Here is a 56942-nt window from a genome sequence, read left to right on the forward strand (position 1 = left end):
TCGGACAGCACTCGTGGCGCCTCGGCCAGAGACGGGCCGTACCAGGTCAGATGCCGCCCGCTGACCAGGGCGCAGGGCAGGCCGGGGAAGGCCTCGGGGCCGTCGTCGGCGGTGAAGCGGTAGGGCTCGTCGGGCAGCACCACCAGCTCCGGGGCCGCCGCCCGCAGTTCGTCCAGCGGGACGCGGGGGTAGCGGTCGGGGTGGCCGGCGTACAGGTGGCCGGCGCCGAGCCGGGCCAGGACGTCACCGGCGAAGGTGTCCCGGCCGAGGACCATCCAGGGCCGGCGCCAGATCGGTACCACCGTGGTCGTAGGGGCCTCGGGCCGGGGCGGCGCCGCCCAGGCCGCCTCCGCCTCCGCCAGCCAGCGCGGACGCCCCGGCGCACCGCACGCGGTGAGCACCCGGGCCAGCTCGGCGAAGGCCTGCGGCACGCTCCGCACCTCGGTGACCAGCACAGGGAGGCCCGCGGCGCGCAGGGCGTCCAGGTCGGGGGCGCGGTTCTCCTCCTCGTTGGCGATCACGAGGTCGGGGGCGAGGGCGAGGATGCGGTCGAGCTTGGGGTTCTTGGTACCGCCGACCCGGGTGACGTCCAGGCCGGCCGGGTGGGTGCACCAGTCGGTGGCGCCGACGAGGGCGCCGGGCAGAGTGACGGCCACCGCCTCGGTCAACGACGGAACCAAGGAGACGATCCGCGCCACCATCAGCGCGACCGGTCCTGAACGGCCTCGATGTGCTCGGCGACCGCCACCACGACGACCCGGGTGTCGGGCACCGTCGCCCGCCAGCGATGACGTACCCCACCGGTCAGATAGAGAGTGTCGCCTCGCCCGAGGCGGTACGCGCGCCCCTCGGCCTCGATCTCCACCGCGCCGTCGGCGACGTACATCAGCTCGTCGTTGCGGTGCTGGAACTCGCGGCCGGCGTCGTGGTCGCCGGTGAACTCGGAGGCGTGCAGCTGGTGGTGGCCGCGCACCAGGGAGCGGGTCCGGGGCGCGAGGTCGCCCTCGGCGGCCGGGTCGGCGCGGACGACGTCCACGCTGGCCGCCGGGTCGGCGGCGGCGAGGAGTTCGACGGCCGTGGTGCGCAGGGCGTCGGCCAGTTTCTCCAGCGAGGTGCGGCTGGGGCGGGCCCGGTCGTTCTCCACCTGGCTGAGGAAGGGCACCGACAGACCGCTGCGCTCGGCCACGACGGCGAGGGTCAGCTCCAGGGCACGGCGGCGCCGCCGGACGGCCGCGCCCACCCGCACGGGCTGCTGTTCTTTGTGGTCGCCCATCGCTCCGGCTCCCTCCCTCGCTCGTCGTGCCGCTGTCCGGGTGCCCGGGTCGGGACACACCTCTTCCGATGACTTCTCTGCACCCTACGCATGTTCGGCAAACCGTTTCACGCGGCTGTCACATACCCGACATGCTGCCGAGCCGCCACCCTCACGGTTCGCGCCACCGTGACGGGCCCCGGGGCGGTCCTGGGCGCGGTCCGGGCCGACGCGAACATGCCGACCAGCAGGGGCTGCGGCCAGGGTGGCGGCCAAGGACCGTCACGCACCGTGGTTGGCCGGATCCCTGTCGTGTCGGGAGGGCCTCGCGACGCTGCCCGCCGATGCCGCGAGGGGCGGGCCGCGCCGGACGCTCGACGGCGTCCGGCGGTGCCCGCCCCTCGGGTGGCGGTCCGGGACGGTCAGGTCACCCGGCCGCCTGGCTCTTGGTGCCCTTCCTGTCGACCGGGGCCCACTTGTCGACCAGACCGGGGTGCCCGCGCAGCCAGGCGCGCACGGCGTCCTGCTCCTTGCCCTTGCCGACCTTCTGGATCCGGGCCTCCAGACCGGTGAGCTGCTTCTCGGTCATGGAGAAGTCCTTCAGCCAGCGGCCGACCTGCGGGTTGTCCTGGGCGAAGCCCTTGCGGGCCAGGGTGTGCACGCCGTCGCCGCCGCCCCAGGCGCCCTTGGGGTCCTTGAGCTTCTTCAGGCCGTAGTCGCTGTAGGCCCAGTGCGGGGACCACAGGGTGACGACGACCGGCTGCTTCCTGGCGTAGGCGCGCTCGAGCTCGGCGAGCATGGCCGGGGTGGAGCCGTCGATGACCTGGTACGTGCCGTCGAGGCCGTACTCCTTGAGGACCTTGCTCTTGAGCAGGCCCATCTCGCCCGCGCTGGGCTCGATGCCGACGATCTTGCCGCCGAACTCGGAGGCGTGGTCCTTCAGGTCCGCCAGGGAGTTCACGTCCTTCACATAGGACGGGACGGTCAGCTCCAGGGAGGTCCGGCCGTACCACGAGCCGAGGTCGTCGAGCCGCTTGCCGTACTTCTTCCAGTACTCGGCGTGGGTGGTGGGCAGCCAGGAGTCGGTCTCGAAGTCGAGCTGGCCGGTGGCGAGGCCCGTGTAGAGGGGGCCGGCCGCGTACTGGGTGGTGGTGACCTTGAAGCCGCGTTCCTGAAGGATCTCCTTCCACAGGAAGGTCGAGGCGACGCCCTCGTCCCAGGGGATGTAGCCGATCCTGATCTCCTGGCCCTTGCCGACGTTCGTGCCGGAGGCCTCGGAGGAGGTGCCGGCGGGCGAGCCGAAGATCCCCGTGCCGCCCGCGACGAGCGCGAGCACGACCACGCCGACGACGGCGACGGCCGGGCGCGGGCGGTACGACCACGCGCGCGTGGGTGCCTTGGCGGCGGCCCTGCGGCCCAGCGGGGAGAGCTGGGTGCCGAGGGCGCCGGTGACGCGGTCCAGGTAGATGGCGAGGACGACGATGCCGACGCCCGCCTCGAACCCGTAGCCGATGTCGAGCTGGCCGATGGCCTCGTTGACGGCGCCGCCGAGGCCGCCGGTGCCGACCATGCCGGCGATGACGACCATGGACAGGCCCAGCATGATCACCTGGTTGACGCCGGCCATGATGGTGGGCAGGGCGAGCGGCAGCTGGACCCGCCACAGGATGTCGCGCGGTGCGGTGCCGAACGCCTCGGCGGCCTCGACCAGTTCGGCGTCGACCTGGCGGATGCCCAGCTCGGTCATGCGGACGCCGGGGGCGAGCGCGAAGATCAGGGTGGCGACGACACCGGCGGCGGTGCCCAGGCCGAAGAACAGCATGGCCGGGATGAGCAGGACCATCGAGGGCATGGTCTGGAGCAGGTCCAGGACGGGTCGTACGGCCGCGCCGACCGCCTTGGAGCGGGCCGCCCAGATGCCCAGCGGCAGTGAGATCGCCAGCGCGATCAGGGTCGCCACCAGGACCAGGGCGAGGGTGGACATGGCCTGGTCCCACAGGTCGAGCGAGTCGACCAGCGCGAATCCGGCGAAGGCGAGGACGCCGGCGGTGAGGCCGCGCAGCCACCAGGCGACGACGGCGAGGATGCCGGCCATCAGCAGCGGCTGGGGCGCGCCGAGGACGGCGTCGATGCCGTCGTACATGCCCTCCATGACCGCCTTGATGGCGTCGAAGAGCCAGGAGAGGTGGTTCACCAGCCAGTTGACGCCGGAGTCGACCCAGTCGCCGAGATGGATCCTAGGCACGGCTGATCACCTTCTTCCCGCCCTGGTCGCGCTGGTTGTCGCAGGCCGTCGGCGCGCCGTGTTCGTCGCCGAGGAAGCCGACGAGGCGGCGGCGGGGTACGACGCCGACGAGGGTGCGGCGGGTGTCGCGGACGGCCACCGCGTGCGGCACGCGCGCGCTGATGGCGCACAGTTCGGCGAACGGCGTGTCGGGGGCCGCGGTCTCGCAGCCGCAGTCGGCCTCGTCGCCGCGCAGGCGGGTGTCCATGACGGCGGCGGCGGTCAGCACGCGGGAGCGGTCGACGTCCTGGATGAAGGAGGCGACGTAGTCGTTCGCGGGGCGCAGCAGGATGTCCTCGGCGGTGCCGGTCTGCACGATGCGGCCGTCGCGCATGACGGCGATGCGGTCGCCGAGGCGCATGGCCTCGTTGAGGTCGTGGGTGATGAAGACGATGGTCTTCTTCAGGGTCTTCTGCAGGTCCAGGAGCTGGTCCTGCATGTCGCGGCGGATCAGCGGGTCCAGGGCGCTGAAGGACTCGTCCATGAGGAGCAGGTCGGCGTCGGTGGCCAGGGCGCGGGCGAGGCCGACGCGCTGCTGCATGCCGCCGGACAGCTCGTCGGGCCAGGAGCCCTCCCAGCCGGCCAGGCCGCACAGGGCGAGCGCCTCGCCGGCGCGGCGCTCGCGCTCGGCGCGGGGCACGCCCTGCACTTCCAGGCCGTAGGCGGCGTTGTCGCGGACGCTGCGGTGCGGGAACAGCGCGAAGTGCTGGAACACCATGCTGATCTTCTTCGAGCGCAGCTCGCGCAGTTCGCGGGCGGTGAGCGCGGTCAGGTCCTGGCCGTCGAAGCGGACGCTGCCCGCGGTCGGCTCCAGCAGGCCGTTGAGCATGCGCAGCAGGGTGGACTTGCCGGAGCCCGACAGGCCCATCACGACGAAGATCTCGCCCGCCTCGACACGGAAGGAGGCGTCGATCACGGCGGCGGTGCTGCCGTCGGCGCGCAACTCCTTCCGGTCAGCGCCCTGTCGCAGGCGTTCCACCGCTCGGTCCGGTCCTCTGCCGAACACCTTGAACAGGTGCTCGGCCTCAAGCCTGGGGTGCACGCGTACCTCTCGTCTCGGGGGGCGGGACAGTAGCCGCGCCTCCCCGGGATCGAGATGGTCAAACTTTTAAGTGGCTCAGCTCACAGCGCGGTCTACGATGCCCGCCTACCGCTGTTGAGGGGGCAACCGTGGAACGACCCGACGACAGACGCGCGTCCGCGCTGCGTTTCGCCACCGAACTGGTCGCCTGGGTGGCCACGCCGTGGGCCCTTTCCGAGCACTCCTGGATCCTGGCCGTGCTCGCGCTGGTGGTGCTCGTCGGCCTGCCCACGGTGTTCTCCACACCGGGCGACAAGGCCTCCGTGATCGTCCCGGTCCCGGGCGGGGTCACCATCCTGTTGGTACTGCTCCATCTGGTGGCCGCCGTGGTCTCGGCCTGGTGGCTGTGGCCGGCCTGGGCCGCCGTGCCCGTGACCCTGCTGGCCGGCGCGACCCTCGTCACCGAGCAGCCGCGCTGGAGGTGGCTGCTGTCGCCGGCCGGGTGACTGTCGGTGCGGTACGGCATGATGCGAACGTGACCGGACGACTCATGCTGCTCGACACCGCATCGCTGTACTTCCGCGCCTACTTCGGCGTCCCGGACTCCGTGAAGGCACCCGACGGCACGCCCGTGAACGCCGTGCGCGGACTGCTGGACTTCATCGACCGGCTAGTCAGGGACCACCGGCCGCAGCATCTGGTGGCCTGTATGGACGCCGACTGGCGGCCGCAGTGGCGGGTGGACCTCATCCCCACCTACAAGGCCCACCGGGTCGCCGAGGAACACGAGGACGCGCCGGACGTGGAGGAGGTGCCGGACACCCTCTCCCCGCAGGTGCCGGTCATCGAGGAGGTGCTGGACGCGCTCGGCATCGCCCGGGTCGGCGTCGCGGGGTACGAGGCGGACGACGTGATCGGCACGTTCACCGCGCGCGCCGCGGGCCCGGTGGACATCGTCACCGGCGACCGCGATCTGTACCAGCTGGTGGACGACGCGCGCGGGATCCGGGTGCTGTACCCGCTGAAGGGCGTCGGCACCCTGCAGCTGACCGACGAGGCGGTGTTGCGCGAGAAGTATGGGGTCGACGGGCGGGGGTACGCGGATCTGGCGCTGCTGCGCGGCGACCCGAGCGACGGCCTGCCGGGCGTGGCCGGGATCGGCGAGAAGACGGCCGCCAAGCTGCTCGCCGAGTTCGGCGACCTGGCCGGGATCATGGCGGCGGTCGACGACCCGGGGACGAAGCTCACGCCGTCGCAGCGCAGGCGGCTCACCGAGGCCGGCCCCTATGTCGCGGTGGCGCCGAAGGTGGTGCGGGTGGCGGACGACGTACCGCTGCCGGACGTCGACACGGCTCTGCCGCGGGCACCGCGGGACCCGGCGGCCCTGGAGCAGCTGGCCAAGCGCTGGGGGCTCGGCGGCTCCCTGCAGCGGCTGCTGACCACCCTCGCCGCGGGATCCGAGTGAGGGTGACCGGAATATTCCGGCAAAGGGCTCTCCGCCGGCAGCCGGGAAAGAGGTGTGACCGCAGGGCGAGATGCTAACTTAGGTGAACCTAACCATCTTGCAGGAGGTCGTGATGGCAGAGCGTCCGGTCCGGAAGCCGCGCAAGACCCGCACCGCCCACGTGGTCCGCACCGAGCGGCTGACCCCGCACATGCAGCGCGTGGTGCTCGGCGGCGAGGGCCTGGCCGACTTCGCGGCGGACACCTGCACCGACCACTATGTGAAGCTGCTCTTCGGCCCCGAGGGCGTGACCTACCCGGAACCCTTCGACCTGGAGCGGATCCGGGCGGAGTTCCCGCGGGAGCAGTGGCCGGTGACCCGGACGTACACCGTGCGCGCCTGGAATCCCCGACACCGCGAGCTGACCCTGGACTTCGTCGTCCACGGCGACGAGGGCCTGGCCGGCCCATGGGCCTGCCGGGTGCGGCCGGGCGAGGCGGTGCGCTTCATGGGCCCCGGCGGCGCCTACGCCCCGGACCCCGCGGCCGACTGGCATCTGCTCGCCGGCGACGAGAGCGCGCTGCCCGCGATCGCTCGGGCCCTGGAGGCGCTGCCCGCCGGCGCCCGCGCCCATGCCTTCGTGGAGGTGTCCGGCCCCGAGGAGGAGCAGAAGATCGACTCCGACGTGGCGGTCGTCTGGCTGCACCGGGGGGACCGGCCGGTCGGCGAGGCGCTGCTGGAGGCGGTACGCGCCCTCGAGTTCCCCGAGGGCCGCATGCACGCGTTCGTGCACGGCGAGGCGGGCTTCGTGAAGGAGCTGCGCCGGCTGCTGCGGGTCGAGCTGAACATCCCGCGCGAGGACCTGTCGATCTCCGGCTACTGGCGCCTGGGCCACAACGAGGACGGCTGGCAGGCCTCCAAGCGGGAGTGGAACGCCCGCATCGAGGCCGAGCAGGAGAGCGGCTCGGCGGCGGCCTGACAGCGGCCCCCGCTCAGCTCTCGTTGATCTTGCCGAACGGGATGTGCACGCTCGGTGTGGTCCGGGACGTGCTCTGCAGGTGCGACACCTGGTCGTCGAAGAAGATGTGCGGCCTGAGCACCTTCATCACCGCGCCTTTCTCGATGCCCCCGAGGAAGAAGGCGCCGTTGACCGTCACGCCCCACTGCTTCAGGCTCCGTACGGCCCTCTCGTGCGCCGGCGCGGCGCGCGCGGTCACGATGGAGACGTGGACCCGGGCCGGGTAGCCGGGGTCGGTCCTGCGCCGTTCCTCCTCCCGGCGCTGTATCCGGTTCACACCGGCGAGGAAGTCCCGCAGCGGTCCCGGGTCGTGCGGGGTCGCCGCGTTGCGGCTCTCGTGCGCGCGGAACTCCTCCAGACCGCCGGACTGGTACACCTGCTCGGCGGCATCGCCGGCGAGCACCCCGTCGAAGTCGAACGCGATCCGCAGCTCCGGGTCGGCCGGGTCGTCCGCGTACGACGACCCGAGCACGTGCCCGGCCGGAAGGCCGGCCGCGACCGCCTCGCGTACGTCGTCGCCGTTCGCGGACAGGAACAGGGACATGTTCAGCGCGGTCATGAACGCGTACGGCGCCCGGCCCTGCATGAACACGGCCCGGCTGACCGGCAGTTCATGGGTCTCGATCGAGCGCATGACCCTGAGGCCGGTGTCGGGGTCGTTGCGGGAGAGGATGATGACCTCGACGAGCGGGTCTCCCGGCTCGCCGAGGTCGTTCAGCGACAGCAGCCTGCGGATGAACGCGAACGCGACCCCGGGCCGGAGCGCGTTGTCCACGTTCTCCTCCTGGTAGGCCCGGTAGGCCTCCTCGCCCTGCTCGCGGAAGACGGCGTCCGACTCCCGCAGATCGAACAGGGCGCTGGAGGCGACACCGACGACGAGCCGGTTCGCGAGGTCGTAGGGCGGCATGTGCTACATCATCACACCGACCGCTGGTAGGAGCGGAAGGTGCGGATCGACAGCCACACCGCCGCGATGGCGAGCGCGAGCAGCGCGCCGCCGCGGCCGAGGACCTCACTCCAGTCGGGCTGCCCGGACATCGCCGAACGGCCCGCCACCATCGCCCAGTCGAGCGGGTTGAAGTCGGCGATGTGCCGCATCCAGCCGGGCATCTGCGAGGGTGCCATGAAGGCGCTGGAGAGGAAGGTCAGCGGCAGCAGCAGGAAGGTGTTGATGCCGATGATCGATTCCCGTTCGCGCACGAGCATGCCGAGCGCGTTGGACAGGGCCCCGAAGACGGTGCCGAGCAGGACGGCCGACAGCACGAGGATCGCGATACCGCCGGCGCCGCCGGGGTAGTCCGCGCCGCCGAGCAGGCCGAGCAGCACGATGACCACCGACTGAAACGCCGTGACCAGGCCGTTGTTGACGACGTTGCCGTTCATCAGCGCGGCCCGGCTGACCGGGGTGGTCAGGAACCGGTCGAGGGTGCCGCGCTGGATCTCCTCCAACGTGCCCATCCCCGCCCACATGTTGGAGCTGAGGGCGCTCATCACCACCACGCCCGGCACCAGGTAGTCCAGGTAGGAGGTGGTGCCGAAGCCGCCCAGTTCGACGACCTTCTTGAACAGGCTGCCGAACAGGAACAGCCAGATCACCGGCTGGATCAGGGTGATGACGGCGTAGGCGGGCTGCCGGGCGAACACCCGCAGTTGACGCTGCATCATGTACCACGTCTGGGTCAGGGCGGCGCTCATCGGACACCTCCGGCGAGCACGGCCGCGGTCCCGGCCTCCGCCTCGGCGTAGCGGCGGCCCGCGTGGCGCAGATAGACGTCGTCCAGCGAGGGACGGGCGACGGTGGCCGAGGAGACGGTGACCCCGGCCCGGTCCAGCGCGGCGAGCAGGGCGGGCACCGTGGCCGCTCCGTCGTCGGCGCGGACGCTGATCCGGCGCCCCTCGCACAGTGCCTCGTGCACCCCGGGCAGCGCGGTCAGGGCGCCGGTGAGCAGCGTGCGGCCGGCCTCTCCGACCGGTTCGCCGAGCTCCAGGTGGACGGCGTCGCCGCGCAGTTCGCCCTTGAGGGCGTCCGGGGTGCCCTCGACCACGATCCGGCCGCGGTCGACGATCGCGACGCGCTCGGCGAGCCGGTCGGCCTCCTCCAGATAGTGCGTGGTGAGCAGGATGGTCAGCCCCTCCTCGCCGGCCAGCCGGCCGATCTCCTCCCACATCGCGGTGCGCGCCTCCGGGTCGAGGCCGGTGGTCGGCTCGTCCAGGAAGAGCACCTCGGGCCGGTGCACCAGCCCGAGGGCGACGTCCAGGCGGCGCCGCATGCCGCCCGAGTAGCCCTTGACCGGCCGGCGGGCGGCGTCGGCGAGGCTGAACCTCTCCAGCAGCTCGTCCACCCGGCGGTTCAGCGCCGTGCCGGCCAATCCGTAGAGGCGGCCCTGGAGTTGCAGGTTCTCCCGGCCGGTCGCGACCGGGTCGGCGCCGGACTGCTGGGCGACCACGCCGATCGCACGGCGCACCCGGTCGGGGTGGCGCAGCACGTCGTGCCCGGCGACGGCCGCGGTGCCGGAGTCGGGGCGGGCCAGGGTGGTGAGGATCTTGACGGTGGTGGACTTGCCGGCGCCGTTGGGGCCGAGGAGTCCGAAGACGGTGCCCGGTGCCACGGTGATGTCCATGCCGTTCAGGGCGGTGACGTCACCGGGATAGGTCTTGACGAGCCGGCGCGCCTCCACTGCGGGCGCACGGGTGTTCATGACGACTGCTCTCCTGCGGGTGCGAAGGACGGAAGATCCACGTGAAGAGCGCCGGGCTATCCTGGGTGTGCCGCACCTCGATCGCCCGGAGCCGCCGCACGGCGGATCCGTTTCGGGGTTGGAGACCCCGGTGGAGCTGCTGCAACAGCCCCGCCGGGGTCGTGTTCTCTCTCAGGTGGTCGCGGCGATGTCCGGTGGCAGCTCCCCGGTCTCGTGGAAGCGCCGCCAGTCGTCGACCCTGGGCAGCGTGCCCTCCTTGATCTCGGCCAGGAAGCCGCGGACCCACTCGGCCTGCGCCTCGGTCATGTGCAGCTGGTACTCGGTCTCGACGAGGAAGAGCCGCGGCAGCGTCTCGGACAGCTTCTCCAGCACTCCCCTGCCGCTCGCCACCTGTATCTCCAGGGCGGTGAGCCGCTCCTGCAGCAGCCGCACCACCTCGTCCGGGTGCAGCGTGCCCATGAGCGAGAGGGCCGTTTCGAAGATCGGGTACTCCTTCACCGGGACAGCGATGAGGTCCGACAGCCACTCGGTCAGCTCCTCGCGCCCGGCGTCGGTCAGCCCGTACACCGTGCGCTCGGGGCGGTTGCCCTGCCGCTCGACGTCGGTCACCTCGACGAAGCCGTGCTTCTCGAGGTTCTGCACGACCGTGTAGAGCGAGCCGTACTTGATCTTCGTGCTGGTGTCCTTGCCCTGGCGGCGCAGGGTCTGGGCGATCTCGTACGGGTGCATGGGTTTCTGCCAGAGGGTCGCCATCACCGCGAGCGCCAGCGGGTTGCCGAGCTTGCGACGCTTCATGGCCACGACGATCACCTCGTTTCCGAATATCCGCACACGAACATATCGCGTCCTACTCGCGATGGTCAATGCACACGATGTATCGCGTCTCGCGAGCTGATGGTGTGCCGCGGTCAGTCGCCCCGCACGCGTGCGTGGAGGTGCATGTCGTGCCAGCCGTCGCGGTGGAGGAGGGCGCTGCGCTTGGTGCCCTCGGCCGCGAAACCGGCCTTCTCGGCCACGCGGCAGGAGGCCTCGTTGGCGGTGGCGTGGGAGAGTTCGAGGCGGTGCAGACCGATCTCCTCGAACGCCCAGCGGGACAGCGTGGTGGTGGCCCGGACCGCGACGCCCCGGCCACGCGCGCGTGCCACCGTCCAGTACGCGACCTCGGCGCAGCCGTCGCCGAGCAGGATCTGGCGCAGCGCGACGCGGCCCAGCAGTTCGTCGGAGTCCGCGTCCACGACGGCCCACTGGGCCTCGCTCTCCTCCTTCCAGCAGGTCTGCCACTGCGCGATCCAGCCGGCGACCTCCTCCTCGGAATCGGCGGACCTGATGTGCCACTGGTGCATCAGCGGATCCTGGAAGGCGGCGTACACGGCGGGCGCGTCCTTCGCCTGCCAGGGGCGCAGCAGCAGGCCGTCGCCGCCGGGGAGGCCGGGCTGGGGAACACGGGCGAGGGTGCCGGCCGCGACGACCGGGCTGTTGAGATACGGCATGATCCACATCCTGCCCACCGCACGGCCGCCGGCCCACCGGTTTCCGCCTCGTACCCTTGACCCCGATGAGACGCCGTACGCCACCCCCGCCCGCCCCGCTCCCCCAGCGCGACGGGGTCGATCCCGTGCGGGTGCGGCTGCCGTACGGCGGGACGTGGGCCACCGTGCGGGAGCATCTGGTGGAGCGGCTGACGGGGGCCGCGCCCGGGATGATCGAGTCGATGTTCGGCTCCGGGCAGATCGTCGGCGCCGACGGGCGCGCGGTGGCGCCGGACGCGCCGTACGAGCCGGGGATGTTCGTGTGGTTCCACCGCGAGCTGCCCGCCGAGGTGCCGGTGCCGTTCCCGGTGGAGGTCGTCCACCGCGACGCGCACATCGTCGTCGCCGACAAGCCGCACTTCCTCGCCACGACCCCGCGCGGCAGCCATGTCGCCGAGACCGCGCTGGCCCGGCTGCGGCGCGAGCTGGGCATCCCGACGCTGACCGCCGCGCACCGCCTGGACCGGCTGACGGCGGGGCTGGTGCTGTTCACCGTGCGGCCCGAGGAACGCGGGGCGTATCAGACGCTGTTCCGGGACCGGCGGGTACGCAAGGAGTACGAGGCGATCGCGCCGTACGACCCCTCGCTGGACCTGCCCCGGACCGTGCGCAGCCGGATCGTCAAGGAGCGCGGGGTGCAGGCGGCCCGGGAGGTGGACGGCGAGCCGAACGCGGAGACGTACGTGGAGCTCACCGAGCACCGGGGCGGGCCGGCCCGGTACCGGCTGGTTCCGGCGACCGGGCAGACCCATCAGCTGCGGGTGCATCTGAACGCGCTCGGCGTGCCCATCCTCGGCGACCCGCTGTATCCGGAGGTGGCCGCTCCGGTGCCGGCCGGTGACTTCCGCCGCCCGCTGCAACTGCTCGCCCGCAGGCTGGAGTTCACCGATCCGGTGACCGGCGCGGAGCACACGTTCGTCAGCGGACGTGTGCTCCAGGCCTGGGAGTCGTACGACAGCTGGGCCGGCCGGAGCTGAGCCCGCCCGGCAGGGGGCGAGGGGGCGCTGCTTCGGGTGCGGTTACTCGCCCCGCCACCAGTTGAGCAGCCGCCGCCACATGCCCTGACGGCGCGCCGCCGGCGCCGGTGCCGGTGCCGCGGGGAAGGGCACGGCGGGGCGGGACTCGACGACCGCGGGCCGGTCCGGGCCCGGGACGCCGGACGGCCGGCTGCGCTGCGGCGGGACGGGCACGGGCCTCGGCAGGACGTTGACGTCCTGCTGCAGCTTCGGCTCGAAGCGCACCGGCAGGGACACCAGGTGCCGGGAGGCGATGGACGCACGCCAGCGCAACTCCTCCTCGGCACAGTCCAGCTGGATGTCGGACAGCCGGATCAGCAGCGCGTCGACGCCGACGTCGGCGATGGCGCGGCCGATGTCCTGGCCGGGGCACTCGTGCGGGCCGCCGCCGAAGGCGAGGTGGGAGCGGTTGCCCTGCATGCTCGCGGACAGGTCGGGGCGGATGCGCGGGTCGAGGTTGCCCGGCGCGGGCGCGAAGAGCAGGCCGTCGCCCTTGCGGATCCGCTGCCCGCCCAGCTCGGTGTCCTGCTTGGCGTAGTAGCCGAAGACGGTGCTGAACGGCGGCTCGTCCCACAGGGACTGCTCGATCGCCTCCGGCACGGTCATCTGGCCGCCGTTGAGCTGGGCGCGGAAGCCCGGCTCGGTGAGGACCATGCGCAGCGCGTTGGCGAGGAGGTTCACGGTGGCCTCGTAGGCCGCGAAGAGGACGAGCCGCAGGTGTTCGCGGACCTCGTCGTCGCTGAGTCCGGCCGGGTGGGTGACGAGGTGGCTGGTGAAGTCCTCCGCGGGCCGGGCGCGGCGCCGCATGGTGAGCCGGCTGAGCGCGTCCATGACGTAGGCATGGCTCTGGATGGCGGTCTCGGTGCCCTTCAGGGCGTCCCGGGCGGCCTGCACCATCCGGTCGTTGTACTCCTCGGGCATGCCGAGGATCTCGCACATGACGGCCATCGGCAGATGCTCGGCGAACTGGGAGACCAGGTCGGCCCGGCCGCGTTCGCAGAAGCTGTTGACCAGGCCCTGGGTGTGGCGGCCGATGTGGCGGCGCACGGTGCGATGGTCGATGGTGCCCATGGCCGCGGTGACCGCGGCGCGCAGCCGCTGGTGCTCGTCGCCCTCGGCGTGCGAGCAGATCGGCTGCCAGGCGATGTGCGGCATCAGCGGGTGGTCGGGTTTGACCATGCCCTCGACCAGCGGGGTCCAGATCCGGCTGTCACGGGTGTACACGGAGGGGCTGCGCACCAGGTGCTGGTTCTCGGCGTGCCCGAGGACCACCCACATCGGTACGTCGTCGTGCAGCAGCACGGGCGCCACGGGGCCGTGCTCCTGCCGCAGCCGCTCGTAGAGGGCGCCGAGGTCCTCCGCGTCGGGGCCGTAGAGCCGGTGCAGTCCGCCGGGGCCCAGGCGGTGCGCGGGGCAGCCCGGCGGGGGTCCGGGGGTGGGGTCTGTGTCGGTCAGGGACGGGGATTCAGACGTCACGGTGTCGCTCCGGAACGAAAGGGTGTGGGGGTCGGTCGGCCTGGGATCAGGCGAGGGCGCGGGAGAGGGCGATCGAGTGCAGGAAGCGCATCAGGGTCATCAGCACGTCCTTGCTGGAGGCCCGGCGGCGTACGTCGCAGTCGATGATCGGGATCTCCGGGGTCAGGTCGAGCGCGGTGCGCAGTTCCTCGATCGGGTAACGGGGCGCGTCCGGGAAGGAGTTGACGGCGACGACGAAGGGCACGCCACGCTCCTCCAGCCGGCCCATGACGTCGAAACTGACCTCCAGACGCCGGGTGTCGACGAGGACGACCGCGCCGAGCGCGCCCTCGAACAGCCCGTTCCACAGGAACCAGAAGCGCTCCTGGCCGGGGGTGCCGAAGAGGTAGAGCACCAGCTTGTCGGTGATGCTGATGCGGCCGAAGTCCATGGCCACGGTGGTGGCCGTCTTGGACTCGGAACCGTAGTTGTCGTCCACGCCGATGCCGGCCTGGGTCATGGTCTCCTCGGTGGTCAGCGGTCTGATGTCGCTGACGGAACCGACCATGGTCGTCTTGCCGACACCGAAGCCACCCACGATCACGATCTTCACCGCGGTCTCGGCCGTGTGCGGCAGATGGTCCTCGGTGCGTGGTCCGGGGATGGTGTCAGAGCCGTTGAAGTCCATGCATCACCGCTTCGAGGAGTGAACGGTCGGGGAGCGCCCGGCGGACGACCGGGGCGCGCACCTGCACCAGTTCGGCCGTGATCAGCTCGGTGAGCAGGACGGTCATCGCGCTGAACGGCAGGTTCAGATAGGCCGAGAGTTCGGCCACGGACAGGGGGTTGGCGCAGAGCCGCAGGACCGCGGCCTGCTCCGGTGAGGCGGCCATCTGGGGCGCGTCGCGCGCCACGATCAACGTCACGAGGTCGAGGTCGGCGCGTGCGCCGTCCTCGGATCCGGCGACGGTGTACAGCCGTTCGGGGTTCTTGGGTTCGGCCTCGCCGTCCGCCGGCTTGGGCGCCGGGGGCTGCGGCTGTGGAGGCGGCGGGGGCTTCGGCTCGCGCCGTTTGCGTCGCGGAGGAGTCATACGCTCTGCCCGTTCCGCCGGGGCGGACTGGTGAGGTGGGCGCCGATCCGGACGACGAGGTCGCGCATCATGCCGCTCATCCGGCCCGGCTCGCAGGTCACGTCGGCGAGGACGGCGAGGTAGGCGTTGTCGCCGGCGTTCATGAGGTAGAAGTAGCCGCCGTCGATCTCGAAGACGACGACCTGCATGTCGCCGGCGCCGGGGAGCTCCTTGATGATGGCGCCGGCCAGGCTCTGCACGCCCGCGCAGGCGGCGGCCACCCGGTCGGCGGCGTCGGGATCGCCGCCGTATCGGGCGATGCGCAGTCCGTCCGAGGAGAGGACCACGATCATCTCGATGCCCGGCACGCCGTCGTTGAGCTGCTTGAGCATCCAGTCGATGTTGCCTCGCTGCTGGATCACTTGAGGTCCCCCTCGTCGTCGGCCTCGGTGGTGCCCTCGACGGGCTCGTCCGCATAGTCGTTGAGCAGGTGCACGTACTTTTCCGGGTGCCTGGTGAAGTCGGTCAGTTCGGGCCCGGTGGCGCCCTCGGGCATGCCCTTGCGCAGGCCGTTCCAGAAGTCCTCGATCCCCTGACCGAGCGGCCGCTCCATGAGCTTCTTGCGCTCGGGGTCCATCTCGGGCTCCCGTTCGGGCTTGGGCTGCGACCAGATGCTGGGCCTGCCCTCGCGCTCGGCCTGCTCGACCTCGGCCTGCTCGGCGAATCGCTGGCTGATCGGGGTCTTCATCCGGCTGCGGCGCTGCGGCAGGCCGCCCGCCGTCCACTCGGTGACCACCGGGGCGTCGTCCTCCATGGAGATCCCGGCCGGGATCTTGGGGCTGGTGGGACGGCGCCGCTTCGGCGGGCGCTTGGGGCCCTCGACCGCGCCGAGCGCGGGGATGGGCGTGCCGGTGGCACCGATGCCGTGGGCGGCACCGACACCGGGCTCGGTGGTGGTCATCACGCGCGGTACGACGAGGATCGCGCGGCAGCCGCCGTAGGCGGAGGCCCGCAGCGAGACCTCCATGTCGAACATCTTGCACAGGCGGCCGACGACGGCGAGGCCGAGGCGCGGGTTCTCGCCGAGGTTGTGGGCGTCGTCGAGGTTCTTGGCGTCCTCGATCATCTTCTCGATGCGGGCGCGGGACTCCTCGCTGAGGCTGACGCCGGCGTCCTCGATCTCGATGGCGATGCCGGTCTGCACCTCGGTGGCGGTGACGTGCACCTTGGCCGTGGGCGGCGAGTAGCGGGTGGCGTTGTCGAAGAGCTCGGCGGCGGCGTGGATGACCGGCTCGACGGAGGTGCCCTTGATGTTGATGTTGACGATGGAGTTCAGCTGGATGCGGCGGTACTCCAGGATGCGCGACATGGCGCCGCGCAGCGTGCTGTAGAGGGAGACCGGCAGCGGCCACTGGCGGCCGGGACGGCCGCCGCCGAGGACGGAGATGGTGTCGGCGAGCCGGCCGATCAGCGAGGTGCCGTGGTCGATGCGCAGCAGGTCGTCGAAGACCTCGGGGTTGCGGCCGTGGTCCTCCTCCATCTCCCGCAGTTCGTTGGACTGCTGGTGGACGATGGCCTGGACGCGGCGGGCGATGCTCACGAAGGACTGCTCGGTGGCGTCGCGCATGTTGATCTCGCGCTCGGCTCCGCGCATCGCGGCGCGGAACAACTCGCGGTAGGAGTCGGGCAGGCCGCGCAGTTCGGGGTCGACGTCGTAGCCGTTGACCATCACGTCCCGCAGCGGTTCTCCGGCCCGCAGCCGCAGATGGCCGTGGGGGATGACGTCGGACGCGAAGCGCCCGATCAGATCGTCGTGGGCGGCGAGCCGGTGCTCCAGGGACGCGGTGTGACGGGCGTGCTCGGCCTGTTCCTCACGGAGCCTGCGGCCGCGGCGGGCGGCCTCCGCGCCGGTGACCAGGATCAGCAGCAGGGCCACGGCCCCGACCACGCCGACGGCGATCCGGGCCGACGCCGGACCCAGGGCGACGGCCGCACCGGTCGCGGCGACCATCAATATGGCCGGCGGCAACAGCACGCGTGCGTAGGGACGTTCACGGCCACCGGGAGGCTTCTGAACACTCACCATGGATGCCTTCTGGGACGAATCGGCTGGGTGTCGGGGGAGCTTGTGCGGGGAAGGTTCATGGAACTGTCGTGATTTGTCTCATGTTTGGGAACAGACGCACGAATTCACCTCAACTCGGTGCGCCGCGGGCGAGCTTAGTCCGACCGGATCATCGCCGTGTCATATTCGGCAAGCACCTGAAATCGCCCGTGTGACAGGAGTACGCTCGGCTCCATTTGCACGCCGGGCATTCGTTCGAACACGGTGGGTGATGGCGTACAGGCGTACGAAAGCCGCTCACCGTGATGGGTGAACGGCTCGTACGCCCCCTGACCTCCGGGCCACCGTCAGGGACGGATCACCCCGACGGTGGTAGCGGCGGTCACCCCACCGAGGAGTAGGCGACAACTCCCCGCAGCAACTGGTCGACGGCCTTGCGCGCCGCCTTCGCCACGGTCGACCCCTCCACGGGGGCCGCGGCCGAGATCTGGCCCAGTACGTCGATGACCTGCTTGCACCACCGCACGAAGTCGCCCGCGGGCATGTCCGCCTCGCGCAGCACCTCGTCCAGTCCCTTGCCCGAGGCCCACATGTACGCGGCCCAGGCGAAGCCGAGGTCCGGCTCGCGCTGCCCGACGCCCTCGGTCTGGTTGATCCGGAACTCCTCCTCCAGACCGTCCAGCCGGCCCCAGATCCGGACCATCTCGCTAAGCGCGGCCTTCGCCTTGCCGGAGGGCAGCTTGGGCGCCATCGCGTCGTCGCCGACCCGCGCCTCGTACACCAACGCCGAGACACAGGCGGCGAGTTCGGCCGGGCTGAGCCCCTCCCAGACGCGCTCGCGCAGGCATTCGCTGGCCAGCAGGTCGAGTTCGCCGTACAGCCGGGCCAGGCGCTTGCCGTGCTCGGTGACGTCGTTGCCGCGCAGGTAGTCCAGCTCGGTCAGCAGGGCCACGATCCGGTCGAAGGTCCGTGCGATGGTGTTCGTACGGCCCTCGATGCGGCGCTCCAGCTGGGAGGTGTCGCGCAGCAGCCGGTGGTAGCGCTCGGCCCAACGGGCGTGGTCCTCACGGTCGTTGCAGCCATGGCAGGGATGGGCGCGGATCGCGGTCCGCAGCCGGGCGATCTCGCGGTCGTCGGCGGCCTGCGAGCGCTTCTTGCGGGCCCGCTCCGGCGGGATGTGCCCGGCCTTGGTGCGCAGCGCGGAGGCGAGGTCCCTGCGGGACTGCGGCGAGCGCGGGTTGAAGGACTTCGGGATGCGCATCCGGTCCAGCGGCTCGACCGGCACCGGGAAGTCCATCGACGCCAGCCGCTTGACCTGCCGTTCGGCGGTCAGCACCAGCGGGCGCGGACCGTCGAGGTGGTCCAGGCCGCGGTGGCCGTTGGAGCGGCCGGCGGGCAGACCGGGGTCCAGCACCAGGGCCAGACCGGCGTACTTGCCCGTGGGGACGTGGATGACGTCGCCGGGCCGCAGCCTCTCCAGGGCGCTGGCGGCCTCGGCGCGCCGCTGGTTGGCGCCCTGCCGGGCCAGCTCGGTCTCCCGGTCCTTCAGCTCGCGGCGCAGGCGCGCGTACTCCTCGAAGTCGCCGAGGTGGCAGGTCATGGAGGCCTTGTAGCCGGCCAGGCCCTCCTCGTTGCGCTGCACCTGCCGGGAGATCCCGACGACCGACTTGTCGGCCTGGAACTGCGCGAAGGAGGTCTCCAGCAGCTCGCGCGAGCGGTGCCGGCCGAACTGCTCGACCAGGTTGACCGCCATGTTGTACGACGGCTTGAAGCTGGAGCGCAGCGGGTAGGTGCGGGTGCCGGCGAGGCCGGCGAGGTGCTCGGGGCTCATACCGCGCTGCCACAGCACGACCGCGTGGCCCTCGATGTCGATGCCCCGGCGGCCGGCGCGGCCGGTCAGCTGGGTGTACTCGCCCGGCGTGATGTCGGCGTGCTGCTCGCCGTTCCACTTGACGAGCTTCTCCAGCACCACCGAGCGGGCGGGCATGTTGATGCCGAGCGCGAGGGTCTCGGTGGCGAACACCGCCTTGACCAGGCCGCGTACGAACAGCTCCTCGACGACTTCCTTGAACGTCGGCAGCATGCCCGCGTGGTGGGCGGCGATGCCGCGCTCCAGGCCCTCCAGCCACTCGTAGTAGCCGAGGACGTGCAGGTCCTCCGGCGCGATGTGCGCGGTGCGCTCCTCGACCAGGGCGCGGACCTGTTCCCGCGCCTCCTCGTCGTTCAGCCTCAGGCCCGCGTACAGGCACTGCTGGACGGCGGCCTCGCAGGCGGCGCGGCTGAAGATGAAGGTGATGGCCGGGAGCAGCCCCTCGGAGTCGAGGCGCTCGATGACCTCGGGCCGGCCCGGTGTCCACACGCGCGAGCGCTGTCTGCGCTCGCGCTCGCGGTCGGCCTCGCGTATCGCGCGGCCGCGTCTGCGGTCCTGGTACGACGGCCGGGTCGCCTCCATGCGGGCGAGGCGGACGAGGTCGGGGTTGACGGCCTTCTTGTGGCCCTCGCCCTCCTCGAACAGGTCGTACATCCTCCGCCCGGCGAGGACGTGCTGGAACAGCGGCACGGGCCGGTGCTCGGCGACGATCACCTCGGTGTCGCCGCGGACGGTGTCCAGCCAGTCACCGAACTCCTCGGCGTTGGACACGGTCGCGGACAGTGACACCAGGGTCACCGACTCGGGGAGGTGGATGATCACCTCTTCCCAGACGGCGCCGCGGAAGCGGTCGGAGAGGTAGTGCACCTCGTCCATGACCACATAGCCGAGGCCGAGGAGGGTCTGGGAGCCGGCGTAGAGCATGTTCCGCAGGACCTCGGTGGTCATCACGACCACCGGGGCGTCGGAGTTCACGCTGTTGTCGCCGGTGAGCAGGCCGACCTTGCCGGTGCCGTAGCGACGGCACAGGTCGGCGTACTTCTGGTTCGACAGCGCCTTGATGGGTGTCGTGTAGAAGCACTTCTTGCCCTGCTGCAGGGCGAGGTGGACGGCGAACTCGCCCACGATCGTCTTGCCCGAGCCGGTGGGGGCGGCCACCAGTACGCCCTTTCCCTCCTCGAGTGCCTGGCAGGCCTCGATCTGGAAGGGGTCGAGGCCGAAGTCGTACATCTCGCGGAAGGACGCGAGCGCGGTGGCCTGCTCGGCTGCCCGCCTGCGGGCTGCCGCGTACCGCTCGGCCGGAGAGAGGTCCTCTGTCATCGTGCTTTCGAGCGTACCGGGCCCCACTGACAACAGGACGATCATTATCCGGAAGTGGGCTGATCGACAAAGCCGGACGCCCCCGTCCATCAGGGCGGGGGCATCCGGCGTGCTGCGGTGAGGGGCCAGCTCAGGTCACGTCGTCGTAGCCGTTGACCCGGTCCGTGCCCGCCTGCTCGGGCAGGGCCCGGCTGGCCGCGACGGGCTCGATCTCGCCGATGTCCTCGGGGGTGAGGTCCAGCTCGGAGGCCTCGTCGTCGGCGGGACCCGCGGCCTCGCGGCGGCGCTTGCGCTTGTCGTTCGCCAGGGAGAACAGCACCGCGCCGAAGTACAGCACCCAGATCGGTCCGGCGAGGGCCAGCATGGAGAGCGGGTCGGTGCTGGGCGTGGCCACGGCCGCGAAGACCGTGATGCCCAGGATCATCGCGCGCCACCAGCCGAGCATGCGCTTGCCGCTCAGCACCCCGGTGAGATTGAGCATGATCAGCAGCAGCGGCAGCTCGAAGGAGAGACCGAAGACGATCACCATGCGCGTGACCAGCTGGAGCAGGTCGTCCAGCGGCAGCAGGTTCTTGATGTTGCCGTTCGGCGTGAAGTCGATCAGCACCTTCGCGGTGGTGGGCAGCACCTTGTACGCGAAGAACGCGCCGGCGAAGAACAGCGGGGCACCGGTGAAGACGAAGGCGTAGGCGTACTTCTTCTCGTGCCGGTGCAGGCCAGGCGCGACGAACGCCCACAGCTGGTAGAGCCAGATCGGCGACGCGGCGACGACGCCCGCCATCAGCGAGACCTGGAGGGCCAGCGTGAACGGGGCGAGCAGCCCGTTGATGGTGATCTCCGCACACTGGTGGCTGTTCTTGGCCTTCGCCAGCTGTTCGAAGGTCTCTGCGCAACCGACCGAGTCGAGGATCGGCTTGGTCAGGAAGTTGATGATGTCGTTGTAGAAGAAGGCGGCGACGATCGTGACGATGACGATGGCCAGCAGCGCCTTCGCGAGCCGGTTGCGGAGCTCACGAAGATGATCCGCAAGGGGCATGCGCCCCTCGGGATCCTTCTCCTTCTTGCGGGCGGACTTGAGCAACCCACGTCCTCATCTCGTGCGGGAGGCCGGGGATTTCCGGCCCTGCGTCAGCGCTGGGTGGTGTCCGTCGGCTCGTTGACCGGCCGCGAGCTGGACACGTCACCGGGGGCCGCCTGGATGGTGCGCTGCGCCGAAGGCTGCTCGTTGGAGGCGGGCGCCTGGGCGGAGGCGGTGGACTCCTCCTTCATCGCCTTGGCCTCGCTCTTGAGGATGCGCGCGGACTTGCCGAGCGAGCGAGCCATGTCCGGAAGCTTCTTCGCGCCGAACAGCAGGACGATGACGACGAGGATGAGAATGATCTCGGGGGCTCCGAGCCTTCCGAACATAAGTCTTTACCTTCTCACCGAGGCGGCTGGGGTGGGTGCTGTCCGACCGGTCGGACATGTGTCCGATGGTCGTGCTGACAGCGATCGTAACGCTCAGGGGTAAACGTGAGGCAATCCCCGTGCGTACGCCCGGTCCACGACGCGGGCCTCGTTCTCCGCACCGCGACAAGCAGCGTACCTGTCCCCATGGGCAGCATGACAGGGCGAAGTGACGCAAAGCGCTTGCCTCGCAGGACACACCGGCATCGCCGGACGCCGCTCAGACCGCGTCCACGGCCCGGGCCGCGCTGACCGCGGCCCGCTCCAGGTCCTCGGCCGCCCGGTTGATCCGGCGCGCGGAGTCCGCGACCTGCTGCCCGAGACGCCGTGCCTCCAGGAAGACCCGGACGGCGAGCACCCCCAGCACCGCGAGACCCAGAAAACCCATCGCTACCGCGAACATCGGCCAGAACATGAGGTCGAGACTAGACCGTCGTGTGCAGCCGCAGCGTGCGGACCCCGCCGCCGGTGAGCAGTTCGACGATGCGCTCCCCGGCGGGCTTGCGGACGGCCGCCCCGCACTCGGGGCAGGTGAAGGAATAGAACGTCGTCCGGCTGGTGGCCCCGATGGCCAGGCGCAGCGCGCTCGCGGCGAGCTCGAAGCGGCCCCGGCAGTCCGGGCAGCCCGCCCTGAACACCACGGGGACCACTCTCCGCATCCCGGCGAAGGCGGCCGCCACCGTCATCTCACCCGCACGCTCGCTCACAGCCCTCGCTCCTTGTCCTGGTCGTTCGCCGGCGATCGCCGTCCTCGTCCACGGCGCCGTCGTGGCCGGTCGCACCGTCGCGGCGGAGCCGCATGTCACACACGGCCCCACGCCCCTTGCGGGGCGCCCGCTCACGCCCCGGCGCTCTCCGGTTGCGCCGCGTCGTACGCGGCCAGCGCCTCGGCGGCCGCTCTGCGCGCGCTCTCGGCCAGCTCCGGTGGGGAGACGATCCGGCCGTCGGCGCCGAGCCGCAGTGCCAGCCGGCGCAGGGAGGCCGGATCGGGGGTGCGCAGAGTGATACGCAGCCCGCCGTCGGGAAGCTCATCGGCGCTGTCGTGCGGGTAGTACTCGGCCACCCAGCGGCCGCCCGGGCCGACCTCGACCACGACCTCCGGGTCCTCGGCGGCCGGCTGCACCAGGGCCTCGGAGAGGTCGCGCAGCTCTATCTCGGGCGGCGCGGACGGCTCGTCCAGGATCCGGATCTCCGCGACCCGGTCGAGCCGGAAGGTGCGCCGCGCCTCGGAGCGGCGGCACCAGGCCTCGACATAGGTGTGGCCGACGCTGACCAGGCGGATCGGGTCGATCTCGCGCTCGGTGACCTCGTCGCGGGACGGGGAGTAGTAGCGGATCCACAGCCGGCGGCGCTCGGAGATCGCCCGGTCGACATCGGCGAAGACCCCGCCCTCGGACTCGAAGGTCACCGACAGCCGTGCGCTGGCGCCGGCCGCCTCACCGGCGGCGGCCTCCACCTTCGCCGTGGCCCGCAGCAGGGCCTGACGGTCGCCCTCGCGCAGGCCCGGCAGGGTCGAGACGGCCCGGGCGGCCACCAGCAGCGCGGTGGCCTCGTCGGCGGCCAGCCTCAGCGGCTCGGCCGCCTCCTCGCCCAGCGCGGCCGGGTTGTGCCACCAGATCCGCTCGCCGTCGGTGTCGATGTCCAGCAGATCACCGCCGCGGAAGCTGGTGCCGCACATCGGCAGCAGATCGAGGTCGGCGACCAGCTCGTCCTCGGTGATGCCGAAGGCGCGCGCGACATCCGCGATCCGGGCGCCGGGGCGCTCCCTGAGGTAGGTCACCAGGGAGAGCATCCGCCGGGTCTGGTCGATGGCGTTCACGGGCCTGACCGGTTTGCCTGCCACAGTCCTGCTCCCCCCTCAGCCCTTGGCCACGGCACGCAGCCGGTCCACCACGTCCGCGCGCAGCTCGGCCGGCTCCACAACCACCACGTCCGGCCCGAACTCCACCAGCCAGGCGTCCAGGCCGTGCCCGTACGGAATCTCCAACTCGTCCCAGCCGTCGCCGAGTTCCCGCACCCTGCCGGCCTTCGCCCGAAGGGGGTAACCGGCCCCGGCGCGCAGCCGGATCAGCGCCGTACCGTCGGCGATCTCCCCCGCCCAGCTCGCCACGGTCTCGCGCACGGTGACGACGTCGGGCACCGGGGCGGTGAAGCCCGTACCGCGCGAGCGGACCCGGCCGGTGATCCGGGAGAGCCGGAAGACCCGCTCGGCGCCCCGGTCCCGGTCGTAACCGGCCAGGTACCAGTGCCCGCGCCAGCACTCCAGCGCCCACGGCTCCACATGCCGGGGCTCGGGGCGGGCGGCGGAGGCCTTGCGGTAGTCGAAGACGACCGGGCGGCGGTCCCGGCAGGCCAGCATCAGCGGCTCGAAGGCGGCCTCGTGCACCGGGATGCGCGGCTCCAGGGCGCCGTGCGCCTCGTAGGGGTCGACGTCCTCGGGGAGCCCCGCGGCGCGCAGCTTCTGCAGGGCACCGCTGGCCGCGCCGGCGAGGCGGGCCTGCTGCCACACCTTCGCGGCGAGACCGAGCGCCGCGGCCTCCTCGGCGTCCAGGGTGATCGGCGGCAGCCGGTTGCTGTCGCGGCGGGCCAGGTAGCCGACCTCGCCGTCGAGGTTCTCCACGGTCGCGATGACCAGCCCCAGCTCGCGCAGATCGTCCTTGTCCCGCTCGAACATCCGGTTGAAGGAGTCGTCCGAGCCCGCCTCCAGGTAGGCCTCGATGGACTCCCGCAGCTCGCGCTTGCTGAGTGGCCGCCGTGTGCCGAGCAGACACAGCGCGAGGTTCATCAGCCGCTCGGCCTTGGCAATGGCCATCGACGCCCTTCGCCTTTCCTATGGTGCTTCCGACCGATGACCGTACCGCTCCGGGGTGCGGTGGCAAAAGCCGAGGGCCCATGCCCGAGCAGGCATGGGCCCCAGGTGATCGGAACCGGTCGGATACGGCCGGTCGACCAGGTGTGGATCAGGTGTGGATCAGAAGGGCGTCGCGCAGGCGATCAGACGCCCAGCAGGTCCACCACGAAGATCAGCGTCTCGCCCGGCTTGATCGCCGGGGTCGGGCTCTGGTTGCCGTAGGCCAGGTGGGCCGGGATGGTCAGCTGGCGACGGCCGCCGACCTTCATGCCCTGCACACCCTGGTCCCAGCCCGCGATGACCCGGCCCGCACCCAGCGGGAAGCGGAACGGAGTGCCACGGTTCCAGCTGGCGTCGAACTCCTCGCCGGTGCTGAAGGCGACACCCACGTAGTGCACGGTGACGTTCTGGCCCGCCTGCGCGACCGGCCCGTCGCCCTCCCAGATGTCCTTGATCTCGAGGTCCGCCGGGGGCTCGCCGCCCGGGAAGTCGATCTCGGGCTTCTCGATGTTCACGTCAAAAGCTCCTGCGTGTGTACGACACGAAACGCGGACAGTCTTTCATCTCCGCAGGCCCGCCGCCCGCCAGGGACACCGGCTTCCTGCGCCCGCGAGGGACGGCACCGGCTACATCGCCGCGAGGATGTCCACCGTGAACACCAGCGTCGAACCCTTCTTGATGACACCACCGCTCGGCGGAGTGTCGCCGTAACCCAGCTCCGGCGGCACCACGATCAGCACCCGGCTGCCCACCTTCTTGCCCACCAGACCCTGCGCCAGGCCCTTGACCGCCTGCTGCATCTGCTCCAGCCCGAACTGGCTCAGCCGGCCCGAGCCGTACGTCCGCTGGAAGGTCTTGCCGCCGTCCCACACCAGCCCCTGGAACTGGCACAGCACCGTCTGGTCCGCCTTCACCTCCGGGCCGTCGCCCTCCAGGACATATGTCGACACCAGCTTCTTCGGCGGGTCCGTCTTCGGGATGGTCACCTTCGGGACATTGCCGTCGGTGTTCGTGGCCACCTTGGGCAGCGCGGCGTCGCCCTGCGCGACCACCCGGCCCTTGGCCGAGCTCTTGGAGTTGAACGAATCGATCAGGTCGACGACGAACACCAGCGTGTCCGTGCCCTTGATACCCGCCTGCGCATTGCCCGACGTGCCGTAACCCCAGGTCGGCGGCACCGCCATCAGCACCCGGCTGCCCGTCTTCCTCCCCGCCAGCCCATACCGCCAGCCGTCGATGATGCTGCCCTGGGCCAACTGCATCACCAGCGGACGCTTACGGTCGTAGGAGTTGTCGAAGACCTTGCCCGTGTCCCAGATCTGACCCAGGTAGTTCGCCTGGATGAAGTCGTTCTCCGCGACCGTACGACCACTGCCCGCGATCACCGTCTTCACCGCCAGGTTCTTCGACGGCTCACCCGGCCCCTTGGCCACGGTCGGCTTCTCACCGAACTTCGTGCCCGCCGTGATCGCCGGCAACGGCCCGTCCACGATCTTCGGCGGAGGCACCGTCGACACCGACGGCGACGGCGACGGCGAGACACCGGCCTTGCTGGAGCCGGACTTGCCGTCACCGCATCCGGCGAGCGTGACCAGTCCTGCGGGAACGGCGGCGAGGAGAAGTGAACGTCGGCGCACGGAAGAGCCTCGTAATCGATCGATCTTGCGGATGGCGTGCGCGCAACTCTACGACGCGAGAAGGGCGCCGTACGGGAAACGTACGACGCCCGTGTGGCGTTCCGGCATTTCACACCCGAAACGCTTGACTCACCCGCTTTCGACTACATACCGGCGATCAGCTTCTCCACCCGGTCGTCCACCGAACGGAACGGGTCCTTGCACAACACGGTGCGCTGCGCCTGGTCGTTGAGCTTCAGATGCACCCAGTCGACCGTGAAGTCCCTGCGCTGTTCCTGTGCCCGCCGGATGAAGTCACCGCGCAGCCGCGCACGAGTCGTCTGCGGCGGAACCGACTTGCCCTCGAAGATCTTCAAGTCGTTGCAGACCCGGGCCGCCTGACCCTTCTTCTCCAGCAGGTAGTACAGGCCACGACGACGATGGATGTCGTGGTAGGCGAGGTCTATCTGAGCGACCCGCGGATGCGACATCGTCATGTTGTTCTTGGCCCGGTACCGCTCGATGAGCTTGTACTTCATCACCCAGTCGATCTCGGTGGCGATCCGGTCCAGTTCCTCGGTCTCGATCGCGTCCAGCGTACGGCCCCACAGTTCCAGGACCTGCGCGACCGTGCCGGTACGGATCCCCCGGCGGTCACAGAAGTCCACGGCCTTGTCGAAGTACTCCCGCTGCACCTCCAGCGCGGACGCCTCCCGGCCGCTGGCCAGCCGCACCTTGCGCCGGCCCGTGATGTCATGGCTGACCTCACGGATCGCCCGGATCGGGTTCTCCAGCGTCAGGTCACGCATCACCGTGCCCGCCTCGATCATGCGCAGCACCAGGTCCGTCGCGCCGACCTTCAGCAGCATCGTCGTCTCGGACATGTTCGAGTCACCGACGATGACATGCAGCCGGCGGTAACGCTCGGCGTCCGCGTGCGGCTCGTCACGGGTGTTGATGATGGGCCTCGAACGGGTCGTCGCCGAGGACACCCCCTCCCAGATGTGCTCCGCACGCTGACTCACGCAGTACACGGCACCACGCGGGGTCTGCAGCACCTTCCCCGCGCCGCACAGCAGCTGCCGGGTGACCAGGAACGGGATGAGGATGTCCGCGAGCCGGGAGAACTCCCCGTGCCGGGCCACCAGATAGTTCTCGTGGCAGCCGTAGGAGTTGCCCGCCGAGTCGGTGTTGTTCTTGAAGAGGTAGACGTCGCCCGCGATTCCCTCCTCGTGCAGGCGTCGTTCCGCGTCCACCAGGAGTCCTTCGAGAATGCGCTCGCCGGCCTTGTCGTGGGTGACCAGTTCGATCACGTTGTCACATTCGGGGGTCGCGTATTCCGGATGTGAGCCCACGTCGAGATAGAGCCGGGCGCCGTTTCGCAGAAAGACATTGCTGCTGCGGCCCCATGACACGACACGGCGGAAGAGGTACCGCGCCACCTCGTCAGGAGACAGGCGGCGCTGTCCCCTGAACGTGCACGTGACGCCGTACTCGTTCTCCAGCCCGAAAATGCGGCGGTCCATGAGTGAACATTACGCCCGATCCCCCGAGCTGAAACGGGGTTCGGCAGCACGATTTGGATCATTTTCCGATGAAGACGCAACGACCCCGCCCCGCACGGAAGCTGCGAGGACCCGCCCCATGACGAGCAGCACCAGCAACGACACCGCCCCCGCCGCCCCCGGAACGGCGAACCCCCACACCGTGCCACCGGCCTGGACCACCGGCCCCGCCACGCCCGTACCCACCGAGGCGCCCACGGTGAACGTCGTCACAAGCCAGGAGAAAGCCTCGGTTACCGTCCCGCTCGGCGCATGCCGGTCCACGATGATGAACGCACAGGCGATACACGGCGCGAGGAACACCCCCGAGAGCACCGTGAGCAGCACCATGGCCGGCGCGCCCGGCGTCAGCGTCAAAGGCAGGTAACACACCGCCAGAAGGGCCACGAGCACGCTCAGTCGCCGCTCGGGCGAACCACCCCACCGACGGGCCCCGTACACCGTGCCGCCGACCAGCGCACCCAGACCCAGCCCCGCCATCATCCAGCCGTACACCGCGTCACCGCCATGACCGTCGGCGTACGACACCGATGCGACCGTGATCGAACCCAGCGCGATCCCCACGAACAGGAACGAACCCAGCAGGACCAGCAGACCCGGCGAACGCAGCGCACCCAGCCAGTGCGCCTCACGCGGCGCCGACCGCCACGCGCGCGAGGGCGGCGACACCACCACGGAGAGCGCACCCAGCGCCCCCAGCAGGTTCAGCACCAGCAGGGCGGCACGCTCGTCCCACAGGGACACGCACAATGTCACCAGCAGCGGCCCCACCGTGAACATGATCTCCTGCGCGATCGCGTCCATGGCGTACGCCGTGTGCACCTGCTCCTCACGGCGCAGCACCGAAGGCCACAGCGCGCGCAGGCCCCCCTCCAGCGGCGGCGTGAACAGACCGGCCGCCGCCACGGCCGCGTACGCCGCCGGCAGCGGATCGGTGCCGGAGAACGCGAAGACCGCCATGGACAGGGCCGCGAGGACCGCCGCCGGCAACTGGACACGCGGCTGGCCGTGCAGATCCACCAGCCGGCCCAGCACCGGCTGGCCCACGGCGTTGGCGACGCCGTACACCGCCGCGAGCGCGCCCGCGAGGCTGTAGGTGCCGCCCTCGGCGCGGACGAACAGCACCAGGGCGATCGCGGCCGTCGCGTTCGGCAGCCGGCCCACCAGCGTCCCGGTGAGCAGCCGCAGCGCGTGCCGCGCCCGGAGTATCTCCAGATAACCCGTGGCCATGTGCGCCCTCCAGCCTCAAGTTTTACGTATAACGTCCCCGCTCATACGTACCATGTGCGCTGTTCGGAGGTCCAGACGAAAGGGCAGGCCCACGGTGGCACGCAGCAGCACGCGCCCGACCAGCCGGGACGTCGCCCAGGCAGCCGGGGTCTCCCAGGCCGCCGTCTCCCTCGTCCTGGGCGACAAATGGCGCGGCCGCGTCTCCGAAACCACCGCCGAACGAGTCCGCGACGCCGCCCGCGAACTCGGCTACCGCCCCAACCTCGCCGCCCGCAACCTCCGCCTCGGCCACACCCGCACCGTCCTGCTGGTCGTACCCGCCCTCACCACCGAATTCTTCGCTGGCGTCTACACCGGCGCCGCACGCGTGGCGGCCGACCACGGCTTCGGAGTCGTCCTCTACCCCTCCCCCGAAGGCATCGGCCCCGCCCGCGACCCCTTCGCCTCCGCACAAGCCGCCCTCGACGGCGTCATCGCCTCCTCCATGGCCGCCGACGCCCTCACCGCCATCCGCGGCGACCAGCTGCCCCTGGTCATGCTCGACAGCGACCCCGAAGGCAGCCTCGGCGCCGCCACCGTCAACCTCGACATCACCGACGGCATCCGCCAGGTCACCCAACACCTCCTGGACCTCGGCCACCGCCGCATCCTCCACCTCGCCGCCGACGTACCCTCCTGGACCTTCGAGGTACGCGCGCGCGAACTCGCGACCCGCATGGCCGCCGTGCGGGGGACACAGGTGCGCACAGCCAGGGCGCCCATCTCCATCGAAGGAGCCCTCGCCGCCACCGAGGCCGCCCTCACCACACCCGGCCCCCGGCCCACCGCAGTCGTCTGCGACGACGACAAACTCGCCGCCGGCGCCTACAAGGCCCTGCGCCGCCTCGGCCTGCGCATCCCCGACAACGTCTCCGTCACCGGCGTCGACGACCTCGGCCTCGCCACCGCCATCGACCCCGAACTGACCACCGTACGACTCGACGCCGAACGCTTCGGCGAACACGGCATGCACGCCCTCCTCGCCGTCCTGGAGGGCCGCGAGCCCGAAGGCGGGGACATCCCCGTCGAACTGGTCGTACGAGGCTCCACGGCCCCACCACGCACCGCCTAGGCCCCCAGCCGCCCCACGGAACGCCGTGTGCCCCGGCCAGAACAACGGCCGGGGCACACAGGAGCAGGCAAGGGCGACGGATCACTCCTCCTCGGAGTCCTCCTCCTCGGAACTCTCCGCCTCGGTGGCCGCACCGTCCGCCGCCAGCAGACGCGCCAGCTGACGGCCCACGATCCGCTTGAACTTGCGCTTCTGCGGACGCGTACGATCCAGCACCGCCACCTCGAGACGCTCCGCGGGAATCTCCCGCTCGCTGCCATTGGTGTCACGCGACAGAGCCTGCACCGCCAGCTTCAGTGCCTCCGCCAGCGACATCCCGTCACGGTGACGCTGATCCAGGAAACCGCTGATCTGCTCGGCGTTACCGCCCACCGCGACCGAACCGTGCTCGTCCACGATCGACCCGTCATGCGGCAGCCGATAGATCTGGTCACCCTCCGGGGTCTCCCCCACCTCCGCCACGACCAGCTCCACCTCGTACGGCTTCTCGGCAGCCGAGGAGAAGATCGTGCCGAGCGTCTGGGCATACACGTTCGCCAGACCACGAGCGGTCACATCATCACGGTCATAGGTGTAACCCCGCAGGTCGGCATAACGGACACCACCGATGCGCAGGTTCTCGTACTCGTTGTACTTACCGGCGGCCGCGAAACCGATCCGGTCATAGATCTCGCTGAACTTGTGCAGCGCACGGGACGGGTTCTCACCGACGAACACAATGCCGTCGGCATACTGCAGCACGACCAGGCTACGGCCACGGGCGATGCCCTTCCGGGCGTACTCCGCCCGGTCGGCCATGGCCTGCTGGGGTGAGACATAGAACGGCGTCGACACCGGTTATCCGTCCCTTTCTGTCATGGTCACTGGATCACCTTGATAAGAACCGGGGCCCGCACTCAGAGCAGAGCGGCCTTCGGGCCGTCCGGCTCCTCCAGGCGCTTCTGCAGCACCGCACGAGCGATCTCGGACGACTCATCCTCCGTCAGCCGGCGGAAACCGTCCTCGGTGATCACGGTGACGATCGGGTAGATCCGGCGGGCGACATCGGGACCACCGGTCGCCGAGTCGTCGTCAGCCGCGTCATAGAGAGCCTGCACCACCAACGTGGTCGCCTGCTCCTCGGTCAGGTCGTCACGGAACAACTTCTTCATCGCACCACGAGCGAAGATCGAGCCGGAACCCGTCGCCGCGAAGTTGTGCTCCTCGCTGCGGCCACCCGTGACGTCGTAGGAGAAGATCCGCCCCTTCTCACGGTCCAGGTCATACCCGGCGAACAGCGGCACGACGGCCAGCCCCTGCATCGCCATGCCCAGGTTCGACCGGATCATCGTCGACAACCGGTTCGCCTTGCCCTCCAGCGACAGCTGCGCACCCTCGACCTTCTCGAAGTGCTCCAGCTCCAGCTGGAAGAGCTTGACCATCTCCACGGCGAGACCGGCGGTGCCAGCGATACCGACGGCCGAGTACTCGTCCGCCGGGAACACCTTCTCGATGTCCCGCTGAGCGATGATATTGCCCATGGTGGCGCGACGGTCACCCGCGAGCACCACGCCCCCCGGAAACGTCACGGCGACGATGGTCGTGCCGTGCGGCGCCTCGACCACACCCTGCGTGGGCGGCAGCTGCCGGTTGCCGGGCAGCATCTCGGGCTGGTGCTCGGACAGGAAGTCCATGAAGGAGGACGACCCAGGCGTCAGGAAGGCAGCTGGTAGACGCCCGGTGCCACGAGAGTTGGCTTCCACAAGTTTCCTTCCAGATAGGCGGCGGCTCGGCGAGCAGCGCCTGGGTCGTCGCGCAACTTGCCGATGGCCGAATTGCAGTTGAAGCACAGTACGCCACGGACCCTACCCGTCTTGTGGCAGTGATCCACATGTGCGGGCGGGGCAGTCAGGCAGATCGCACAGAGGCGGTACTGGGAGGCGACCATCGCGTCACGCTCGGCTTCGGTGAGGCCGTATTGGCGTCCCAGGTGGTGCCTGGGGTCGTCAACGGCACGGCATGCCTTGCACCGCGAGGCTTTCCCTCGATGCCAGGCAGAGCGCGGCTTGACCTCTCCACAGCCCTGACAGTGCTTGTAGCCGTCTGGGACAGATCCGCGCGGTGGAACCGTCCTGCCCATGGCCTGCTGGCGCTTCCGGTCGGCCTCAGCCGCACACTCGCGGCAACGGTGCTGCAAGCCGTCAAGATTGCTTCGCTTGGCCGCGAAGGCTGCGCGCGGCTTGACCTCCCCGCAGCGCGCGCAGCGCTTCACTTCCGGTTCCCCCAACACTTCCGATCTCCGTTCGCCTTCGATTCGAAGGGAAAAGGGCCCTACTGCCCACCCTTCTGAACGAAGGAGCGCACGAAGTCCTCTGCGTTCTCCTCGAGCACATCATCGATTTCGTCCAGGACGGAGTCCACGTCGTCGCTCAGCTTCTCGTGCCGCTCCTTGAGGTCCTCCGAAGCCTGCGCGTCCTGCGCCTGCTCCTCGACCTCTTCGGTCGCGCGCGTAGCCTTCTGCTGGCCGCCGCCGGTGTCCTTGGTTGCCATAACCCTCACCCCGCTCAGTTCGCCTGCCGATCGGTGATGATCAGACCCTACAAGCCGGGTCCGACATCGGCCCCGCAGTTTCTCCAACGTACGGGGGCCATTTCGATGATTCCCGGGCGGCGGGATTTCCACCCCGCCGCCCGGGCCGCATCGAGTACCCCCTGGCCCGCTCACCCGCCCGACAGGACCCTGACCAGGTCTTCTGCGGTGCGGCAGCGGTCCAGCAGTTCCTTGACGTGATTTCGCGTTCCGCGTAGCGGTTCCAGGGTTGGAACGCGCTGGAGGGAGTCGCGGCCGGGGAGGTCGAAGATGACCGAGTCCCAGCTCGCCGCGGCGACGTCGTCGGCGTACTGCTCCAGGCAGCGGCCGCGGAAGTAGGCGCGGGTGTCCTCCGGCGGCTTGGTGCGGGCCCTGTCGACCTCGGACTCGTCCAGGAGGCGCTTCATGCGGCCGCGGGCCGCGAGGCGGTTGTAGAGGCCCTTCTCGGCGCGTACGTCGGCGTACTGGAGGTCGACGAGGTGGAGGCGGGCGGCGTCCCAGTCGAGGTTGTCGCGGCGGCGGTAGCCCTCCATCAGCTCGCGCTTGGCGACCCAGTCCAGCTCGCCCGCCAGGCTCATGGGGTCGTTCTCGAGCCGCGTGAGAGTGTCTTCCCAGCGGGTCAGGACGTCCTTGGTCTGGTCGTCGGCGTCGGCGCCGTAGCGCTCCTCGACGTATTTGCGTGACAGCTCGTAGTACTCCATCTGGAGCTGGACGGCTGTGAGGGTCCGGCCGCTACGTAGGGTGATCAGGCGTTTCAGGGAGGGGTCGTGGGACACCTGGTGCAATGTCCGTACCGGCTGGTCGACCGCCAGGTCCACGGCGATGAAGCCGTCCTCGATCATGGACAGGACCAGGGAGGTCGTGCCCAGTTTGAGGTAGGTGGAGATCTCGGAGAGGTTGGCGTCGCCGATGATCACGTGGAGGCGGCGGTATTTCTCCGCGTCCGCGTGGGGTTCGTCGCGCGTGTTGATGATGGGGCGCTTGAGCGTGGTCTCGAGGCCGACCTCGACTTCGAAGTAGTCGGCGCGCTGGCTGAGCTGGAAGCCGTGTTCGTGGCCGTCCTGGCCGATGCCGACGCGGCCGGCGCCGGCGAAGACCTGGCGGGAGACGAAGAAGGGGGTCAGGTGGCGCACGATGTCCGAGAAGGGGGTTTCCCGCTTCATCAGGTAGTTCTCGTGCGTGCCGTAGCTGGCGCCCTTGTTGTCGGTGTTGTTCTTGTAGAGGTGGATGGGCTGGGCGCCGGGGAGCTGGGCGGCTCGTTCGGCGGCCTCGGCCATGATGCGTTCGCCGGCCTTGTCCCAGAGGACGGCGTCGCGGGGGTTGGTGACCTCGGGGGCGCTGTATTCGGGGTGGGCGTGGTCGACGTAGAGGCGCGCACCGTTGGTGAGGATGACGTTGGCGAGGCCGATGTCCTCGTCGGTGAGCTGGCTGGCGTCGGCGGCTTCTCGGGCGAGGTCGAAGCCTCGTGCGTCCCGTAGCGGGTTCTCTTCCTCGAAGTCCCAGCGGGCCCGGCGGGCCCGGTGCATCGCCGCCGCGTAGGCGTTGACGATCTGGGACGAGGTGAGCATGGCATTGGCGTTGGGGTGGCCGGGGACGGAGATCCCGTACTCCGTCTCGATGCCCATTACTCGCCGTACGGTCATGCGGCCCTCCTTGCCCGGCGGCACCCTCGGTCGTGGGCGCCGCTCACGTCCCGCTTGCGCTCCGGTGCGTGTGCGGTGCCCGTCCCCGCACTGCGCGACTCGGCGGTAGGAACGAGCCTAGAACGCCTATGCGCTGGTGGGGAGATCATTTGCGTCATTGGCTGCTCCGGTCGTGGCCTGAAAACGCGAGGGCTGCGGGTACCCGGTGAGGGCACCCGCAGCCGCCCTGGTGTTACAGGTACTGACCGGTGTTGGCCACCGTGTCGATGGAGCGTCCGGTGTCCGCGCCCTGCTTTCCGGTGATGAGGGTACGGATGTAGACGATCCGTTCGCCCTTCTTTCCGGAGATGCGGGCCCAGTCGTCGGGGTTGGTGGTGTTGGGGAGGTCTTCGTTCTCCTTGAACTCGTCCACGCAGGCCTGGAGGAGGTGGGAGACGCGGAGGCCCTTCTGGTTCTTTTCGAGGAAGTCCTTGATCGCCATTTTCTTGGCGCGTCCGACGATGTTTTCGATCATGGCGCCGGAGTTGAAGTCCTTGAAGTAGAGGACTTCCTTGTCGCCGTTGGCGTAGGTGACTTCCAGGAAGCGGTTCTCCTCGGATTCGGCGTACATCTGCTCGACCGCCGTCTGGATCATGCTCTGGACGGTGGTCTCCTTGCTGCCGCCGTGCTCGCTGAGGTCGTCGGCGTGCAGGGGGAGGCGCTCGGTGAGGTACTTGCCGAAGATGTCCTTGGCGGCCTCGGCGTCGGGACGCTCGATCTTGATCTTCACGTCGAGGCGGCCGGGGCGCAGGATGGCGGGGTCGATCATGTCCTCGCGGTTGGAGGCGCCGATGACGACCACGTTCTGCAGGCCTTCCACGCCGTCGATCTCGGCGAGGAGCTGGGGGACGATGGTGTTCTCCACGTCCGAGCTGACGCCGGAGCCTCGGGTGCGGAAGAGGGACTCCATCTCGTCGAAGAAGACGATCACGGGGGTGCCCTCGCTGGCCTTCTCGCGGGCACGCTGGAAGACGAGGCGGATCTGCCGCTCGGTTTCGCCGACGTACTTGTTGAGCAGCTCGGGGCCCTTGATGTTGAGGAAGAAGCTCTTGCCGGCGGCTTGGCCGGTGACCTCGGCGACCTTCTTGGCGAGTGAGTTCGCGACGGCCTTGGCGATGAGTGTCTTGCCGCAGCCGGGGGGGCCGTAGAGGAGGACGCCCTTGGGCGGGCGCAGCTCGTGCTCCTTGAACAGGTCCGGGTAGAGGTAGGGCAGCTCGACCGCGTCGCGGATGGCCTCGATCTGGTTGCCGAGTCCGCCGATCTGGTCGTAGCCGATGTCCGGGACCTCTTCGAGGACGAGTTCTTCGACCTCGCTCTTGGGGACGACCTCGTAGACGTAGCCGGAGCGGGGTTCGAGCAGGAGGGCGTCGCCGGCGCGGATGGTGGTGCCGAGCAGTGGTTCGGCGAGCCGTACGACCCGTTCCTCGTCGGTGTGTCCCAGTACGAGGGCGCGCTCGCCGTCCTCGAGGATTTCCTTGAGGGTGACGATGTCGCCGACGCTCTCGAACTCCATGGCTTCGACCACGTTGAGCGCTTCGTTGAGCATGACTTCCTGGCCGCGCCTGAGGTCGTCGAGGTCGACGCTCGGGCTGACGTTCACCCGGAGTTTGCGGCCGCCGGTGAAGATGTCGGCGGTGCCATCCTCGTTTGCCTGCAGGAAGACGCCGAAGCCGGCGGGCGGCTGGGCGAGCCGGTCGACCTCTTCCTTGAGGGCCACGATCTGGTCGCGGGCCTCGCGGAGGGTGTTGGCCAGCCGTTCGTTCTGGGCGGACACGCCGGCCAGGTTCGTCTGCAGCTCGACGATCCGCTCTTCGAGAATCCTCGTGTGTCGCGGAGAGTCGGCGAGCTTGCGTCGCAGGACGGCGATCTCCTGCTCAAGGTAGGCGATCTGCCCGGCCGGGTCGTCGGACCCTCGTCCCGGGCGGATGCCGCGGTTCATGTCGTCGTCGTGGGCTGCCACGGTCCTCACCTCCTCCAAGGGGAGCTGGACGCTTCCAGACCCTACCTGGGTGGGTGTCGATTGAAACCCCTAGATCACAAAGACTGTCAAGGTGTGTCGTCGGTCACCCGTTGCGGTCTCCCTCGCACGGAGGGGATACCCACTCAACGTGATACGGAAGCAGCTTGTTCCGGGCATCGGGTGGTCAAAACCCTTCAGGAGTGGCCGGAGTTGTCCACTCCGGGCGCGTGGGCCCGGTGGTGGGCAGCGCGCGGCGCGCTCGCGCGTTTCATCACGCAGAGCGACGGTCCGGGCGGGGGGTGTCACGGTCGGCCTGGCTTGAAGTGGTGGGTGCCGTGGCCGGGGGCTGTCTCTGTCCTGGTCGAGCGCTGGTACCCGAGGGGGCGGGGGTGGAAACCCGGTACCGGCGGAAGGTGGCCGGATTGCGGGCGGAGGTAGGGTCGGGGGTGTTCAACAGCCGCTGGTGCGGACCCGGCTGGCCCTGGTGGTGCCGGCTCCGCCCGGCGTTCCGACGGCAGGAGAGGTGACCGTGCAGCAGGAGGCCCCGGGCGGGGAGGCGCTGGAGGTCTGGATCGACCAGGATCTGTGTACCGGTGACGGGATCTGCGCCCAGTACGCCCCTGAGGTGTTCGAGCTGGACATCGACGGGCTGGCCTATGTGAAGGGCGCGGACGAGGAGCTGCTGCAGGCGGTGGGTGCGGCGGCGCCGGTGCCGTTGCCGCTGCTGGCGGATGTGGTGGATTCGGCGCGGGAGTGTCCCGGCGAGTGCATTCATGTGCGCCGGGTTTCGGACAGGGTCGAGGTGTACGGGCCCGACGCGGAGTGAGTCCGGGCCGGGCCCCGGGTCAGACGCTGTGGGTGGCGGCGGGGGTGGAGCGGATGAACGCGGTGCCGTTCCAGTGCCACTTGGCCGGGGTTTTCGTGTCGGGGCAGCAGTTGGGGACGGCGTCGGAGGAGTAGCCGAGCAGGGTGGCGGCGACGGTGCCCGCGTGGATCGAGAAGTCGCTGACGGTGAGCCGGTCCTCGGGGTCGACGAGGGTGGCGACCACGCGTGGTTGGTCGCTGTCGGTGGAGCGGGTGAGGACGTAGACGCCGTCGGGCGGTGTGCCCATGGCGGAGTCGCAGTGCACCACTGCGACGGTTTCGGGTCTGCCGTCGCCGTCGAGGTCTCCGGTGGCTTTCTTGGCGACCACGGCTTTGACGGGCCCGCACTGCAGGGGGAAGTCCACGCCGGTGGTGCTGGGTGGTGCGACGGCCGCGGGGGCGGACTTGGTGTGTGTGCCGCCCGGGGCCTGGGCGGCCGTGGCCGATCCGGGCTGTACGACGGAGGAGAGGGCGACGACGCCGGCGACGGCCGTGGCGGTGGCGACCCAGTGGATGGGCCGGGTCTGCGTGTGGGCGAGCTCCGGAACGGCGGATGACTGCACTAGGAGTGTCTCCTGTGAGGGCTGTGCCGGTGGGGGTGGCCAGCATGGTGCCACACGTCACAGTGCGGGGGAACGGCGGGGTCGGGGATTCCCGCAGGCGGGGGCCCGCGCGTGTAAGGGGCGTACGAGACGCGGGCTGGGGAGTCCTGGTGCCCTGTCAACGGACGGGCGCCGTGCCCGAGTTCCCGTCGGTGGGCGGGAACTCGGGCACGGCGCCGTCGCGTTGTGCCGTGTGCGGGGTGGTTCAGCGGCCGGCGCCGCCGTCGGCGTTGGGGCCGGCGTAGTCCTCGCCGTAGGCGCCCTTGGCGGGGCGGCGGCGGCGCATGGGCGGCTCGACGCCGTCGGCGAGGCGGCGGGCGGTGAGCAGGAAGCCGGTGTGGCCGATCATGCGGTGGTCGGGGCGTACGGCCAGGCCCTCGATGTGCCAGTTGCGGATCATGGTCTCCCAGGAGGTCGGCTCGTTGAAGCAGCCGATCTCCCGGATGGACTCCACGGTCCGGGCGAGCTGGGTGGTGGTGGCCACGTAGCAGCACAGGATGCCGCCGGGGACGAGTGCCTTGGAGACGGCCTCCAGGCATTCCCAGGGGGCGAGCATGTCGAGGATGACGCGGTCGACGTCGGTGTCGGACAGGTTGTCCTGGAGGTCGCCGACGGTGAGCTGCCAGGCGGGGTGGGGGCCGCCGAAGTAGCGTTCCACGTTCTGCTTGGCGATCTCGGCGAAGTCCTCGCGGCGCTCGTAGGAGTGCAGCATGCCCTGGTCGCCGATGGCGCGCAGCAGGAAGCTGCTGAGCGAGCCGGAGCCGACGCCGGCCTCGACGACGCGTGCGCCGGGGAAGATGTCGGCGAAGGCGAGGATCTGCCCCGCGTCCTTGGGGTAGACGACGGCTGCCCCGCGGGGCATGGACAGGACGTAGTCGGGGAGCAGGGGGCGCAGCGCGAGGTAGGCGACGTTGCCGGTGGTGCGGACAACGCTGCCCTCGGGAGCGCCGATCAGTTCGTCGTGCGGGAAGGAACCCTTGTGGGTGTGGAAGTTCTTCCCTGCTTCGAGCGTGAACGTGTAGTGGCGGCCCTTGGGGTCGGTCAGCTGTACCTGGTCCCCGACCTTGAAGGGCCCGCGTCTGCGGGCGGCACCGGTCGGTTCGGACATGTGACCAGCGTACCGGGTCCCTGCCGGGGGTTTGGCCGACGGAGGGTGGGGGCGGTGCGTGCGGGCCGGGCGGTGGTCCGTCCGGTACGGGGCGTTACGAGGCGGGCCGTGCCATCGCCTTGACGAAGGCCCGCTCGACGTCCGCCGCCGACAGGACGCCGTAGATCTCGCCGGTTTCCTCGACGACGAGGTATTCGGTGGCGGGGGTGGCGCGCAGGACGTCGAGGAGTTCTTCTCCGGCGAGTTCGGCGGAGACGCGCATGCCGTCGGTGAGCTCCTGGGCGAGGCCGCTGACGGCGACCCAGGGGCGGCGGTGTTCGGGTACGCCGACGATGGCGGACTCACGGACCAGGGAGATGGGGTTGCCGTGGGCGTCGACGACGACCAGGGCGCGGGCGCCGGCGGCGTTGGCGCGGCGCAGGGCCTCGGAGAGGGGGGTGTCGGTCTGGACGGGGACGGCCCGCCGGGTGAGGGTGCGGGCGCGCAGTTCGGGGAGGTGTTCGCGCAGGCGGGCCATGCGCAGGCTGTTGCCGGCGCCGGTCCAGATGATCGCGGCGAGGATGGCGGCGAGCAGGGCGTCGGTGACGGTGTCCATGCCGCCCGTGTCCTCGCTGCCGCCGCCGAGGGCGCCGGACTGGTTGAGCAGCGGCAGGCCGATCAGGACGGCGACGGCGAGGGCGCGGCCGACCCAGGCGGCGGCGACGGTGCCGCTCATGGGTTTGCCGGTGATGGCCCAGACGACGGCGCGGAGCATGCGGCCGCCGTCGAGGGGCAGGCCGGGGAGGAGGTTGAAGATCGCCACGATGAGGTTGGAGATCATCAGGCCGGCGAGCAGGACGCCGGGTACGGTGCCGGGCTCGACGGGTTTCATGGCGAGGTAGAACAGTCCGGCGAGGACGAGGGAGAGCAGCGGGCCGACGAAGGCCAGGACGAATTCCCGGCCCGGGGTCTCGGCCTCCTTCTCGATCTCGGAGACGCCGCCGAAGAACTGCAGCTGGATGCGGCGGACCGGGAGCTTGAAGCGGATCGCGGCGACCGTGTGGGCCAGCTCGTGGACCAGCACGGAGGCGTAGAAGGCGACGGCGAAGAACAGGGAGACCAGGTAGCGGGCGGCGCCGAGCTCGGGCAGCACGCGGTCGAGCTGGCCGCCGAAGACCCAGGTGATGAGCGCGGCGACGAGGAACCAGCTGGGCGCGACGTACACCGGCACGCCGAAGGGGCGGCCCATGAGGATCCCGCCACCGGGTTCCTTGGGCCGTGGCTGGGGCGGCTCGCCCTTGGCGATTCCGGAGTGGGCGAGGGTGCGGTGCTGCTCGGGGTGCGATGCGTGCCGGGTGCCGGGGGCGGTTTCGGGTTCTGCGGGGGTGGGGGCCGGGGCGGTCGTATCGCGGTGCGGGGTCTCCGAGCTCCCGGTTGTGCCGGTCGGAGCGCTGGTGCCGGTGGCCTCCGGGCCGGCGGTGGGTTCCTCGGCGCCCGCGCCGTCACCGGTGCCGGTCGCATCGGGGCGGCCCGCGGCGCCGGTCGCGTCCGAGCCGCTGGTGCCGTCCGAGCCGCTGGTGCCGGTCCCGCCGGTGCCACCCGGCACGCCGCTGGTGCCGGCCGTACCCTCCGCAGGCAGAGGGCTCGGGGCGGCCGGGTGGTCGGGGGTGTGTCGCTTGTCGTCGGTCCCGGCCCGGCTGTGGTCCGTGGTGGGCTGCGGCTCCGGGGCCGCATGGTCGGTGCGGTCGGCCGTCGGGGCCGTTGGACCTGCGGGGTGCTCGGCCGGCTTGTCGTTGCCGGACCGCGGCTGCCCGCTCCCGCCGCTCACGTCCACGGTGTCCCCTCGTTCGAAGCGTCTTCCGTACCTGCCGGACGGAAGGGTCTCTGGTCGATGGTATGCGGCCTTGGTGACGCGTTTCGCCCCGGCACCCTTCGAGTTTGCCCAGTGGTCGCGCGGCCCGGTGCGGCGGCGGCTGGGTCACTGTCAGTGGTGGGCCGTAAGGTCTGTGGACATGGACAGCAGCATCGAGGACGCGGGAGCCCTGCCGGGCGGCGCCGAGCAGACGGATCCGGCCGAGGCGCCGCAACCGACGCCCACGGCGGCTTCGGTGCCGGCGCCCGCGACAGCCGTGGAGGCCGCCGAGCCGGACTCGGCCGTGCCGGCTCCGCCGGAGGCCGGTGCCGAGCGCGTCGCCATCCCGCCCACCTCCCTGTCCCCGTCCCGGGCCGGCGATTTCATGCAGTGCCCGCTGCTGTACCGGTTCCGGGTGATCGACCGGCTGCCGGAGAAGCCGAGCGCGGCGGCGACCCGGGGCACGCTGGTGCACGCGGTGCTGGAGCGGCTGTTCGACGCGCCCGCGGCGGAGCGGACCGCGCCGCGGGCGAAGGCGCTGATCCCGGGCCAGTGGGACCGGCTGCGGGAGAGCAGGCCGGAGCTCATGGAGCTGTTCGCGGACGACGCTGACGGGGAGCGGATGGCCGGGTGGCTTCAGGAGGCCGAGCAACTGGTCGAGCGCTGGTTCACGCTGGAGGATCCGACGCGGTTGGAGCCGGCCGAGCGGGAGCTGTTCGTGGAGGCCGAGCTGGAGTCGGGGCTGCGGCTGCGCGGGATCATCGACCGGGTGGATGTGGCGCCGACCGGTGAGGTGCGGATCGTCGACTACAAGACGGGGAAGGCGCCGCGGCCGGAGTACTCCGAGGGCGCGCTGTTCCAGATGAAGTTCTACGCGCTGGTGGTGTGGCGGCTGAAGGGGGTCGTGCCGCGGCGGCTGCAGCTGGTGTATCTGGGCAGCGGGGATGTGCTGACGTACGACCCGGTGCTCGCCGACCTGGAGCGGGTGGAGCGCAAGCTGCACGCGCTGTGGGACGCCATCCGGCAGGCCACGGAGAGTGGGGAGTGGCGGCCGCGCCCGACGAAGCTGTGCGGCTGGTGCGATCACCAGGCGCACTGCCCGGAGTTCGGCGGCACTCCCCCGCCGTATCCGCTCCCGGTGAGGGCGCGCGAATCCGGGAGTGTGTCGCAGGGCAGAATGGGCCCGGACTAGCGAAGGAGTGTCACGTGGCCATCCGTGTCCTACTGGTCGACGACCAGCCCCTGCTGCGTACGGGTTTCCGGATGATCCTTGAGGCCGAGCAGGACATCGCGGTCGTGGGCGAGGCCGGCGACGGTCTGCAGGCCCTCGATCAGGTGCGGGCCCTGCAGCCGGACGTGGTGCTGATGGACATCCGTATGCCGCGGATGGACGGGGTGGAGGCGACCCGGCAGATCACCGGACCCGACCGGTCCGGTCCGGCGAAGGTGCTGGTGCTGACCACGTTCGATCTGGACGAGTACGTGGTGGAGGCGCTGCGGGCCGGGGCGAGCGGCTTTCTGCTGAAGGACGCGCCCGCCAACGAGCTGGTGCAGGCGATCCGGGTGGTGGCGGCAGGTGAGGCGATGCTGGCGCCGAGCATCACGCGCCGGCTGCTGGACAAGTACGCCACGCATCTGCCCTCCGGCGAGGAGCCGGTGCCGGACACGCTGAACACCCTCACCGACCGCGAGGTGGAGGTGCTGAAGCTGGTGGCGCGCGGTCTGTCCAACGCGGAGATCGCCGCCGACCTGTTCGTCAGTGAGACCACCGTCAAGACGCATGTCGGGCATGTGCTGACCAAGCTGGGTCTCAGGGACCGGGTGCAGGCGGCGGTGTACGCGTACGAGAGCGGTCTGGTGCGCCCCGGCGCGCAGTGAGCGGTCACGTCGGTACGACGGCCAAGGGCGCCCCTCCCGTGCGGAGATGGGCGCCCTTGGCGTCAAGTGGCGTCAGCTCTTGCTGAGTTCCCAGAACCGGAACACCGTGGAGGCGTCCAGGCAGTACTCCAGGCCGTAGACGCCGTCGCGGACGACCGCGTACTGCTTGGCCTGCCAGACGGGCAGGACGGGCAGTTCGGTGGCGACGATGTTCTGCAGCCGCCCGAAGTACTTGTCGGTGGCGCCCCGGTCGCTCTGCGCGGCGGTGTCGGGGATGAGGGTGCCGGTGATGGTGCGGTTGCTGTAGTTGTTGTCCAGCACGTTGCCCTTGCCGAAGAAGGGGGCGGTGAAGTTGTCGGCGTCCGGGTAGTCGGGGACCCAGCCCTTGACGTAGACGCCGTACTTGCCGGCCGCGATGTCCTTCTCGTACTGGTCGAAAGCGACCGACTTGACGTCGGCGTCGAACAGGCCGCTGGCGTTGAGCTGTCCGGCGATGGCCTTCAGCTCCTCGTCGGTGGCGGGGCCGTAACGCGACGGCGTGGACCACAGCCTGAGCCTGACCTTGCCGGTGATGCCGTCGGCGCGCAGTGCGGCGGCGGCCTTGGCCTGGGAGGGGCGGGCGCCGTAGGTGTCGAAGAAGGCCGTGTTGTGGCCGACGATGCCCGCCGGGATGATCGAGTACAGCGGGGTGGCGGTGCCCTGGTAGACGTTCTTCATGAGGGCGTCGCGGTCGACGAGGTAGGCCAGGGCCTTGCGGACGCCGAGTTTTCCGGCGACCGGGTCGTTCATGTTGAAGACCAGGTGCTGGACTTCGGCGCTGCTGCCCTCGATGACGTCGACGCCCTTGCCGTCCTGCCCGTCGAGGCCGGCGATGTCGGAGGCGGACAGGCCTCGGTAGGCGATGTCGACGTTGCCGTCGAGGAGGGCCTTCTTCAGGCCGGCGCGGTCGCCGTGGAAGAACTTCATGGTGACGCCGGAGTTCTTGACCTTGGCGGTGCCCTGGTAGTTGCCGTTGACGGAGAAGACCGCCTGGTCCTTGCCGAAGGAGTCCAGTTTGTAGGGGCCGGATCCGATGGCCTTGTGGTCGGTGCGCAGGCCGTTGGCGTCGTACTGGCGGTGGTCGACGATGGAGCCGGCACCGGAGGCGATCTTGCTGGGGAAGGTCGCGTCGGAGGACTTCAGGTGGAAGACGACCGTCTTGGCGTCCGGGGTGTCGACGCTGCCGAGCATCGGGAACATGATCGCGGGCCCCGAGGGGTCGTTGATCTTCAGCATGCGGTCGAAGGAGAACTTGACGTCCTTCGAGGTGAGCGGGTCACCGTTGCTGAACTTCAGGTCGTCCTTGAGCGTGCACTGGTAGACCGTGGCCCGGGAGTCGGTGAAGGTGCACTGCCTGGCCAGTTCGGGCTGGGGTTCGGTGCCGCCCTTGGGGAAGCTGAGCAGCGTCTGGAAGACGTTGTCGAACAACAGCCAGGAGCCGGGGTCGTAGCCGGAGGCCGGGTCTGTGGCGAGGACGTCGTCGGACATCCCCATCACCACGGAGTTGCCGGTACCCCCGGAATCACCGGAACCCGAGCCACAGCCGGTCAGCAGGCCGAAGGCCAGCCCCGCCACGATGGGCAGGACTGGCCACTGGTTGCGCATGTTCACTTGAAATGTGCCTTGTCGTCGGTTCGTCCCCCGGGACCACCGTCCTGGCCTCGGGTTGTCCGGGCGGCCGTCCCCGGCCCCCCGGACGGGAGAGCCGTCAGCCGCTCACACCGCGGCCGAGCTCCCACAGCTGAAGCGTCGAAGAGGAGTTGAGGGCGTAGGCGACACCCGTGATGTCGTCCCGGGCGGCGACGTACTGCTTGCCCTGCCACAGCGGCAGGACCGGGACGTCCTCGGCGACGATGTCCTGGATCTGCGTCAGGCTCTTGCCGGCGTTGAGCCGGTCGGCCTCGCGGCGGGACTGAGGGATCAGGGTGCGCTGGATGGTGCTGTTGGAGTACGGGGAGCCGAGGAAGTTGTCCTTGTCGAGGAAGGGCGCGAGGAAGTTGTCGGCGTCGGGGAAGTCGGGGAACCAGCCCATGCCGTAGACGTCGTACTGGCCCTTCTGCTCGGCGGGCCGGAAGGTGTCCCAGGGGTGGCCCTGGATGGAGGCGTCGAACAGGCCGCTGTCGTTGAGCTGCTTCTGCAGGACCTCGAACTCCTTCTTGGTGGCGGAGCCGTAGTGGTCGGTGGTGTAGTGCAGGGTCAGCTTGACCGGGGTGGTGATGCCGGCCCTGGTCAGCAGGTTCTTGGCCTTGGCGACGCTGGGGTTGCCGTACTTGTTGAAGAACGAGTTGGAGTGGCCGGTGACGGTGGCGGGGACGAGCGAGTACAGCGGCTCGGCCTGGGTGCCGTAGACCTTGGAGACGATTTCCGCGCGGTTGATGAGCTGGGCCATGGCCTGGCGTACGGCCTTGGACTTCACGCTCGGCGCGTCGGTGTTGAAGGCGAGGTAGCGGATCTCCAGGCCCGGCATGTCGACCAGGTCGGCCTTGTCGTCGCTGCCGGCGTCCAGCTTCTGGATCTGGGCGGGCGACATGGTGCGGGTCATGACGTCGATGTCACCCTTGTCGATGGCGGCGCCCATGGCCTCGGCGTCGTCGAAGGAGCGCAGTTCGACCTTGTCGTTGTTCACCTTGAAGTACCCCTTGTAGTTGGGGTTCTTGGTGAAGGTGGCGGTGGTGATCGCGTTGCCGCTGACGTCGGCGTGGAAGGAGTAGGGGCCGGAGCCGTCGACCTCGAAGCCGTTGCGGAGCTTGTCCTTCTCGTAGTCCTTCGGGTTGATGATGCCCGCGACCGGGGTGGACAGCTTGTACGGGAAGGTGGCATCGGCGGTCTTGAGGTGGAAGATGACCTCGCTGTCGCCCTGCGTCTCGATGGTGTCGAGGGTGCTCAGCAGGGAGGAGACACCGCTGCTGGACTTGATGCGCAGGGCGCGCTCGATGGAGTACTTGACGTCCTGGGCGGTCACCTGGTCGCCGTTGGCGAACTTCAGGCCGTCGCGGAGCTTGCAGGCGTAGCGCTCGCTGCCGGTGTCGGTGAAGGAGCAGCTCTCGGCCGCGTCCGGGACGGGGTCGCCCTCGCCCTTGGGCTGGGCCATCAGGGTCTGCACGGTCTGGCGCAGGATGTTCCAGGTGCCGACGTCGTAGGCGTAGGCGGGGTCGAGGGGCGCCGGGGCGTCGCTGGTGGTGGTGAACCGGTCCGTGGTGCCGACGACGATGGCGTCACCGCTCTTGCTCCCGCTGTCGGCTCCGCCGCACGCGGCGAGAACCGGGGTGAGCAGGCCGGCCACCGCCGGCAGCACCAGAGTCTTGCGGTTCATGCGGGAGTTTCTCCAGAGCTGTTCGGGTCCGTGTATCCGGCATGCAGGGGTGGTGCGGCGGATCACGGGGGGTTGCGGCGATGTTCTCGCGATGAGATTAGTCCGCGCCCGCAGGAGGGTTCACGGCCCCGTGAGTTGATCCCCCATCACGCAGTGAAACCAGGTGCGGACGCACCGAAAACCCGACAGCGGCAGGATTAGTGCAGCATCCCATCAATCGGGACACAAAGACTCGCCGTTCCGGGCCGAACAGGTCCGTTCAGCACACTTGACCCGGGTTGTCGAGAGCGGCCGGGGTGGGGAACGTCACACCCCCAACTGTGTGGGGAGTCAGTGGAATTCGGCCGGATGGCCGACTGTGAATTCCACTCGGGTGTACTTCCCCGGAAATTTGTCCAACCGGGCCAATGGACTTTTCACGCTGGGTGAACGGCTAGAGCATTTCCGTCATCAGGCCGCGCAGAAATGCCAGGTCGACCTCTTCCAGAGAGGTCACCACAGTGCGTCCCGCGGCCGGGCTGATGGGGGCGACGGAGGGTACGGCGACGACGCGGCAGCCCGCGGCCTCGGCGGCGGCGACACCGGTCGCCGTGTCCTCGACCACCGCGCATCTGTCCGGCCGGGCGTCGAGCCCCGCCGCTGCGAGCAGGTAGGGGTCGGGGAAGGGCTTGGTGCGCGAGACCTCGTCGCCGGCGACGGTCAGGGTGAAGTGGTGGGCGCCGAGGACGCTCAGCACGCGGTCGATGATGCGCCGGTGGGAGGCGGAGACCAGGGCCGTGGGGATGGACTGCTCGTGGAGTTCGGCGAGCAGGCGGGCGGCGCCCGGCATCAGCGGCAGTGCCCGGTCGATGCGGTCCTCGAAGCCCTCGTTGAGCAGCACGGTGAGTTCGGCGAGCGTGATGTCGGCGCCGGTGGCCTCGATGAGGAAGCCGGCGCTGCGGGTCATGGGTCCGCCGACCACGACGTGCCGCCAGGACGGGTCCAGGGTGTGGCCGAGCGTGGCGAAGACCTCGACCTCGACGTCCCACCAGAAACCCTCGGTGTCCACCAGGGTGCCGTCCATGTCGAGGAGCACCGCCTGCAGGGCGGAGCCTTCGGCCGTAAGGGTTCCGAGCGCGGGGACCGTGCTGGTCATCCGGGCGCACCTCCTTGAGGGACGATCAGGCCGGTTCCCGTCACAGGGAACCGGCCTGGTGGACCGACCAGTGTACGTCTCCGGCGCCCGAACCGCCTCGTTTACCACTCGCGCACGGGGGGTATGCCGAAAATCACCCTGACGCAGGCCAGAGGGCCGTTGCCGGGCGCCGTGAAGCCGACGGCACCGCGGCTGCGGCCAGACCCCCGTAGGGCTCAGCGGGCGTTGAAGTACTTCGCCTCCGGGTGGTGGATGACGATCGCGTCCGTCGACTGCTCGGGGTGCAGCTGGAACTCCTCGGACAGGTGGACGCCGATCCGCTCCGGCCGGAGCAGGTCCGCGATCTTCGCGCGGTCCTCCAGGTCGGGGCAGGCGCCGTAGCCGAGGGAGAAGCGGGCGCCGCGGTACTTCAGGGCGAACATGTCCTCCATCTCGGCCGGGTCCTCGCCGGCGAAGCCGAGCTCCGCGCGGACCCGGGCGTGCCAGTACTCGGCGAGCGCCTCCGCCAACTGGACGGACAGGCCGTGCAGTTCGAGGTAGTCGCGGTAGGAGTTGGCCTCGAAGAGCTTGGCGGCCTCCTCGCCGATGCGGGAGCCGACGGTGACGACCTGGAGGCCGACGACGTCGGTCTCTCCGGACTCCTCCGGGCGGAAGAAGTCGGCGAGGCACAGGCGGCGGCCGCGGCGCTGGCGCGGGAAGGTGAACCGGGTGCGTTCGTTGCCCTGCTCGTCCAGGATGATCAGGTCGTCGTCCTTGGACACGCAGGGGAAGTAGCCGTAGACGACGGCCGCTTCCAGCAGGTTCTCCGTCTGCAGCCGGTCCAGCAGGCCGCGCAGCCGCGGCCGGCCCTCGCTCTCCACCAGTTCCTCGTACGACGGTCCCTCGCCGGTGCGGGCCTGCTTCAGGCCCCACTGGCCCTTGAACAGGGCGCCCTCGTCGAGCCAACTCGCGTACTCCTTGAGCTGGATGCCCTTGACGATCCGGGTGTCCCAGAACGGCGGGGTCGGCACGGGGTTGTCGGTGGCGACGTCGGAGCGGACGTGCCCTTCCTCGGGGCGTTCCTCCACCTCGACGGAGGCCGTGGCCCGCACCCGGCGCTGGCGCAGCTCGGGCAGCTTGGCGCCCGGCACGCCGCGCTTGACGCCGATGAGGGCGTCCATCAGGCGCAGGCCCTCGAAGGCGTCGCGGGCGTAGCGGACCTCGCCCTCGTAGATCTCGTGCAGGTCCTGCTCGACATAGGCGCGGGTGAGGGCGGCGCCGCCGAGGATGACCGGGAAGCGGGCGGCGAGGCCGCGCTGGTTGAGCTCCTCCAGGTTCTCCTTCATGATCACCGTGGACTTCACCAGCAGCCCGGACATGCCGATGACGTCGGCGCGGTGCTCCTCGGCGGCCTCCAGGATCGCGGAGACCGGCTGCTTGATGCCCAGGTTGACGACGTTGTAGCCGTTGTTGGACAGGATGATGTCGACGAGGTTCTTGCCGATGTCGTGGACGTCGCCGCGCACGGTCGCCAGCACGATCGTGCCCTTGCCCTCGGCGTCCGACTTCTCCATGTGCGGTTCGAGGTAGGCGACGGCGGCCTTCATGACCTCGGCGGACTGCAGGACGAACGGCAGCTGCATCTGGCCGGAGCCGAACAGGTCGCCGACGACCTTCATGCCGTCCAGCAGGGTCTCGTTGACGATGTCGAGCGCCGGGCGGTCCCGCAGGGCCTCGTCGAGGTCGGCCTCCAGGCCGTTGCGCTCGCCGTCGATGATGCGCCGCTTGAGGCGCTCCTCCAGCGGCAGCGCGGCCAGCTCCTCGGCCTTGCCGGCCTTCAGGGACTTGGCGGTGGCGCCCTCGAAGAGCTGCATGAGCTTCTGCAGGGGGTCGTAGCCCTCGCCGCGGCGGTCGTAGATCAGATCCAGGGCCGTGGTGACCTGCTCCTCGTCGAAGCGGGCGATCGGCAGGATCTTGGAGGCGTGCACGATCGCCGAGTCCAGGCCCGCCTTCACGCACTCGTCCAGGAAGACGGAGTTCAGCAGGATGCGCGCGGCAGGGTTCAGGCCGAAGGAGATGTTCGACAGCCCCAGGGTGGTCTGCACGGCCGGGTGGCGCCGCTTGAGCTCGCGGATCGCCTCGATGGTGGCGAGGCCGTCCTTGCGGGACTCCTCCTGACCGGTGCAGATGGTGAAGGTCAGGGTGTCGATGAGGATGTCCTCCTCACGGATGCCCCAGTTCCCGGTCAGGTCGTCGATCAGCCGTTCGGCGATCTCGACCTTCTTCTCGGGGGTGCGGGCCTGGCCCTCCTCGTCGATGGTGAGCGCGATCAGGGCGGCGCCGTGCTCCCGGGCCAGCTTGGTGACCTTGGCGAACCGGGAGTCCGGGCCGGCGCCGTCCTCGTAGTTCACCGAGTTGATCACCGCGCGGCCGCCGAGCTTCTCCAGGCCCGCCTGGATGACGTCGACCTCGGTGGAGTCCAGGACGATCGGCAGGGTGGAGGCGGTGGCGAAGCGGCCGGCGAGTTCCTCCATGTCGGCGACGCCGTCCCGGCCGACGTAGTCCACGCACAGGTCGAGCATGTGCGCGCCCTCGCGGATCTGCTCCCGGGCCATCTCCACACAGTCGTCCCAGCGGCCCTCCAGCATGGCCTCGCGGAACTTCTTGGAGCCGTTGGCGTTGGTGCGCTCGCCGATGGCCAGGTAGGAGGTGTCCTGGCGGAACGGCACCGACTGGTAGAGGGAGGCCGCCCCCGGCTCCGGGCGCGGGTCGCGGGCGGGCGGGGTGAGGCCCTGGACGCGCTCGACGACCTGGCGCAGGTGCTCGGGGGTCGTACCGCAGCAGCCGCCGACCAGCGAGAGGCCGTACTCGCGGACGAAGGTCTCCTGGGCGTCGGCCAGCTCGGGCGCGGTCAGCGGGTAGTGGGCGCCGTCCTTGCCGAGGACGGGCAGGCCCGCGTTGGGCATGCAGGACAGCGGGATGCGGGCGTTGCGGGCGAGATAGCGCAGGTGCTCGCTCATCTCGGCCGGGCCGGTGGCGCAGTTCAGGCCGATCATGTCGATGCCGAGCGGCTCCAGCGCGGTGAGCGCGGCGCCGATCTCGGAGCCGAGGAGCATGGTGCCGGTGGTCTCGACGGTCACCGACACGATCACCGGCAGGTCCAGGCCGAGGGCGTCCAGGCCGCGGCGGGCGCCGAGGACGGCGGCCTTGGTCTGCAGCAGGTCCTGGGTGGTCTCCACGAGCAGCGCGTCGGCGCCGCCGGTGACCAGGCCCTCGGCGTTGCGCTGGTAGGCGTCGCGCAGGGTGGTGTACGGGGCGTGGCCCAGGGTGGGCAGCTTGGTGCCGGGGCCCATGGAGCCGAGGACCCAGCGCGGGCGGCCGTCCCCGGCGGTGAACTCGTCGGCGACCTCGCGGGCCACCCGGGCGCCGGCCTCGGACAGCTCGTGGACGCGCTCGGCGATGTCGTACTCGCCGAGGGCGGAGTGGTTGGCCCCGAAGGTGTTGGTCTCGACGCAGTCGACGCCCACGGCGAAGTACGCCTCGTGGACGGAGCGGACGATGTCGGGGCGGGTGAGGTTGAGGATCTCGTTGCAGCCCTCGAGCTGCTGGAAGTCGTCGAGTGTGGGTTCCTGGGCCTGGAGCATGGTGCCCATGGCTCCGTCGGCGACCACCACGCGGGTGGCGAGTGCCTCTCGGAGCGCGGACGCACGGGTCCGGCTGTCGGCGGAAGGGGACGGTGGCAACGAGGCCATGAAGGGGCTCCCTAGATGCGACGGCTGTCGGCTATGCGATGCCCCCGGCGGGTGGGGAGGCCGCACGGCGCCAGAGTAGCCGGGAGTCGGCTTGGATGGGCACCTGCGTCCACGAGGCGGACGCCGGTGGCGGGTGCGCCACGCGCAGGTCACCTGTGATGTAACAAGTGCCGACCGACCGTTAGCGGGAGGTCGGCACGGACCGGTAGTGTTCGACATTGCCGAACGGTGTTGAATACACGGCGGCAGTCGAAGGGACGGAGGCAGGACGGGGATGGCACGGAACATCCAGTCGCTCGAACGGGCGGCCGCGATGCTGCGGTTGCTCGCGGGCGGCGAGCGGCGGCTCGGCCTGTCGGACATCGCCTCGTCACTGGGCCTCGCCAAGGGCACCGCCCACGGCATTCTGCGCACCCTCCAGCAGGAGGGCTTCGTGGAGCAGGACGACGCCTCCGGGCGCTACCAGCTGGGCGCGGAGCTGCTGCGCCTGGGCACCACCTACCTGGACGTGCACGAGCTGCGGGCCAGGGCCCTGGTGTGGACCGACGACCTGGCCCGCTCCAGCGGGGAGAGCGTGTATCTGGGGGTCCTGCACCAGCAGGGCGTGCTGATCGTGCACCACGTCTTCCGGCCGGACGACAGCCGGCAGGTGCTGGAGATCGGTGCCATGCAGCCGCTGCACTCCACCGCGCTCGGCAAGGTGCTGGCGGCCTACGACCCGGTCGCGCACAGCGAGGCGCTGGAGTCCGAGCGCAAGCCCTTCACGGACCGCACGGTGTACGACGCCGACGACTTCGAGCACCTCCTCGACATCACGCGCGCGCGTGGCTACGCGGCCGACATCGAGGAGACCTGGGAGGGCGTGGCGTCGGTCGCCGCGCCCATCCACGACCGGCGCCGCATGCCCGTGGGCGCGGTCGGCATCACCGGGGCCGTGGAACGGCTGCGCCCGGACGGGGAGCTGCGCCCCGAGCTGATCGCGGCGGTGCGCGACTGCGCCCGCGCGGTGTCGAGGGACCTGGGCGCGGGACGGTTCTGAGCGCTCGGCGCTCCTTTCCCCGAGCGCTCGGCGCTCCTTGTGAGCACGCCTGGGGACGCCTCAGGCCACGACCGGAACGCCGGGCGGCGTTCCGGTTCTCGCCCTACCCTGAAACCGGCATAGGGGGCTAATGCCCACGTCAACGCGCGAAGAGTGATAACCGGCAGCGATCAATAACGATCCTGTTTTCGATAACAGAACCCTTGACGCACGCGTAACGCCGAAGCAAGACTCCCGTCCATCGGTCGGCATTGTCGAACACCTACCGGCAATACGCGCTAGAGTGTGGCAACGCCAAGGGCCGGCAATCGCTCTCATCCCCGAGGGCGCCAGAACCACCGGAGGGACCCGGGGTTCGGCTATCCCTGGACGAAGGACAAAGGAGTCGCGGGTGTCCAGCTCCGACATCTTCATCGGCGAGACCATCGGTACCGCCATACTCATCCTGCTCGGCGGCGGCGTCTGCGCGGCCATCACGCTGAAGGCCTCCAAGGCCCGTAACGCCGGCTGGCTCGCCATCGCCTTCGGGTGGGGCTTCGCCGTCCTGACGGCCGTGTACATCTCCGGACCGCTCTCCGGTGCACACCTCAACCCGGCCGTCACCGTCGCCCTGGCGATCAAGAACAGCGACTGGAGCAACGTTCCGACCTATTTCGCCGGCCAGCTGCTCGGCGCGATGATCGGCGCGACCCTGGTGTGGGTCGCCTACTACGGCCAGTTCCACGCCCACCTGACCGACAAGGAGATCGTCGGCGGTCCGGGCGCGCAGGCCACCGCGGCCAAGGCGGTCGAGGTCCAGGAGAAGGGCGCCGGCCCGGTCCTCGGCATCTTCTCCACCGGCCCGGAGATCCGGAACGCGGCGCAGAACCTCGCCACGGAGATCATCGGCACCGTCGTGCTGATCCTCGCGGTCCTCACGCAGGGCCTGAACGACAAGGGCAACGGACTCGGCGTCCTCGGCGGTCTGATCACCGCGCTCGTGGTCGTCTCGATCGGTCTCTCCCTCGGCGGCCCTACGGGGTACGCGATCAACCCTGCCCGTGACCTGGGCCCGCGCATCGTGCACGCCCTGCTGCCGCTGCCCAACAAGGGCGGTTCCGACTGGGCGTACGCCTGGATCCCCGTGGTCGGTCCGCTGATCGGCGGCGCGATCGCCGCAGGCATCTACAACGTCGCCTTCGCTTAGACATCACCTCCGAGCACCGCGCCGTACGCACCGCCCTACCACCACGGATCTTTTGGAGCACACAGTGACCGACGCCCACACCGCAGGCCCGTTCATCGCCGCGATCGACCAGGGCACCACCTCCAGCCGCTGCATCGTCTTCGACCGGGACGGCCGTATCGTCTCCGTCGACCAGAAGGAGCACGAGCAGATCTTCCCCAAGCCGGGCTGGGTCGAGCACAACGCCAACGAGATCTGGACCAACGTCCAGGAAGTCGTCGCCGGGGCCATCGCCAAGGCCGGGATCACCCGTGACGACATCAAGGCCATCGGCATCACCAACCAGCGCGAGACCACCGTGCTGTGGGACAAGAACACCGGTGAGCCCGTCCACAACGCCATCGTCTGGCAGGACACCCGCACCGACGCCCTGTGCAAGGAACTGGGCCGCAACGTCGGCCAGGACCGCTTCCGCCGCGAGACCGGCCTGCCGCTGGCCTCGTACTTCTCCGGCCCCAAGGCCCGCTGGCTGCTCGACAACGTCGACGGTCTGAAGGAGCGCGCCGAGGCCGGCGACATCCTCTTCGGCACCATGGACACCTGGGTCATCTGGAACCTGACCGGCGGTGTCGACGGCGGCAAGCACGTCACCGACGTCACCAACGCCTCCCGCACCCTCCTGATGAACCTGCACACGACGCAGTGGGACGACAAGATCGCCGAGTCCATCGGCGTGCCGCTGCGGATCCTGCCCGAGATCCGCTCCTCCGCCGAGGTCTACGGCGAGGTCACCGGCGGCAAGCTCGGCGAGCTGCTCGGCGGCATCCCGGTGGCCTCCGCGCTCGGCGACCAGCAGGCGGCCCTGTTCGGCCAGACCTGCTTCTCCGAGGGCGAGACCAAGTCGACCTACGGCACCGGCACCTTCATGGTGATGAACACCGGTGACAAGATCATCAACTCCTACGCCGGTCTGCTGACCACGGTCGGTTACAAGATCGGCGACCAGCCGACGGTCTACGCCCTGGAGGGCTCGATCGCCGTCACCGGCTCCCTGGTGCAGTGGATGCGCGACCAGATGGGCCTGATCTCCACCGCGGCCGAGATCGAGACGCTCGCGCTCTCGGTCGAGGACAACGGCGGCGCCTACTTCGTGCCGGCCTTCTCCGGTCTGTTCGCCCCGCACTGGCGCTCCGACGCCCGCGGTGTGATCGCCGGCCTGACCCGGTACGTCACCAAGGCGCACCTCGCCCGCGCTGTCCTGGAGGCCACCGCCTGGCAGACCCGGGAGATCGCCGACGCCATGGTCAAGGACTCCGGCGACGAGCTGGTGGCCCTGAAGGTGGACGGCGGCATGACCTCCAACAACCTGCTGATGCAGACGCTCGCCGACGTCCTGGACGCACCGGTGGTGCGCCCGATGGTCGCCGAGACCACCTGCCTCGGCGCCGCCTACGCCGCCGGTCTCGCCGTCGGCTTCTGGTCCAGCACCGACGAGCTGCGCGCCAACTGGCGCCGGGCCGCCGAGTGGACCCCCCAGATGGACGCGGACACCCGCGACCGTGAGTACAAGAACTGGCTCAAGGCCGTCGACCGGACCATGGGCTGGATCGAGGACGAGAGCTGAGCGGCCCACACCGGCTCAGACATCTCTGACGAGGAGTAAGCACCCCACATGACCAGTCAGTCCACCCTCAGTTCCGTGCCTGCCCTGGGGACGCACCCGGCCTCCGGCTCCAACCCGAGCCGGGCCGAGACCAGGGAGCAGCTCGCCAAGGCGTCGTACGACCTTCTGGTGATCGGCGGCGGCATCCTGGGCATCTCCACCGCCTGGCACGCCGCGCAGTCCGGCCTGAGGGTGGCTCTGGTCGACGCCGGCGACTTCGCCGGTGCCACCTCCTCCGCCTCCTCCAAGCTGCTCCACGGCGGTCTGCGCTACCTGCAGACCGGCGCGGTGAAGCTGGTGGCGGAGAACCACTTCGAGCGCCGTGCGGTCTCCCGCCAGGTGGCCCCCCACCTGGCGAACCCGCTCACCTTCTACCTCCCCGTGTACAAGGGCGGGCCGCACGGCGCGGCGAAGCTCGGCGCGGGCGTCTTCGCCTACTCCGCGCTCTCCGCGTTCGGTGACGGCGTGGGCCACCTGCTCTCCCCCGCCAAGGCGGCGCAGGACGTGCCCGAGCTGCGCACCGAGAACCTCAAGGCCGTGGCCGTGTACGGCGACGACCAGATGAACGACGCCCGCATGGCGCTGATGACGGTCCGCGCGGCCGTCGAGGCGGGCGCGGTCGTCCTCAACCACGCCGAGGTCACCGGCCTGCGCTTCACCCGGGGCCGGGTCACCGGCGCCGACCTCAAGGACCGCACGTCCGGTGACGAGTTCGGGGTCAACGCCCGTCTGGTGCTGAACGCGACCGGGCCGTGGGTCGACCACCTGCGCCGGATGGAGGACCCCGACGCGGCGCCGTCCATCCGCCTGTCCAAGGGCGCGCACCTGGTCCTGAAGCGGACGTCCCCGTGGAAGGCCGCGCTCGCGACGCCCATCGACAAGTACCGCATCACCTTCGCCCTCCCCTGGGAGGACATGCTGCTGCTCGGCACCACCGACGAGGAGTTCGAGGGCGACCCGGCGGACGTGTCCGTCACCGACAAGGACATAGCGCAGATCCTGGACGAGGCCGCGTTCTCCGTCCGCGACCAGCAGCTCCGGCGCGACCTCATCACCTACGCCTTCGCGGGCCTGCGCGTGCTGCCGGGCGGCCCCGGCGACACCGCCAAGGCCAAGCGCGAGACCGTGGTGACCGAGGGCAAGGGCGGCATGCTGTCCGTCGCGGGCGGCAAGTGGACCACCTTCCGGCACATCGGCCGCACGGTGATGAAGAAGCTGGAGGCGCTGCCGGGTCACCCGCTCGGCGACGACTTCGAGCCGATCTCCTCGCTGCCGAAGAGGCTGCCGCTGCCCGGTGTCGCCAACCCGCGCGCCGTCGCCCACCGCCTGCTCGTGGACCGCCCGGCTCCGGGTCCGCGCATGGCCGCCGACACCGCCAAGCACCTGGCCACCCACTACGGCTCCCTGGCCTTCGACATCGCCCGCCTGGCGAACGAGGACCCGGAGCTGGCCGAGCGTGTCCACCCCGACGCGCCGGAGATCTGGGCGCAGGTCGTCTGGGCCCGCGACCACGAGTGGGCCGAGACCGCGGACGACGTGCTGCGCCGCCGCACCACGCTGACCATCCGGGGCCTGGCCACGGACGAGGTCCGCGCGAGGGTGCAGGACCTGCTCGACAAGAAGTAGGCCTCGGCGGCGGCCGGTCCGTTTCCCTGACCGGGACCGGCCGCCACCGCGGCGCCGGACCGCCGCACCGGGTCCGGACGACCGAGAGGGGCGACCCCGCGCCGATGGGGCCGCCCCTCTCGCCTGCCCGGGGGAGCACTGTCAGTGCCGGGTGCTTCCATGGGGGCATGAACAACGATCAAGCCGATCCCGCCGACCTCGCGGCTCTGCGAAAGGCCTTCGCGGTGGACGACGGCGGGGCGTCCGCCCTCGGCTGGGCGGCCGTGCGCGCGTTCGAGGCGGAGCACCACGTGGTGCTGCCCGAGCCGTACCGGACGTTCGTGGCCGAGGTGACCGACGGGTCCTGCCAGGGGCCGCCGGAGTACGGGATGGCCGGGCTCCTGGCATGCGCCGGGCACCAGCGGCTCGCCGAGCCGTTCCCGCTCACCCGGACGTGGGTGTGGGAGGCGGACGACGGCCCGTACGAGGACCCCGAGGCCGTGATCGAGCGGGTGGCCCACGACGGTTCTCTGCGGCTGGGGACCGACGGCTGCGGCATGGACTGGCATCTGATCGTCACCGGCCCGCACCGGGGTCACCTATGGCAGATCACCGGTGAGGGCGCGCTGCCCTTCGCGGCGGAGTTCGGCCACACCACCGCCGAGCCCGGCTTCGCCGGCTGGGTGCGGCACTGGGCGGACGGCAAGGAGTGGTTCGACGCGCCGCCCGCATAATGTGCCTGAGACATCCGATGTCTGAGCCACCGCGCGGGCGACAGGGAGGCCGTCATGGCAGTCACCGATGAGGCGATCGAGAAGATCAAGGGCATGATCGTCTCCGGTGCGCTGCGGCCCGGGGACCGGTTGCCCAAGGAGAGCGAGCTGGCAGCCGAGTTGG

Annotated in this window: 53 protein-coding genes (3 of these 53 running past the window's edge); 15 read left to right on the forward strand and 38 right to left on the reverse strand. The window is 70.2% G+C overall.

All coding sequences use genetic code 11. The features are described from left to right. Positions 1-64 carry the end of a TDT family transporter gene (locus ACIBJF_RS01325; protein ID WP_399171578.1) on the forward strand. The gene continues 1100 nt to the left of window position 1, outside the view, so 64 of the gene's 1164 nt are visible here — the last part of the coding sequence; its start codon lies beyond the left edge, outside the window; it ends in the stop codon at positions 62-64. Here ACIBJF_RS01325 and ACIBJF_RS01330 read toward each other — a convergent pair. The 4 genes from ACIBJF_RS01330 to ACIBJF_RS01345 form a co-directional block, all read right to left on the reverse strand. Next, positions 1-701 carry the 5' portion of a helical backbone metal receptor gene (locus ACIBJF_RS01330; protein WP_399171579.1) on the reverse strand. It extends 25 nt beyond the left edge of the window, so 701 of the gene's 726 nt are visible here — the first part of the coding sequence; its start codon is at positions 699-701; its stop codon lies off the left edge, out of view. The genes ACIBJF_RS01325 and ACIBJF_RS01330 overlap by 89 nt on opposite strands. Beyond that, positions 701-1273: a helix-turn-helix domain-containing protein gene (locus ACIBJF_RS01335; protein ID WP_356311280.1), complete on the reverse strand. Its 573-nt coding sequence runs from the start codon at positions 1271-1273 to the stop codon at positions 701-703. The genes ACIBJF_RS01330 and ACIBJF_RS01335 overlap by 1 nt, the downstream gene beginning before the upstream one ends. Positions 1274-1679: 406 nt before the next feature. Then, entirely contained in the window at positions 1680-3497 is a 1818-nt protein-coding gene (locus ACIBJF_RS01340; RefSeq protein ID WP_399171580.1) for an ABC transporter permease/substrate binding protein, read from the reverse strand. Then, the gene (locus tag ACIBJF_RS01345) at positions 3490-4578 is read right to left on the reverse strand and encodes a glycine betaine/L-proline ABC transporter ATP-binding protein (RefSeq protein WP_399171583.1); all 1089 of its coding nucleotides are present in this window, start codon (positions 4576-4578) and stop codon (positions 3490-3492) included. Before ACIBJF_RS01345 ends, ACIBJF_RS01340 begins: the two co-directional genes overlap by 8 nt. A 128-nt stretch (positions 4579-4706) precedes the next feature. Here ACIBJF_RS01345 and ACIBJF_RS01350 point away from each other — a divergent pair, with 128 nt between their 5' ends. The 3 genes from ACIBJF_RS01350 (at position 4707) to ACIBJF_RS01360 (ending at position 6980) form a co-directional block, all read left to right on the forward strand. Further along, positions 4707-5063, forward strand: coding sequence for a hypothetical protein (locus tag ACIBJF_RS01350; protein WP_399171584.1), 357 nt, complete (start codon positions 4707-4709; stop codon positions 5061-5063). A 29-nt stretch (positions 5064-5092) separates the two neighbouring features. Beyond that, positions 5093-6022, forward strand: a complete 930-nt coding sequence (locus tag ACIBJF_RS01355) for a 5'-3' exonuclease H3TH domain-containing protein (RefSeq protein ID WP_399171585.1) — start codon at positions 5093-5095, stop codon at positions 6020-6022. Positions 6023-6134: 112 nt separating this feature from the next. After that, a complete protein-coding gene (locus tag ACIBJF_RS01360; RefSeq protein ID WP_399171586.1) occupies positions 6135-6980 on the forward strand; it encodes a siderophore-interacting protein in 846 nt (281 codons plus the stop codon). A 13-nt stretch (positions 6981-6993) separates the two neighbouring features. Here the strand turns inward: ACIBJF_RS01360 and ACIBJF_RS01365 are convergent, their stop codons facing one another. The 5 genes from ACIBJF_RS01365 to ACIBJF_RS01385 form a co-directional block, all read right to left on the reverse strand. Beyond that, positions 6994-7926, reverse strand: coding sequence for a 5'-nucleotidase (locus ACIBJF_RS01365; protein WP_399171587.1), 933 nt, complete (start codon positions 7924-7926; stop codon positions 6994-6996). A gap of 11 nt (positions 7927-7937) precedes the next feature. Continuing rightward, positions 7938-8714 (reverse strand): ABC transporter permease, encoded by a 777-nt coding sequence (locus tag ACIBJF_RS01370; RefSeq protein ID WP_399171588.1) that lies wholly within the window; start codon positions 8712-8714, stop codon positions 7938-7940. Beyond that, a complete protein-coding gene (locus ACIBJF_RS01375; RefSeq protein ID WP_399171589.1) occupies positions 8711-9718 on the reverse strand; it encodes an ATP-binding cassette domain-containing protein in 1008 nt (335 codons plus the stop codon). Before ACIBJF_RS01375 ends, ACIBJF_RS01370 begins: the two co-directional genes overlap by 4 nt. A 171-nt stretch (positions 9719-9889) precedes the next feature. Next, positions 9890-10513 carry a helix-turn-helix transcriptional regulator gene (locus ACIBJF_RS01380; RefSeq protein ID WP_399171590.1) on the reverse strand — a complete coding sequence of 208 codons (624 nt, stop codon included), beginning with the start codon at positions 10511-10513 and terminating at the stop codon, positions 9890-9892. Positions 10514-10626: 113 nt separating this feature from the next. Further along, a complete protein-coding gene (locus ACIBJF_RS01385; protein WP_399171591.1) occupies positions 10627-11208 on the reverse strand; it encodes a GNAT family N-acetyltransferase in 582 nt (193 codons plus the stop codon). A 65-nt stretch (positions 11209-11273) separates the two neighbouring features. Here ACIBJF_RS01385 and ACIBJF_RS01390 point away from each other — a divergent pair, with 65 nt between their 5' ends. After that, positions 11274-12224 carry an RluA family pseudouridine synthase gene (locus tag ACIBJF_RS01390; RefSeq protein ID WP_399171593.1) on the forward strand — a complete coding sequence of 317 codons (951 nt, stop codon included), beginning with the start codon at positions 11274-11276 and terminating at the stop codon, positions 12222-12224. A gap of 42 nt (positions 12225-12266) precedes the next feature. On the opposite strand, the gene ACIBJF_RS01395 is transcribed toward ACIBJF_RS01390, so the two are convergent. The 16 genes from ACIBJF_RS01395 to ACIBJF_RS01470 all read right to left on the reverse strand — a co-directional run bounded on the left by ACIBJF_RS01395 (position 12267) and on the right by ACIBJF_RS01470 (position 28751). Continuing rightward, the gene (locus ACIBJF_RS01395; RefSeq protein ID WP_399171594.1) at positions 12267-13739 is read right to left on the reverse strand and encodes a cytochrome P450; all 1473 of its coding nucleotides are present in this window, start codon (positions 13737-13739) and stop codon (positions 12267-12269) included. Between the two features lie 46 nt (positions 13740-13785). After that, complete coding sequence (locus ACIBJF_RS01400; protein ID WP_399171595.1) at positions 13786-14406, reverse strand: GTP-binding protein; 621 nt, start codon at positions 14404-14406, stop codon at positions 13786-13788. Continuing rightward, positions 14387-14809 (reverse strand): DUF742 domain-containing protein, encoded by a 423-nt coding sequence (locus tag ACIBJF_RS01405; protein ID WP_351804235.1) that lies wholly within the window; start codon positions 14807-14809, stop codon positions 14387-14389. The genes ACIBJF_RS01400 and ACIBJF_RS01405 overlap by 20 nt, the downstream gene beginning before the upstream one ends. Beyond that, on the reverse strand, positions 14806-15210 hold the full coding sequence (locus tag ACIBJF_RS01410) for a roadblock/LC7 domain-containing protein (RefSeq protein WP_399171596.1): 405 nt from the start codon (positions 15208-15210) through the stop codon (positions 14806-14808). Before ACIBJF_RS01410 ends, ACIBJF_RS01405 begins: the two co-directional genes overlap by 4 nt. Then, positions 15207-16874 (reverse strand): ATP-binding protein, encoded by a 1668-nt coding sequence (locus ACIBJF_RS01415; protein WP_399171597.1) that lies wholly within the window; start codon positions 16872-16874, stop codon positions 15207-15209. The genes ACIBJF_RS01410 and ACIBJF_RS01415 overlap by 4 nt, the downstream gene beginning before the upstream one ends. A 361-nt stretch (positions 16875-17235) precedes the next feature. Continuing rightward, complete coding sequence (locus ACIBJF_RS01420; protein WP_399171598.1) at positions 17236-20088, reverse strand: DEAD/DEAH box helicase; 2853 nt, start codon at positions 20086-20088, stop codon at positions 17236-17238. A gap of 85 nt (positions 20089-20173) precedes the next feature. Beyond that, complete coding sequence (tatC, locus tag ACIBJF_RS01425) at positions 20174-21124, reverse strand: twin-arginine translocase subunit TatC (RefSeq protein WP_351804227.1); 951 nt, start codon at positions 21122-21124, stop codon at positions 20174-20176. Between the two features lie 47 nt (positions 21125-21171). Further along, a complete protein-coding gene (tatA, locus tag ACIBJF_RS01430; RefSeq protein WP_399171599.1) occupies positions 21172-21450 on the reverse strand; it encodes a Sec-independent protein translocase subunit TatA in 279 nt (92 codons plus the stop codon). 259 nt (positions 21451-21709) lie between these two features. Beyond that, positions 21710-21904 (reverse strand): hypothetical protein, encoded by a 195-nt coding sequence (locus ACIBJF_RS01435; protein ID WP_399171600.1) that lies wholly within the window; start codon positions 21902-21904, stop codon positions 21710-21712. 10 nt (positions 21905-21914) lie between these two features. After that, positions 21915-22175, reverse strand: a complete 261-nt coding sequence (locus tag ACIBJF_RS01440) for a hypothetical protein (protein WP_351804488.1) — start codon at positions 22173-22175, stop codon at positions 21915-21917. A gap of 152 nt (positions 22176-22327) precedes the next feature. Continuing rightward, positions 22328-23332 carry a helix-turn-helix transcriptional regulator gene (locus tag ACIBJF_RS01445; RefSeq protein WP_399171601.1) on the reverse strand — a complete coding sequence of 335 codons (1005 nt, stop codon included), beginning with the start codon at positions 23330-23332 and terminating at the stop codon, positions 22328-22330. A gap of 15 nt (positions 23333-23347) precedes the next feature. After that, the gene (locus tag ACIBJF_RS01450) at positions 23348-24301 is read right to left on the reverse strand and encodes a helix-turn-helix transcriptional regulator (protein ID WP_399171602.1); all 954 of its coding nucleotides are present in this window, start codon (positions 24299-24301) and stop codon (positions 23348-23350) included. A 182-nt stretch (positions 24302-24483) separates the two neighbouring features. Continuing rightward, positions 24484-24855 (reverse strand): FKBP-type peptidyl-prolyl cis-trans isomerase, encoded by a 372-nt coding sequence (locus ACIBJF_RS01455; protein WP_351804217.1) that lies wholly within the window; start codon positions 24853-24855, stop codon positions 24484-24486. A gap of 111 nt (positions 24856-24966) precedes the next feature. After that, the gene (locus tag ACIBJF_RS01460; RefSeq protein ID WP_399171603.1) at positions 24967-25977 is read right to left on the reverse strand and encodes an FKBP-type peptidyl-prolyl cis-trans isomerase; all 1011 of its coding nucleotides are present in this window, start codon (positions 25975-25977) and stop codon (positions 24967-24969) included. 143 nt (positions 25978-26120) lie between these two features. After that, positions 26121-27482: a Pup--protein ligase gene (gene pafA / locus ACIBJF_RS01465; RefSeq protein ID WP_055709514.1), complete on the reverse strand. Its 1362-nt coding sequence runs from the start codon at positions 27480-27482 to the stop codon at positions 26121-26123. A gap of 9 nt (positions 27483-27491) precedes the next feature. Beyond that, complete coding sequence (locus ACIBJF_RS01470) at positions 27492-28751, reverse strand: MFS transporter (RefSeq protein ID WP_399171606.1); 1260 nt, start codon at positions 28749-28751, stop codon at positions 27492-27494. A 94-nt stretch (positions 28752-28845) separates the two neighbouring features. Here ACIBJF_RS01470 and ACIBJF_RS01475 point away from each other — a divergent pair, with 94 nt between their 5' ends. Continuing rightward, positions 28846-29862, forward strand: a complete 1017-nt coding sequence (locus tag ACIBJF_RS01475) for a LacI family DNA-binding transcriptional regulator (RefSeq protein WP_399171607.1) — start codon at positions 28846-28848, stop codon at positions 29860-29862. Positions 29863-29943: 81 nt separating this feature from the next. On the opposite strand, the gene prcA is transcribed toward ACIBJF_RS01475, so the two are convergent. From prcA to arc, 6 genes are all read right to left on the reverse strand, one after another. Then, the gene (gene prcA, locus ACIBJF_RS01480) at positions 29944-30696 is read right to left on the reverse strand and encodes a proteasome subunit alpha (RefSeq protein ID WP_399171608.1); all 753 of its coding nucleotides are present in this window, start codon (positions 30694-30696) and stop codon (positions 29944-29946) included. Between the two features lie 62 nt (positions 30697-30758). Further along, positions 30759-31604, reverse strand: a complete 846-nt coding sequence (gene prcB / locus ACIBJF_RS01485; protein ID WP_399171609.1) for a proteasome subunit beta — start codon at positions 31602-31604, stop codon at positions 30759-30761. Beyond that, a complete protein-coding gene (locus ACIBJF_RS01490; protein WP_399171785.1) occupies positions 31556-31981 on the reverse strand; it encodes an endonuclease VII domain-containing protein in 426 nt (141 codons plus the stop codon). Before ACIBJF_RS01490 ends, prcB begins: the two co-directional genes overlap by 49 nt. 191 nt (positions 31982-32172) lie before the next feature. Next, a complete protein-coding gene (locus tag ACIBJF_RS01495; RefSeq protein ID WP_023551933.1) occupies positions 32173-32391 on the reverse strand; it encodes a ubiquitin-like protein Pup in 219 nt (72 codons plus the stop codon). A gap of 170 nt (positions 32392-32561) precedes the next feature. Further along, a complete protein-coding gene (gene dop / locus ACIBJF_RS01500; RefSeq protein WP_399171610.1) occupies positions 32562-34073 on the reverse strand; it encodes a depupylase/deamidase Dop in 1512 nt (503 codons plus the stop codon). A 232-nt stretch (positions 34074-34305) separates the two neighbouring features. Then, on the reverse strand, positions 34306-36072 hold the full coding sequence (gene arc / locus ACIBJF_RS01505; RefSeq protein ID WP_351804202.1) for a proteasome ATPase: 1767 nt from the start codon (positions 36070-36072) through the stop codon (positions 34306-34308). 523 nt (positions 36073-36595) lie between these two features. Between arc and ACIBJF_RS01510 the strand changes: the two genes are divergently transcribed. Next, positions 36596-36898: a ferredoxin gene (locus ACIBJF_RS01510; RefSeq protein ID WP_356311329.1), complete on the forward strand. Its 303-nt coding sequence runs from the start codon at positions 36596-36598 to the stop codon at positions 36896-36898. A gap of 19 nt (positions 36899-36917) precedes the next feature. On the opposite strand, the gene ACIBJF_RS01515 is transcribed toward ACIBJF_RS01510, so the two are convergent. From ACIBJF_RS01515 to ACIBJF_RS01525, 3 genes are all read right to left on the reverse strand, one after another. Further along, positions 36918-37499: a hypothetical protein gene (locus ACIBJF_RS01515; RefSeq protein ID WP_399171611.1), complete on the reverse strand. Its 582-nt coding sequence runs from the start codon at positions 37497-37499 to the stop codon at positions 36918-36920. 244 nt (positions 37500-37743) lie between these two features. Then, positions 37744-38646, reverse strand: a complete 903-nt coding sequence (locus ACIBJF_RS01520) for a tRNA (adenine-N1)-methyltransferase (protein WP_279553094.1) — start codon at positions 38644-38646, stop codon at positions 37744-37746. 94 nt (positions 38647-38740) lie between these two features. Continuing rightward, positions 38741-40459 carry a site-2 protease family protein gene (locus tag ACIBJF_RS01525; RefSeq protein ID WP_399171612.1) on the reverse strand — a complete coding sequence of 573 codons (1719 nt, stop codon included), beginning with the start codon at positions 40457-40459 and terminating at the stop codon, positions 38741-38743. A gap of 178 nt (positions 40460-40637) precedes the next feature. Here ACIBJF_RS01525 and ACIBJF_RS01530 point away from each other — a divergent pair, with 178 nt between their 5' ends. Both ACIBJF_RS01530 and ACIBJF_RS01535 read left to right on the forward strand, forming a co-directional pair. Then, positions 40638-41669, forward strand: coding sequence for a PD-(D/E)XK nuclease family protein (locus tag ACIBJF_RS01530; RefSeq protein ID WP_351804192.1), 1032 nt, complete (start codon positions 40638-40640; stop codon positions 41667-41669). Positions 41670-41683: 14 nt separating this feature from the next. Then, entirely contained in the window at positions 41684-42355 is a 672-nt protein-coding gene (locus ACIBJF_RS01535) for a response regulator transcription factor (protein WP_228618649.1), read from the forward strand. 72 nt (positions 42356-42427) lie between these two features. Here ACIBJF_RS01535 and ACIBJF_RS01540 read toward each other — a convergent pair whose 3' ends face one another. From ACIBJF_RS01540 to metH, 4 genes are all read right to left on the reverse strand, one after another. Continuing rightward, entirely contained in the window at positions 42428-44005 is a 1578-nt protein-coding gene (locus ACIBJF_RS01540; RefSeq protein WP_399171613.1) for an ABC transporter substrate-binding protein, read from the reverse strand. A gap of 97 nt (positions 44006-44102) precedes the next feature. Next, entirely contained in the window at positions 44103-45707 is a 1605-nt protein-coding gene (locus ACIBJF_RS01545; protein WP_399171615.1) for an ABC transporter substrate-binding protein, read from the reverse strand. Positions 45708-46140: 433 nt separating this feature from the next. Next, on the reverse strand, positions 46141-46842 hold the full coding sequence (locus ACIBJF_RS01550) for an HAD family phosphatase (RefSeq protein WP_365330339.1): 702 nt from the start codon (positions 46840-46842) through the stop codon (positions 46141-46143). Positions 46843-47057: 215 nt separating this feature from the next. Continuing rightward, on the reverse strand, positions 47058-50573 hold the full coding sequence (metH, locus tag ACIBJF_RS01555) for a methionine synthase (RefSeq protein ID WP_399171616.1): 3516 nt from the start codon (positions 50571-50573) through the stop codon (positions 47058-47060). 274 nt (positions 50574-50847) lie between these two features. On the opposite strand from metH, the gene ACIBJF_RS01560 reads away from it, so the two are divergent. From ACIBJF_RS01560 to ACIBJF_RS01585, 6 genes are all read left to right on the forward strand, one after another. Beyond that, positions 50848-51612, forward strand: a complete 765-nt coding sequence (locus ACIBJF_RS01560) for an IclR family transcriptional regulator (RefSeq protein ID WP_351804182.1) — start codon at positions 50848-50850, stop codon at positions 51610-51612. 391 nt (positions 51613-52003) lie between these two features. Next, complete coding sequence (locus tag ACIBJF_RS01565; RefSeq protein WP_399171617.1) at positions 52004-52798, forward strand: MIP/aquaporin family protein; 795 nt, start codon at positions 52004-52006, stop codon at positions 52796-52798. Positions 52799-52862: 64 nt separating this feature from the next. After that, positions 52863-54401, forward strand: a complete 1539-nt coding sequence (glpK, locus tag ACIBJF_RS01570) for a glycerol kinase GlpK (protein WP_399171618.1) — start codon at positions 52863-52865, stop codon at positions 54399-54401. A gap of 48 nt (positions 54402-54449) precedes the next feature. Beyond that, entirely contained in the window at positions 54450-56066 is a 1617-nt protein-coding gene (locus ACIBJF_RS01575; protein ID WP_399171619.1) for an FAD-dependent oxidoreductase, read from the forward strand. Between the two features lie 167 nt (positions 56067-56233). Next, a complete protein-coding gene (locus ACIBJF_RS01580) occupies positions 56234-56779 on the forward strand; it encodes an SMI1/KNR4 family protein (RefSeq protein WP_399171620.1) in 546 nt (181 codons plus the stop codon). Positions 56780-56833: 54 nt separating this feature from the next. Next, positions 56834-56942: the 5' end (the start) of a FadR/GntR family transcriptional regulator gene (locus ACIBJF_RS01585; protein WP_399171621.1), read on the forward strand. 563 nt of this gene lie beyond the right edge of the window; the window shows 109 of its 672 coding nt (coding positions 1-109); the start codon lies at positions 56834-56836; its stop codon lies beyond the right edge, outside the window.

Origin of the sequence: Streptomyces sp. NPDC050743 (assembly GCF_044456925.1) — a bacterium.
Lineage (GTDB): Bacteria > Actinomycetota > Actinomycetes > Streptomycetales > Streptomycetaceae > Streptomyces.

Coding starts and splice junctions, on each gene's coding strand:
- ACIBJF_RS01520 (WP_279553094.1), bottom strand. CDS start 38,646: ATGTCCGAACCGACCGGTGCCGCCCGCAGACGCGGGCCCTTCAAGGTC.
- dop (WP_399171610.1), bottom strand. CDS start 34,073: ATGACCGTACGGCGAGTAATGGGCATCGAGACGGAGTACGGGATCTCC.
- ACIBJF_RS01385 (WP_399171591.1), bottom strand. CDS start 11,208: ATGCCGTATCTCAACAGCCCGGTCGTCGCGGCCGGCACCCTCGCCCGT.
- ACIBJF_RS01360 (WP_399171586.1), top strand. CDS start 6,135: ATGGCAGAGCGTCCGGTCCGGAAGCCGCGCAAGACCCGCACCGCCCAC.
- ACIBJF_RS01550 (WP_365330339.1), bottom strand. CDS start 46,842: ATGACCAGCACGGTCCCCGCGCTCGGAACCCTTACGGCCGAAGGCTCC.
- ACIBJF_RS01545 (WP_399171615.1), bottom strand. CDS start 45,707: ATGAACCGCAAGACTCTGGTGCTGCCGGCGGTGGCCGGCCTGCTCACC.
- ACIBJF_RS01490 (WP_399171785.1), bottom strand. CDS start 31,981: ATGGGCAGGACGGTTCCACCGCGCGGATCTGTCCCAGACGGCTACAAG.
- tatA (WP_399171599.1), bottom strand. CDS start 21,450: ATGTTCGGAAGGCTCGGAGCCCCCGAGATCATTCTCATCCTCGTCGTC.
- ACIBJF_RS01400 (WP_399171595.1), bottom strand. CDS start 14,406: ATGGACTTCAACGGCTCTGACACCATCCCCGGACCACGCACCGAGGAC.
- ACIBJF_RS01365 (WP_399171587.1), bottom strand. CDS start 7,926: ATGCCGCCCTACGACCTCGCGAACCGGCTCGTCGTCGGTGTCGCCTCC.
- ACIBJF_RS01405 (WP_351804235.1), bottom strand. CDS start 14,809: ATGACTCCTCCGCGACGCAAACGGCGCGAGCCGAAGCCCCCGCCGCCT.
- ACIBJF_RS01435 (WP_399171600.1), bottom strand. CDS start 21,904: ATGTTCTGGCCGATGTTCGCGGTAGCGATGGGTTTTCTGGGTCTCGCG.
- metH (WP_399171616.1), bottom strand. CDS start 50,573: ATGGCCTCGTTGCCACCGTCCCCTTCCGCCGACAGCCGGACCCGTGCG.
- ACIBJF_RS01440 (WP_351804488.1), bottom strand. CDS start 22,175: ATGACGGTGGCGGCCGCCTTCGCCGGGATGCGGAGAGTGGTCCCCGTG.
- ACIBJF_RS01420 (WP_399171598.1), bottom strand. CDS start 20,088: ATGATCGTCCTGTTGTCAGTGGGGCCCGGTACGCTCGAAAGCACGATG.
- ACIBJF_RS01450 (WP_399171602.1), bottom strand. CDS start 24,301: ATGGCCATTGCCAAGGCCGAGCGGCTGATGAACCTCGCGCTGTGTCTG.
- ACIBJF_RS01335 (WP_356311280.1), bottom strand. CDS start 1,273: ATGGGCGACCACAAAGAACAGCAGCCCGTGCGGGTGGGCGCGGCCGTC.
- ACIBJF_RS01560 (WP_351804182.1), top strand. CDS start 50,848: ATGGCACGGAACATCCAGTCGCTCGAACGGGCGGCCGCGATGCTGCGG.
- ACIBJF_RS01495 (WP_023551933.1), bottom strand. CDS start 32,391: ATGGCAACCAAGGACACCGGCGGCGGCCAGCAGAAGGCTACGCGCGCG.
- ACIBJF_RS01470 (WP_399171606.1), bottom strand. CDS start 28,751: ATGGCCACGGGTTATCTGGAGATACTCCGGGCGCGGCACGCGCTGCGG.
- pafA (WP_055709514.1), bottom strand. CDS start 27,482: ATGGACCGCCGCATTTTCGGGCTGGAGAACGAGTACGGCGTCACGTGC.
- ACIBJF_RS01390 (WP_399171593.1), top strand. CDS start 11,274: ATGAGACGCCGTACGCCACCCCCGCCCGCCCCGCTCCCCCAGCGCGAC.
- ACIBJF_RS01375 (WP_399171589.1), bottom strand. CDS start 9,718: ATGAACACCCGTGCGCCCGCAGTGGAGGCGCGCCGGCTCGTCAAGACC.
- ACIBJF_RS01415 (WP_399171597.1), bottom strand. CDS start 16,874: ATGGTGAGTGTTCAGAAGCCTCCCGGTGGCCGTGAACGTCCCTACGCA.
- ACIBJF_RS01370 (WP_399171588.1), bottom strand. CDS start 8,714: ATGAGCGCCGCCCTGACCCAGACGTGGTACATGATGCAGCGTCAACTG.
- ACIBJF_RS01530 (WP_351804192.1), top strand. CDS start 40,638: ATGGACAGCAGCATCGAGGACGCGGGAGCCCTGCCGGGCGGCGCCGAG.
- ACIBJF_RS01380 (WP_399171590.1), bottom strand. CDS start 10,513: ATGAAGCGTCGCAAGCTCGGCAACCCGCTGGCGCTCGCGGTGATGGCG.
- ACIBJF_RS01580 (WP_399171620.1), top strand. CDS start 56,234: ATGAACAACGATCAAGCCGATCCCGCCGACCTCGCGGCTCTGCGAAAG.
- ACIBJF_RS01575 (WP_399171619.1), top strand. CDS start 54,450: ATGACCAGTCAGTCCACCCTCAGTTCCGTGCCTGCCCTGGGGACGCAC.